Source organism: Flavobacterium sp. DG1-102-2, assembly GCF_033042555.1.
In the GTDB taxonomy this organism is placed as follows: domain Bacteria; phylum Bacteroidota; class Bacteroidia; order Flavobacteriales; family Flavobacteriaceae; genus Flavobacterium.
Window position 1 is genome coordinate 1 of the sequence record NZ_JAWLIK010000005.1, and the last position, 57671, is coordinate 57671.

Annotated in this window: 47 protein-coding genes and 1 pseudogene (1 of these 48 running past the window's edge); 30 read left to right on the forward strand and 18 right to left on the reverse strand. The window is 39.8% G+C overall.

The window, feature by feature from the left end; genetic code table 11:
- Nucleotides 1-61 precede the first annotated feature (61 nt).
- The gene (locus tag R1T16_RS08715) at nt 62-1099 is read left to right on the forward strand and encodes a nitronate monooxygenase family protein (RefSeq protein WP_317500957.1); all 1038 of its coding nucleotides are present in this window, start codon (nt 62-64) and stop codon (nt 1097-1099) included.
- A gap of 80 nt (nt 1100-1179) precedes the next feature.
- On the forward strand, nt 1180-3603 hold the full coding sequence (pheT, locus tag R1T16_RS08720) for a phenylalanine--tRNA ligase subunit beta (protein ID WP_317500709.1): 2424 nt from the start codon (nt 1180-1182) through the stop codon (nt 3601-3603).
- A 68-nt stretch (nt 3604-3671) separates the two neighbouring features.
- Here pheT and R1T16_RS08725 read toward each other — a convergent pair whose 3' ends face one another.
- On the reverse strand, nt 3672-4952 hold the full coding sequence (locus tag R1T16_RS08725) for a tetratricopeptide repeat protein (protein ID WP_317500710.1): 1281 nt from the start codon (nt 4950-4952) through the stop codon (nt 3672-3674).
- A gap of 13 nt (nt 4953-4965) precedes the next feature.
- Complete coding sequence (gyrA, locus tag R1T16_RS08730) at nt 4966-7533, reverse strand: DNA gyrase subunit A (protein ID WP_317500711.1); 2568 nt, start codon at nt 7531-7533, stop codon at nt 4966-4968.
- A gap of 279 nt (nt 7534-7812) precedes the next feature.
- On the opposite strand from gyrA, the gene R1T16_RS08735 reads away from it, so the two are divergent.
- The 7 genes and pseudogenes from R1T16_RS08735 to R1T16_RS08760 all read left to right on the forward strand — a co-directional run bounded on the left by R1T16_RS08735 (nt 7813) and on the right by R1T16_RS08760 (nt 14246).
- The gene (locus R1T16_RS08735; RefSeq protein ID WP_317500712.1) at nt 7813-10365 is read left to right on the forward strand and encodes an ATP-dependent Clp protease ATP-binding subunit; all 2553 of its coding nucleotides are present in this window, start codon (nt 7813-7815) and stop codon (nt 10363-10365) included.
- Nucleotides 10366-10609: 244 nt separating this feature from the next.
- Nucleotides 10610-11980: a 30S ribosomal protein S6--L-glutamate ligase gene (rimK, locus tag R1T16_RS08740; RefSeq protein WP_317500713.1), complete on the forward strand. Its 1371-nt coding sequence runs from the start codon at nt 10610-10612 to the stop codon at nt 11978-11980.
- A 7-nt stretch (nt 11981-11987) separates the two neighbouring features.
- On the forward strand, nt 11988-12350 hold the full coding sequence (locus R1T16_RS08745; RefSeq protein ID WP_317500714.1) for a DUF1304 domain-containing protein: 363 nt from the start codon (nt 11988-11990) through the stop codon (nt 12348-12350).
- 148 nt (nt 12351-12498) lie between these two features.
- Entirely contained in the window at nt 12499-12903 is a 405-nt protein-coding gene (locus tag R1T16_RS08750) for a hypothetical protein (RefSeq protein WP_317500715.1), read from the forward strand.
- A gap of 82 nt (nt 12904-12985) precedes the next feature.
- Nucleotides 12986-13042, forward strand: a pseudogene (locus tag R1T16_RS18405) (hypothetical protein); the annotation flags it as partial.
- Nucleotides 13043-13044: 2 nt separating this feature from the next.
- Nucleotides 13045-13320 carry a hypothetical protein gene (locus R1T16_RS08755; RefSeq protein ID WP_317500716.1) on the forward strand — a complete coding sequence of 92 codons (276 nt, stop codon included), beginning with the start codon at nt 13045-13047 and terminating at the stop codon, nt 13318-13320.
- A gap of 59 nt (nt 13321-13379) precedes the next feature.
- Nucleotides 13380-14246: a carboxypeptidase-like regulatory domain-containing protein gene (locus tag R1T16_RS08760; RefSeq protein ID WP_317500717.1), complete on the forward strand. Its 867-nt coding sequence runs from the start codon at nt 13380-13382 to the stop codon at nt 14244-14246.
- Between the two features lie 37 nt (nt 14247-14283).
- Here R1T16_RS08760 and hutH read toward each other — a convergent pair whose 3' ends face one another.
- Both hutH and R1T16_RS08770 read right to left on the reverse strand, forming a co-directional pair.
- Entirely contained in the window at nt 14284-15792 is a 1509-nt protein-coding gene (gene hutH / locus R1T16_RS08765) for a histidine ammonia-lyase (protein ID WP_317500718.1), read from the reverse strand.
- 69 nt (nt 15793-15861) lie between these two features.
- Complete coding sequence (locus R1T16_RS08770) at nt 15862-17361, reverse strand: NAD(P)H-hydrate dehydratase (protein ID WP_317500719.1); 1500 nt, start codon at nt 17359-17361, stop codon at nt 15862-15864.
- Nucleotides 17362-17646: 285 nt separating this feature from the next.
- Here R1T16_RS08770 and thrA point away from each other — a divergent pair, with 285 nt between their 5' ends.
- From thrA to R1T16_RS08825, 11 genes are all read left to right on the forward strand, one after another.
- A complete protein-coding gene (gene thrA / locus R1T16_RS08775) occupies nt 17647-20097 on the forward strand; it encodes a bifunctional aspartate kinase/homoserine dehydrogenase I (RefSeq protein WP_317500720.1) in 2451 nt (816 codons plus the stop codon).
- A gap of 4 nt (nt 20098-20101) precedes the next feature.
- Entirely contained in the window at nt 20102-21025 is a 924-nt protein-coding gene (locus R1T16_RS08780) for a homoserine kinase (RefSeq protein WP_317500721.1), read from the forward strand.
- Nucleotides 21022-22311 carry a threonine synthase gene (thrC, locus tag R1T16_RS08785; protein WP_317500722.1) on the forward strand — a complete coding sequence of 430 codons (1290 nt, stop codon included), beginning with the start codon at nt 21022-21024 and terminating at the stop codon, nt 22309-22311. The genes R1T16_RS08780 and thrC overlap by 4 nt, the downstream gene beginning before the upstream one ends.
- Before the next feature lie 85 nt (nt 22312-22396).
- Nucleotides 22397-23479: a glycine cleavage system aminomethyltransferase GcvT gene (gene gcvT, locus R1T16_RS08790; protein ID WP_317500723.1), complete on the forward strand. Its 1083-nt coding sequence runs from the start codon at nt 22397-22399 to the stop codon at nt 23477-23479.
- A 4-nt stretch (nt 23480-23483) separates the two neighbouring features.
- Nucleotides 23484-25529: a S41 family peptidase gene (locus tag R1T16_RS08795; protein ID WP_317500724.1), complete on the forward strand. Its 2046-nt coding sequence runs from the start codon at nt 23484-23486 to the stop codon at nt 25527-25529.
- 352 nt (nt 25530-25881) lie between these two features.
- The gene (locus R1T16_RS08800; protein ID WP_317500725.1) at nt 25882-26568 is read left to right on the forward strand and encodes a hypothetical protein; all 687 of its coding nucleotides are present in this window, start codon (nt 25882-25884) and stop codon (nt 26566-26568) included.
- A 57-nt stretch (nt 26569-26625) separates the two neighbouring features.
- Nucleotides 26626-27336 carry a YebC/PmpR family DNA-binding transcriptional regulator gene (locus tag R1T16_RS08805; protein WP_317500726.1) on the forward strand — a complete coding sequence of 237 codons (711 nt, stop codon included), beginning with the start codon at nt 26626-26628 and terminating at the stop codon, nt 27334-27336.
- 184 nt (nt 27337-27520) lie between these two features.
- Nucleotides 27521-28072: an RNA polymerase sigma factor gene (locus tag R1T16_RS08810; protein ID WP_317500727.1), complete on the forward strand. Its 552-nt coding sequence runs from the start codon at nt 27521-27523 to the stop codon at nt 28070-28072.
- Complete coding sequence (locus R1T16_RS08815; protein WP_317500728.1) at nt 28072-28623, forward strand: hypothetical protein; 552 nt, start codon at nt 28072-28074, stop codon at nt 28621-28623. The genes R1T16_RS08810 and R1T16_RS08815 overlap by 1 nt, the downstream gene beginning before the upstream one ends.
- Nucleotides 28604-29656 carry a hypothetical protein gene (locus tag R1T16_RS08820; RefSeq protein WP_317500729.1) on the forward strand — a complete coding sequence of 351 codons (1053 nt, stop codon included), beginning with the start codon at nt 28604-28606 and terminating at the stop codon, nt 29654-29656. The genes R1T16_RS08815 and R1T16_RS08820 overlap by 20 nt, the downstream gene beginning before the upstream one ends.
- An 80-nt stretch (nt 29657-29736) precedes the next feature.
- Entirely contained in the window at nt 29737-30462 is a 726-nt protein-coding gene (locus tag R1T16_RS08825) for a head GIN domain-containing protein (RefSeq protein ID WP_317500730.1), read from the forward strand.
- Nucleotides 30463-30725: 263 nt separating this feature from the next.
- Here the strand turns inward: R1T16_RS08825 and R1T16_RS08830 are convergent, their stop codons facing one another.
- Together R1T16_RS08830 and R1T16_RS08835 are read right to left on the reverse strand one after the other, a co-directional pair.
- Nucleotides 30726-31766 carry a cysteine synthase family protein gene (locus R1T16_RS08830; protein ID WP_317500731.1) on the reverse strand — a complete coding sequence of 347 codons (1041 nt, stop codon included), beginning with the start codon at nt 31764-31766 and terminating at the stop codon, nt 30726-30728.
- Nucleotides 31767-31844: 78 nt separating this feature from the next.
- On the reverse strand, nt 31845-33977 hold the full coding sequence (locus tag R1T16_RS08835; RefSeq protein WP_317500732.1) for a S9 family peptidase: 2133 nt from the start codon (nt 33975-33977) through the stop codon (nt 31845-31847).
- A 73-nt stretch (nt 33978-34050) separates the two neighbouring features.
- Between R1T16_RS08835 and R1T16_RS08840 the strand changes: the two genes are divergently transcribed.
- Nucleotides 34051-34377: a YbaB/EbfC family nucleoid-associated protein gene (locus R1T16_RS08840; RefSeq protein ID WP_317500733.1), complete on the forward strand. Its 327-nt coding sequence runs from the start codon at nt 34051-34053 to the stop codon at nt 34375-34377.
- 70 nt (nt 34378-34447) lie between these two features.
- Here the strand turns inward: R1T16_RS08840 and R1T16_RS08845 are convergent, their stop codons facing one another.
- Complete coding sequence (locus R1T16_RS08845) at nt 34448-35473, reverse strand: GntG family PLP-dependent aldolase (RefSeq protein WP_317500734.1); 1026 nt, start codon at nt 35471-35473, stop codon at nt 34448-34450.
- A gap of 50 nt (nt 35474-35523) precedes the next feature.
- Here R1T16_RS08845 and prfB point away from each other — a divergent pair.
- From prfB to R1T16_RS08860, 3 genes are all read left to right on the forward strand, one after another.
- Nucleotides 35524-36628 (forward strand): peptide chain release factor 2 gene (gene prfB / locus R1T16_RS08850; RefSeq protein WP_317500735.1). Its coding sequence is split into 2 segments (ribosomal slippage): nt 35524-35586 and nt 35588-36628, totalling 1104 coding nucleotides; the frame shifts between segments, so codons are not numbered across the junction.
- Between the two features lie 189 nt (nt 36629-36817).
- Entirely contained in the window at nt 36818-38053 is a 1236-nt protein-coding gene (locus tag R1T16_RS08855; protein ID WP_317500736.1) for a GAF domain-containing sensor histidine kinase, read from the forward strand.
- Between the two features lie 56 nt (nt 38054-38109).
- The gene (locus tag R1T16_RS08860) at nt 38110-39027 is read left to right on the forward strand and encodes an AraC family transcriptional regulator N-terminal domain-containing protein (RefSeq protein ID WP_317500737.1); all 918 of its coding nucleotides are present in this window, start codon (nt 38110-38112) and stop codon (nt 39025-39027) included.
- A 3-nt stretch (nt 39028-39030) separates the two neighbouring features.
- On the opposite strand, the gene R1T16_RS08865 is transcribed toward R1T16_RS08860, so the two are convergent.
- The 6 genes from R1T16_RS08865 to R1T16_RS08890 form a co-directional block, all read right to left on the reverse strand.
- Complete coding sequence (locus tag R1T16_RS08865; RefSeq protein ID WP_317500738.1) at nt 39031-39405, reverse strand: DUF779 domain-containing protein; 375 nt, start codon at nt 39403-39405, stop codon at nt 39031-39033.
- 49 nt (nt 39406-39454) lie between these two features.
- A complete protein-coding gene (locus tag R1T16_RS08870; RefSeq protein ID WP_317500739.1) occupies nt 39455-40519 on the reverse strand; it encodes a 2,3-butanediol dehydrogenase in 1065 nt (354 codons plus the stop codon).
- A gap of 76 nt (nt 40520-40595) precedes the next feature.
- Nucleotides 40596-42098 carry an aldehyde dehydrogenase family protein gene (locus R1T16_RS08875; RefSeq protein WP_317500740.1) on the reverse strand — a complete coding sequence of 501 codons (1503 nt, stop codon included), beginning with the start codon at nt 42096-42098 and terminating at the stop codon, nt 40596-40598.
- 162 nt (nt 42099-42260) lie between these two features.
- The gene (locus tag R1T16_RS08880) at nt 42261-43172 is read right to left on the reverse strand and encodes a phospholipase A (RefSeq protein ID WP_317500741.1); all 912 of its coding nucleotides are present in this window, start codon (nt 43170-43172) and stop codon (nt 42261-42263) included.
- Nucleotides 43173-43236: 64 nt separating this feature from the next.
- Nucleotides 43237-44514 carry an inorganic phosphate transporter gene (locus tag R1T16_RS08885; protein ID WP_317500742.1) on the reverse strand — a complete coding sequence of 426 codons (1278 nt, stop codon included), beginning with the start codon at nt 44512-44514 and terminating at the stop codon, nt 43237-43239.
- A gap of 20 nt (nt 44515-44534) precedes the next feature.
- Nucleotides 44535-45179 (reverse strand): DUF47 domain-containing protein, encoded by a 645-nt coding sequence (locus R1T16_RS08890; RefSeq protein WP_317500743.1) that lies wholly within the window; start codon nt 45177-45179, stop codon nt 44535-44537.
- Nucleotides 45180-45379: 200 nt separating this feature from the next.
- Here R1T16_RS08890 and R1T16_RS08895 point away from each other — a divergent pair, with 200 nt between their 5' ends.
- The 4 genes from R1T16_RS08895 (at nt 45380) to R1T16_RS08910 (ending at nt 50597) form a co-directional block, all read left to right on the forward strand.
- Nucleotides 45380-47008 (forward strand): acyl-CoA carboxylase subunit beta, encoded by a 1629-nt coding sequence (locus R1T16_RS08895; RefSeq protein ID WP_317500744.1) that lies wholly within the window; start codon nt 45380-45382, stop codon nt 47006-47008.
- 195 nt (nt 47009-47203) lie between these two features.
- Nucleotides 47204-48184, forward strand: coding sequence for an alpha/beta hydrolase (locus R1T16_RS08900; RefSeq protein WP_317500745.1), 981 nt, complete (start codon nt 47204-47206; stop codon nt 48182-48184).
- A gap of 90 nt (nt 48185-48274) precedes the next feature.
- Nucleotides 48275-48937: a class I SAM-dependent methyltransferase gene (locus R1T16_RS08905; RefSeq protein ID WP_317500746.1), complete on the forward strand. Its 663-nt coding sequence runs from the start codon at nt 48275-48277 to the stop codon at nt 48935-48937.
- Between the two features lie 43 nt (nt 48938-48980).
- Nucleotides 48981-50597: a M1 family metallopeptidase gene (locus R1T16_RS08910; RefSeq protein ID WP_317500747.1), complete on the forward strand. Its 1617-nt coding sequence runs from the start codon at nt 48981-48983 to the stop codon at nt 50595-50597.
- A 50-nt stretch (nt 50598-50647) separates the two neighbouring features.
- On the opposite strand, the gene R1T16_RS08915 is transcribed toward R1T16_RS08910, so the two are convergent.
- Together R1T16_RS08915 and R1T16_RS08920 are read right to left on the reverse strand one after the other, a co-directional pair.
- Nucleotides 50648-51697, reverse strand: coding sequence for an AMP-binding protein (locus R1T16_RS08915; protein ID WP_317500748.1), 1050 nt, complete (start codon nt 51695-51697; stop codon nt 50648-50650).
- On the reverse strand, nt 51690-52658 hold the full coding sequence (locus R1T16_RS08920) for a CPBP family intramembrane glutamic endopeptidase (protein ID WP_317500749.1): 969 nt from the start codon (nt 52656-52658) through the stop codon (nt 51690-51692). The genes R1T16_RS08915 and R1T16_RS08920 overlap by 8 nt, the downstream gene beginning before the upstream one ends.
- 87 nt (nt 52659-52745) lie before the next feature.
- Between R1T16_RS08920 and arsC the strand changes: the two genes are divergently transcribed.
- Nucleotides 52746-53087, forward strand: coding sequence for an arsenate reductase (glutaredoxin) (gene arsC / locus R1T16_RS08925; protein WP_317500750.1), 342 nt, complete (start codon nt 52746-52748; stop codon nt 53085-53087).
- 56 nt (nt 53088-53143) lie between these two features.
- On the forward strand, nt 53144-55717 hold the full coding sequence (locus R1T16_RS08930; RefSeq protein ID WP_317500751.1) for an outer membrane beta-barrel family protein: 2574 nt from the start codon (nt 53144-53146) through the stop codon (nt 55715-55717).
- Between the two features lie 46 nt (nt 55718-55763).
- Here the strand turns inward: R1T16_RS08930 and R1T16_RS08935 are convergent, their stop codons facing one another.
- From R1T16_RS08935 to R1T16_RS08945, 3 genes are all read right to left on the reverse strand, one after another.
- On the reverse strand, nt 55764-56165 hold the full coding sequence (locus R1T16_RS08935; RefSeq protein ID WP_317500752.1) for a hypothetical protein: 402 nt from the start codon (nt 56163-56165) through the stop codon (nt 55764-55766).
- A gap of 19 nt (nt 56166-56184) precedes the next feature.
- The gene (locus R1T16_RS08940) at nt 56185-56601 is read right to left on the reverse strand and encodes a hypothetical protein (protein WP_317500753.1); all 417 of its coding nucleotides are present in this window, start codon (nt 56599-56601) and stop codon (nt 56185-56187) included.
- Nucleotides 56602-56699: 98 nt separating this feature from the next.
- A protein-coding gene (locus R1T16_RS08945; RefSeq protein WP_317500754.1) for a Glu/Leu/Phe/Val dehydrogenase crosses the window boundary here: on the reverse strand, nt 56700-57671 show its 3' portion. It continues 303 nt past the right edge of the window; only the last 972 of its 1275 coding nucleotides appear in the window; the start codon falls outside the window, past its right edge; it ends in the stop codon at nt 56700-56702.

Here is a 57671-nt window from a genome sequence, read left to right on the forward strand (position 1 = left end):
TCAGACATCTTGAAAATGCCTGAACTTTTACCAAATTTGTATAATCAAAAATAGTCAACCTATTTTAGGACTAGTCAATCCAATAGTACAGGCTCCTATGCTTGGTGTTACATCTCCCGAGATGGTTGCTGCAATTTCTAATAGCGGCGGACTTGGATCGCTGCCCGTGGGTGGGCTTTCCCCCGAAAAAACACTGGAGCTGATACAAAAAACAAAATTGCTTACTTCAAAACCATTTGCAGTTAATCTTTTTGCCCACAACATCGGCGCTATTAACCATAATGAAGCTAATACAATGCTTGACTTTTTAGAGAAGCTGGGCAATGATAATAATGCTTCTTTCAACCGTTCAGATCCATCAGCATTCCGGTTTTATTCTTATAAAGAACAGATAGATATATTAATTAACGAAAATATTCCAATCGTAAGTTTTACGTTCGGCATTTTATCCGATGACATCATTGGACGTTTTAAAAACAATTGTACGATCCTGATTGGCACTGCAACCTGTGTTGAAGAAGCCCTTCTGCTCAAAGAAAAAAATATCGATGCCATTACAGCCCAGGGTATAGAAGCGGGAGGCCATAGGGGCAGTTTTATAAAGGGAAATCTACCAAATGTAGGCGTTATTGCACTTGTTCCGCAAATTATTGAGAGAACCGGTTTGCCTGTATTGGCTTCGGGAGCAATAAATGATGGAAAGACCATAAATGCAGCTTTTGCTCTTGGAGCATCTGCGGTGCAAATAGGCACTGCCTTTATCGCCACCGGTGAAAGTGTGGCAATACCATTATACAAAAAGGCTGTTCTAAATTATTCTGATACCGATACAATGCTGACCAGAGCCTTTTCAGGGCGATGGGCACGCGGCATCAGGAATACTTTTATGGATGAGATTGAAAAATCCGGATTGCCTGTTCCTGATTATCCTGTACAGAACAGCCTAACCGGTTCCATAAGGGCATCAGCGCAAAAGAACGACAATAACCAGATGACAAATATGTGGGCGGGCCAATCGGCTCCAAAAATTAAACTTAGCTCCACAACTGAAATTTTCAATGAAATGGTGGCACAGGTGGAGGCGCTAAACAATCTTTAACACACCATCTTTTTCTATTTATAAATTCGCATAACAAAACTGCAATCCTTATCTTTGCATGCTTTTAAAATAAACTACAAATGCTTATATCCTATAACTGGTTAAAACAATTTATAAAATTAGACTGGAAATCTGAAGAAACTGCTGCCCTGCTTACCGACCTTGGTCTCGAAGTAGAAGGTGTAGACAAATTTGAGTCGCTTAAAGGCGGGCTTGAAGGCGTTGTGGTAGGACATGTGCTTAACTGCGTTCAGCATCCTAATGCCGACAGATTGAGGGTTACCACTGTAGATCTTGGCAATGGCACTCCTGTGCAAATTGTATGCGGCGCACCTAACGTTGCTGCCGGACAAAAAGTTCCCGTTGCAACCATAGGAACTACCCTTTATGATAAAGAAGGTAACGCATTCCAAATAAAAAAAGGAAAAATAAGAGGCGAAGAGAGCCACGGCATGATATGTGCCGAAGATGAACTTGGCCTTGGCGAAGGACATGACGGCATCCTTGTACTTAACGAAGACCTTAAACCGGGAACACCGGCCTCTAAAATATTCAATATCGAGAGCGATGAAGTTTTCGAAATTGGACTTACGCCAAACCGCGCCGATGCCATGAGCCACTGGGGTGTTGCAAGAGACCTGCGCGCCGGACTTACGCAAAAAAACGTAAACACAGAACTTATTACTCCTTCTGTAAGCAATTTCAGGATAGACAAACGTACCCTTAAAATGGACGTAAAGGTTGAAGATGGAAAACTTGCTCCAAGATATTGCGGTGTTACTATTTCAGGCATCACAGTTAAACCGTCTCCTGCATGGCTTCAGAACAGACTTAAAGCCATTGGACTTATCCCGAAAAACAATATTGTAGATGTTACCAATTATGTGTTGCATGAACTTGGACAGCCGCTACACGCATTTGATGCTGCCAAAATAAAAGGCAATAAGGTTATTGTGAAAACGGTACCTGCCGGAACAAAATTTGTAACCCTTGACGACGTAGAAAGAACATTACACGAAGAAGACCTGATGATTTGCGATGAAACAGGCCCTATGTGTATTGCAGGTGTTTTTGGAGGAAAAAATTCGGGAGTAACAGAACAGACTTCTACTATATTCCTTGAAAGTGCTTATTTTAATCCTGTTTCTATCCGTAAAACAGCCAAACGCCACGGACTAAGCACAGATGCATCTTTCCGTTTTGAAAGAGGAATAGATCCAACAATTACAGAATATGCGCTAAAAAGAGCTGCAATCCTTATTCAGGAGACTGCAGGCGGCGAGATAACATCTGACGTTATTGATATATACCCTAAAAAGACAGAAGATTTCCCTGTAGTGCTTAATTTTGCCAATGTAAAACGCGTTATAGGACAGGAACTTCCTAAAGAAACAATCAAGAAGATATTGGTATCCCTGGATATTAAGATCAACAATATGTCAGACGCCGGCCTTGGCCTTGTTGTACCTGCATACCGTGTAGATGTAACAAGAGAGATTGATGTTATCGAAGAGATCCTTAGGGTTTACGGATACAACAACATAACGTTTACACAAAAGCTTAATGCATCTATATCTAATTCTGCACGTAATGAAGATTACAAATTACAGAATATTATAGGTTCACAAATGGTATCACTTGGTTTCAACGAAATGATGGCCAACTCGCTTACCACACCTGAATACGTAAAATTGTCTGAAAATCTTAAGGAAGAGTTTAACGTTACAATGCTTAACCCGTTGAGCAGTGATCTTTCTGCGATGAGGCAGTCACTATTGTTCAGTGCACTTGAGGCCATATCATTCAACATCAACCGCAGGAGGGCCGACCTTAAACTGTTTGAATTTGGAAAAACATATCATAAACTACCTTCAGGTTATGATGAGAACAAACACCTAACACTTACTGTAACAGGTAACCGACTTAATGAAAGCTGGTCGTACGCTCAAAAACCTACAGATTTCTTTATGTTTAAGGGCTATGTAAATCTTATTACAACCCGATTAGGAATTACTAAGGTACAGACTCAGCCAATAGCTAATTACATATTTGCAGAAGGTATTGCGCTTGCAGCTGGTAACGAAACTATCGTTGAATTTGGTACGATCAAAAAATCGATCCTTAAGCACTTTGATATTAAGCAGGAAGTTTTCTTTGCCGATTTTAACTGGGATGCCATTATTAAACTCGTGTCAGGAAAGATAAAGTACACAGAAATTTCTAAATTCCCTGAAGTACGAAGAGACCTAGCACTTCTTGTAGATGAGCAGGTATCCTTTGAAAGTATATACTCTGTTGCAAAGCAGGCAGAAAAGTCGTTACTAAAAGACGTGAGCCTTTTTGATGTCTACGAAGGAAACAATCTGCCGGAAGGCAAAAAGTCTTATGCCGTGAGTTTTATGCTTCAGGATAGCTCAAAAACACTTACAGACGAGCAAATAGACAAGATAATGAACAAGATTAGGCAAAACCTGGAAAAAGAAACAGGCGCACAATTAAGATAATCTTTAATCATACCACAAAAAAATGCCTCCTTTTTCAAGGAGGCATTTTTTTTGATGCTTATAGCTACTTATAATTTAGCTTTCATTGCTTTATATTCAGCCTGCCTGTCAAGCGCCTGATAAACACCTGCAAGTAAAGAAATAACATCTTTATTATTAGGATCTATCTTATTTGCTTTTTCAAAATAAGGAAGTGCCTTAATATAAAGATCATCCCTTTGTTTTTTAAGCGCATCATAACGTTTGTTATCTGCCGCACTTGTTCCAAGCTTATTCATCTGGTCAACGATCTTTTGCTCATCCTTAAGCATAAGTACACCAAGGTTGATGTTTGGGTCAATATAGTCGGGCTTTAGTTCAAGAGCTTTTTTATAATACCCCATAGCTTCTGCAGGATCTGCATCAGAAGTAACCACACCAAGGTTAAAAAACAAAATAGGATCATTTGGTGTTTTTGCCACCACTTCTTTAATGATCTCTTTATACTTAACCATATCTTTAGCTTTCAGGTAAATTTCTGCTTCACCAAGCATAAGGCTTGTATCGTTAGGACTTGTCTTCCTTGCATTAGCAAAAGCAGCCTTAGCTTTTTCGGTATCGCCTTTCATGTTATAGATAAGAGCGATGTTCTTAACGATTTCACCTTTAACAGAAGGTACTTTCTCTTCTTTAGGCAGTATGTATTGCCCGCCTTTTATAGCAATATCCCTTGTGTTTTTGTTTGGAAAACCTTCCACCGTATTTGTAGCTTTATTAGTCGCTACATACACAGTGCTCTCTCCTGTAAAACCACTTTTATCAAGAATTTCATAATACTTAAGTGCATTATCCCAATCCTGAGCATTAACTGAAGATGCCGCAGCATTGTAAAGAATAGCATAATCCTTTTGATCTACCTGATAAGCTGCATAATAAGCCATTGAAGACTCCTTAAACATTTTTTTGTCGCCCAATTGTTGCGCCATTGTTACAGCAGCAGTTTTCATTTCAGGCAGAACTTCCTTTTGTATCTCTTCGGTATATTTTTTCTTTCCTGTTTTCTCAAGTTCAAGTACTTTGTTGAAACTTTCAAGAGCCAAAGGAAAATTAGTACCGCCTGTTGCAGGATTCATCATCATAGAAGCTAAAGCATAACTACCCTTATAGTAATTAAATTCAGCCTGTTGTTCAGGAGTTGCAGCACCAATTTTAGGCTCTGCAACATCTAACAGCCTTTTATACTCTGTAAAATCAGCAGGAGTTGGTTTTTCCTTATCGTCAAGTTTTTTAAGCGCCTTTAGTTCTTCCTTTTGTGCATAAGCTCCTATAGAAAGTAGTAAAGACGCAGCAATTGCATATTTAATTTTCATAGTATTATTTTTATTATTCTTCTGTTTGTTCTTCTTCAGTGCTTTCGGCAGATGCATCATCACCGCTTTCAGCTATAAAACCTGTAACGCCATTTTCTGCACCTTCCCCGCCAAGTTCTTCAAGGACTTCTTCGATCGCATCTTCTTCACGCACTACTTTTGTTACAGCAGCGATAGAATCGTTTCCTTTGATATTAATAAGGCGTACACCCTGCGTAGCACGGCCCATAACCCTAAGATCAGATACCATCATACGTATTGTAAGCCCTGATTTGTTGATGATCATAAGGTCATCTGCATCGGTAACACCGTTAATAGATACAAGCTTACCGGTTTTATCGGTAATATTTAGTGTTTTAACACCTTTACCACCACGGTTAGTTATCCTGTAATCATCAAGGCTCGAACGCTTACCGTATCCGTTTTCAGACACAACAAGGATCTCGCTGTTCATATCGTTTACAGATACCATACCAATCACCTCATCGCTATCATCAGCAAGGGTAATTCCACGTACACCAGAAGCACTACGACCCATAGGTCTGGTTTTACCTTCTTCAAAACGCACCAATTTACCCGATTTTACAGCGATAAGCACCTGGCTTTCACCCGTGGTAAGTTTAGCTTCTAGCAGCTCATCATCTTCCCTGATGGTAATCGCGGCAATACCGTTTAACCTTGGGCGTGAATATTGCTCAAGAAGGGTTTTCTTAACGATACCTTTCTTGGTTGCCATTATCACATAATGATTATTGATGTACTCTTCGTTCTTAAGATCCTGCGTGCAAATAAATGCTTTTACCTTATCATCGTTCTCGATATTGATAAGGTTTTGTATTGCACGGCCTTTACTCGTTTTGTTACCTTCCGGAATTTCGTAAACACGCATCCAGAAACATTTACCTTTTTGGGTAAAGAACAACATGTAGTTATGGTTTGTAGCTACAAACAGGTGTTCCAGGTAATCCTGGTCACGTGTTGCCACTCCTTTTTGACCTACACCACCCCTGTTTTGCGTTTTGTATTCGCTAAGTGGTGTACGTTTGATATAGCCGGCATGAGAAATTGTGATAACAACATTCTCATCGGCAATAAGGTCTTCAATACTTACGTCGCCACCAGCATACTCAATCTGAGAACGGCGGGCATCACCATATTTATCCCTTATTTCTATAAGTTCTGTTTTAATAAGCTCCATTCTTAGCTCTTTACTTGCTAAAAGAGCTTTTAATTCAGCTATTAATTTCATGATCTCTTCATACTCTGCACGAAGCTTATCCTGCTCCAGTCCTGTAAGCTGACGCAGACGCATCTCAACAATAGCACGAGCCTGGATTTCTGAAAGCTTAAAGCGCTCCATTAATTTACCACGCGCTTCTTCACCGTCTTTAGAGCCGCGTATAAGCGCAATTACCTCATCTATATTATCTGATGCGATAATTAAACCTTCTAATATGTGTGCACGCTCTTCAGCCTTACGAAGTTCATACTGTGTCCTTCTTACAACTACATCATGCCTGTGCTCTACAAAGTAGTGGATAAGATCTTTCAGGTTAAGCATTTGCGGCCTGCCGTTAACAAGCGCAATGTTATTTACACTGAACGAAGACTGCAGCTGCGTATATTTATAAAGTGTATTAAGCACTACATTAGGAACCGCATCTCGCTTAAGGATATAAACGATACGCATACCATTCCTGTCCGATTCATCACGGATGTTGGCAATACCTTCAATTTTCTTTTCGTTAACCATGTCGGCAGTCTTCTTGATCATGTCTGCCTTGTTTACCTGATAAGGTATTTCGGTAACAATGATGCACTCTCTGCCTTCTACTTCTTCAAAAGCAGTCTTTGCACGCATAACCACACGTCCACGTCCTGTTTTGAAGGCTTCACGAACACCTTCGTAACCATATATTGTACCCCCGGTTGGAAAATCGGGTGCTTTTACATAGTTAATAAGCTCGTCAATTTCTATCTCTGTATTGTCTATATAAGCAAGCGTACCGTCGATGACTTCAGTAAGGTTGTGAGGCGCCATATTAGTCGCCATACCTACCGCAATACCAGATGCACCATTGATCAAAAGATTTGGTACCCTTGTAGGCATTACAGTTGGCTCCTGTAAAGTATCATCAAAGTTAAGCTGGAAATCTACTGTTTCTTTGTCAAGGTCTGCCATTATCTCTTCAGATATCTTACGCATCCTTGCTTCTGTATAACGCATTGCTGCCGGGCTGTCGCCATCTACTGAACCAAAGTTACCCTGGCCGTCTACCAACAGGTAACGTAAGCTCCATTCCTGAGCCATACGCACCATGGCATCATATACCGATGTATCTCCGTGCGGGTGGTATTTACCTAATACCTCACCTACGATCCTCGCCGATTTTTTGTGGGCTCTGTTAGAAAGAACGCCCAGTTCATACATTCCATAAAGTACTCTTCGGTGTACGGGTTTCAAGCCATCTCTAACATCTGGAAGCGCCCTTGACACGATTACAGACATCGAATAATCGATGTATGCCGACTTCATTTGGTCTTCGATGTTAATAGGAATTAACTTTTCTCCTTCAGACATAAGTAGTTATATTAAAAAATTATAGTTATTACAAAACGTGCCAATATACGCAATTTTCTCAGGATTATAAACCGCAAAAACTAATTATTTCAACGTTTTATTAACATCATATTATTCCCCAAAAGTTGATAAACTATTGCAAAAACGCTTTTATTTTCGGCTTTTTTTTCGTCTCTTAGCATAACATACATATAGCCGTGCTGTCAGTACTTTTAATTAGGTATGGTTTTTGTAAATTCTTAAATCAAATAGTTAATATATACTATCAAAAATAACATTATGGATGATAATTTTTCACCAAGGGTCAAAGACGTTATTACCTACAGCAAGGAAGAAGCGCTTAGGTTAGGTCATGACTTTATTGGTACTGAGCATTTAATGTTAGGAATTTTGAGAGACGGGAATGGCAAAGCCATTTCCATTTTAAACAACATTTCTGTTGACCTGGATCATTTACGCCGAAAAGTAGAGATATTAAGCCCCGCTAATCCTAGTGCTGAACGCAATAATGAGAAGAAAAACCTTCACTTAACGCGACAGGCAGAACGCGCTTTAAGAACCACATTTCTTGAAGCTAAGGTTTTCCAGAGCACCTCTATAAGCACAGCTCATTTATTGTTGTGCATTTTACGCAACGAAAATGACCCTACTACAAAATTGCTTAACAAACTAAAAATCGATTACGAAACCGTTAAAGAACAATTTATCAGTATGACATCAAACGAAGAAGAATACCTAGAAAACCTTCCTAAAGCAGAGTCATATAACGACGATGCAGGACAAGATGACAGTATGCGCGAAAGCAACTTCAACAATCCTTCTTCAGGCAACGCTAAAGCCAACAAAAAATCAAAAACGCCTGTTCTTGACAATTTTGGCCGTGACCTTACAGAACTTGCAGAAGAAGGCAAATTAGACCCGGTAGTGGGCCGTGAAAAGGAAATTGAACGTGTTTCGCAGATATTGAGCAGAAGAAAGAAAAACAATCCGCTGCTTATAGGTGAGCCGGGAGTAGGTAAATCGGCAATTGCTGAAGGACTTGCACTGCGCATTATCCAGAAAAAAGTATCGCGTATCCTTTTCAACAAACGCGTAGTTACTTTAGACCTTGCCAGCTTAGTGGCGGGAACTAAATACCGTGGACAGTTTGAAGAGCGTATGAAAGCCGTGATGAACGAGCTTGAAAAAAACGACGATATTATCTTATTTATTGACGAGATACACACTATTGTAGGTGCAGGTGGAGCTACAGGCTCTCTTGACGCGAGCAATATGTTTAAGCCGGCTCTTGCAAGAGGCGAAATCCAATGCATCGGTGCTACAACTCTTGATGAGTACAGACAGTATATAGAAAAAGACGGAGCTCTTGAGCGCCGTTTCCAGAAGGTAATTGTAGAGCCTACAACAGTACCCGAAACTATTACTATCCTTAACAACATCAAAAACAAATATGAAGATCACCACAATGTAATTTATACACAGGAAGCTATTGAGGCTTGTGTAAAACTGACTGACAGGTATATGAGCGAGCGTTTCCTCCCAGACAAGGCTATTGACGCCCTTGACGAAGCAGGATCGCGAGTACACATTACAAACATTGATGTTCCTAAACAGATCCTTGATCTTGAAAGACAACTTGAAGAAGTTAGAGAACTCAAAAATTCTGTAGTTAAGAAACAGAAATATGAGGAAGCGGCCAAACTTCGCGATGACGAAAAACGTATTGAAAAAGACCTTGCCATAGCTCAGGAACAATGGGAAGAAGATTCTAAAAACAACCGCGTTACCGTTACAGAAGACAATGTGGCAGATGTAGTATCTATGATGACGGGTATTCCTGTAAATCGTATAGCTCAAACCGAAAGCAACAAACTTTCTAAGCTTCCTGAGCTTATTAAAGGTAAAGTTATCGGGCAGGATGAGGCGGTTCAAAAAATTGCCAAGTCTATACAGCGTAACCGTGCAGGTCTTAAAGACCCTAACAAACCGATTGGTTCATTTATCTTCCTTGGTCAGACAGGTGTAGGTAAAACCCAGCTGGCCAAAGTAATCGCAAAAGAATTATTTGACTCTGAAGATGCACTTATACGTATTGACATGAGCGAATACATGGAAAAATTTGCAATCTCAAGGCTTGTAGGAGCGCCTCCGGGATATGTAGGCTATGAAGAAGGTGGACAGCTTACTGAAAAAGTGAGAAGAAAACCATATTGTGTAGTGCTTCTTGATGAGATCGAAAAAGCACATCCTGACGTGTTCAATATGCTGCTTCAGGTATTGGATGATGGTTATCTGACCGATAGCCTGGGCCGCAAAATTGACTTCAAGAACACGATCATCATAATGACATCAAACGTTGGTGCACGCCAGCTGAAAGATTTCGGTCAAGGTGTTGGTTTTGGTACCGCTGCCAAAAAGGCACAGGCAGACGATCACACAAAAGGTGTTATTGAAGCTGCTCTTAAAAAAACCTTTGCACCTGAGTTCATTAACAGGATAGATGACATTATTGTGTTTAACGCTCTTGATAAAGAACATATCGATCTTATTATAGATATTGAACTTGAAAAACTTTACGGAAGAATAAAAGATCTTGGTTACAACATTGCATTATCTCCTGAAGCTAAAAGTTTTATTGCAGAGAAAGGATTTGACAAACAATATGGAGCAAGACCACTTAAACGTGCCATCCAGAAATATGTTGAAGACACTCTTGCAGAAGAGATCATCACTTCTAAAATATCAATAGGTGATGAGATCTTTATGGATCTTGATGCTAACGGTACAGAACTTGCCGTTACCATTAAAAAAGCAGAAAATTCAGGAAGTTAATCTTTCGGATATTCGATAAAACTAAATCCCGCGTCTTTACAGATAGCGGGATTTTTTTATGGACGAATTGTAACCAGCTTTAATTTATAATGAATCAATCTAATTCACAAAAAACTGAAAATAAGATTTTTACATCTGAATTTTCATTTCTATTCATTACGATATCATTAAATTTTGCCAAAAAAAAGACTAAGCCTTTTTACAATTAAAAAAAGTAGTAATTTAGTTTACAAATTGTATTAAAATGCTTGACAAAGTAATTGTAGGTAGTGAAGAATGGTGCGCATTTCCGTCGTTGGGGATACCTGTCATTAAAGCGCGTGTAGACTCGGGAGCAAAGACCTCTGCGCTTCACGCTATTAACATCTCCCCTTTCCAGAAAGATGGAGAAAACTGGGTAAAATTTGATATCAACCCAATCCAGAATAATTCAAAAACTATTATACATTGTCAGGCACCGCTTGTAGATAAGCGCGTTGTTAAAAGTTCCAGCGGCTATCGTGAGCAGCGCTATGTAATAAAAACGGGTATAGAGATTGGCGAGGCAAAATGGGATGTAGAGCTTACCCTTACAAATCGTGACTCTATGGGTTTCAGGATGCTCTTAGGCCGCGAAGCCATGAGCGGGCGCATACTGGTAGACCCTGAGCAGAAATACCTTTTAGGCCAGCCTACGCAGGAAAAAATAAAAGAATATTACAACAACAATAACGAAGAAAAGAAAGGATTGCGCATTGGCCTTTTAGCCAGCAACCCCGAACTTTACAGCAACAGGCGCATAATGGAAGCAGGTGAAATGAGAGGGCATGAAATGCACTTTCTTAACCTGAAATACTGCTACATGAAGCTTGATGCCCATACGCCGGAAATACATTACCGTGGCGGAAAAATACTAAATGATTTTGATGCTGTTATTCCTCGTATACGGCCGAGCATGACCTTTTACGGATGCGCACTTACGCGTCATTTTGAGGCGCTTAAGGTATTTTCGCTTAACTCATCATCCGCTATTACGCAGTCAAGGGACAAGTTATATTCACTTCAGCTTTTGCTTAACAGCGGTGTAGATATTCCTACTACAGGATTTGCAAATTCTCCTCTTGACACTAACGACCTTATCCAGATGGTAGGCGGACCTCCCCTTATCGTAAAACTTCTTGAAGGTACTCAAGGTAAAGGCGTTGTATTAGCGGAGACTAAAAAAGCAGCAGAAAGTGTTATTAATGCCTTTAAAAGCCTTAATGCCAATATACTTGTACAGGAGTTTATTAAAGAGGCCAACGGTAAAGACCTTCGCCTTTTTGTTATAGACGGTAAAGTTGTGGCAACTATTCAGCGTGAAGCACTGCCTGGAGAATTCAGGGCAAATATTCACCTTGGCGGAACAGCATCTGTAATACGCCCAACTGTTGAAGAAAAACGTATAGCGATCAAAGCGGCCAAAGCTATGAACTTAAAAGTAGCAGGCGTAGACATTATCCGTTCATCTAAAGGACCTCTGCTCTTAGAAGTAAACTCTTCACCCGGACTGGAAGGTATTGAGGGCGCTACAAACAAAGACATTGCCGGCGAAATGATACGCGCCATAGAAAAGAATTTTAAAATATTTAAATAAGCCAGCCATGCACTTAGCAGCCAAAGTTATTATTGCCTTTGTAGCGCTCATCCATATTTATATCTTATGGCTTGAGATGTTTGCTTGGCTTACAAGAGCCAGAAAGGTATTCAGGACACTCCCTCAGGAAATGTTTTATCCCACAAAAGCTATGGCTGCTAATCAGGGTTTGTATAATGGATTTCTGGCAGCAGGCCTAATTTGGTCGCTGCTCATAACTAACACTGCCTGGAGTATAAATGTTGCTGCATTCTTTTTAGGTTGTGTATTTGTTGCAGGTTTATATGGGGCATACTCTGTCCAGAAAAAAATATTATTTGTACAGGCAATTCCGGCTGCTTTAGGAATTGTAGCTATTTATTTACTTTAAGTGCGTTAAAACTGGTTAAAAACCCGCGTATTCTTATTATATTTATTTCGTAATTACCGGAGGACAATCAGCAGGAAAGAAGTTGTTTAAAATCAACGATTTGACTTTTGATTACTTTCAGTTTCAGAATAATATAAACACTAAGACCATGAAACGTACTATAACCCTATTTACCATTACACTTTTATTCTCAATCGGCGGATACAGTCAGAGTGCCTGCGGAAAATTTAAAAACGGTACTTTTAAAGTTACCGATCCTAAAAGCAAAAAGGTTTGCATCATTACCCGTAATGATGACAAACAGACTGAAAGAATGGAAGAGAGTGATGAGACTTTTGACTTTGAGATCAAATGGCTTGACGACTGCACCTACACCGTTACCCCTACTGCTTCTGCCGTCGCCCAAAACCAAAAGATACTGGATATTGGCACAATGACTGTAAAAATTACAAAAGCAAAAGACAGCTCTTATACCCAAAGGATTACCGTTGCCAATAATCCAAAATTCAGAAGGATTGACGAGGTATTTTTGGTAAAGCAAAAAGAAGAATAGCCTTATGGCAAAACAAAAACTATCTGATACCGAACAGGTAACACAGTTTATAACTGATTCCCAGCATCCACTGAAAGAATTGATGCAGGCGATACGGAAGGCTGTACTTGAAACATCTACTGAAATCAGCGAACACATAAAATGGAACGCTCCTGCATTTTACTACAATGCACAAATGGCCATTTTGACGCTAAAGACTATAAAAGGGATATCGTTGTCTACCACACCAGGAAAAGCGACCAGGTATTACTTATCTTCCCTACAGGTAATATCATTGATAATGAATCTGGCATACTTGAAGGCAATTATGCTGATGGCCGCAGAAAGATTACCTTTAAAAGTATGGAAGAATTAGATGCGAGAAAAGAGAAACTTCAGGCTGCAGTAAGAGACTGGATATATAAAGTAGAAAAATAGTCTGCTGTAGAACAAATCTCATAAAAAAGAGTTTTATTTACAGCCAAACTAAAAAACCTATGCACATTACACTTTACCAGCTGTTACTGGCTTTTATTTCGTTTTCATCTTTTGCCCAAATAAAAACAACAATCGTTGACGGCTCTACTAATGAACCTATCCCCTACGTAAACGTCTCCATAGAAGGAAAAGGTATTGAGCTTAGCGCCGATGAAAATGGATTATTGCAATTGCCGCAAACAGATGGTTCTGCAATTATTCATTTGAGTGCCGTAGGGTTTGCCAACGCAGCTATCAAATTTTCTGACATAAAAACGACTATCCCGTTAGCCACCAAACCAATAGAACTGGGAGAAATTGCAATTGGAAATAAAAAAAGACAAAACTCATTGGTTATCAATCCAATAAAAAAAGCCAAAGATACATGGATGGGCGTAGGCGGCGGCAATAACGGAACTTTATTATTCGCAAAATATATCCTCTACAAAACTGAATATGCTTCAAAATATATTGATAAGCTAAAATTTAAAGTACTTGCCTATAACGACAACACATTTAATGTCAGGCTATATACTGCAAATACTGATGGCAGCCCGGGCGATTATCTATACAACGAAAACATTCTTGTAAAAGTAAAGAAAGGCCAGAAAAATGCTGACGTCGACTTTTCTAAAGTGTCGATTATAGTACCGGATGAAGGCTTCTTTGTGGTTATAGAATATTTAGCAATACCAGAAAACCGATTAGACGGTTCTAGTAAAGATATAGGATTTCCTGCTCACCTATATGGTTACGGCCCATCCTTTATGAGTGAATTTGGCGATGCTCAAGAAGGTTGGTCGTACAAACAGGGAAAATGGACAGCACATCCTAAAACAGAAAGGGGCTATGCCAGAATGGTTATAGAAGTAACACTGACGGATTAAAATAGAAGGCTTCCAATTTTTTGGAAGCCTTCTAAATTTATTCAAATACTGTTTCGTCTATCTGAAGGTTATGAAGGAAAGATATTGTGTTTTCAATATCATAGTGAAGTATCCTGTCTTCTGTAACTAACGGAACTTCTTCTCTATACGACTTAATGAATACTTCAAGGAATTCACTTGATTTAAGTGGCCTCCTGAATTCTATTGCCTGCGATGCATTCATAAGCTCAATAGCTAATATGCGCTCCAGGTTTTCAATAATCCTAAGTGCTTTTGTAGCAGCATTTGCACCCATACTAACATGGTCTTCCTGTCCGTTGCTTGACACGATACTGTCTACACTTGCAGGTGTTGCAAGTTGTTTGTTCTGGCTCACGATACTTGCAGCCGTATATTGCGGGATCATAAATCCTGAATTTAGCCCAGGGTTGCTCACAAGGAAAGGCGGCAATCCGCGAAGTCCTGAAATAAGCTGGTACGTCCTTCTTTCTGAAATGCTGCCAAGCTCTGCAAGGGCAATTCCTAAGAAGTCCAGCGTAAGCGCTAATGGCTGTCCGTGGAAGTTACCCCCTGAAATGATCTGGTCAGTCTCAATAAATATATTTGGGTTATCAGTAACCGAGTTGATCTCGGTACGGAAAACCTTTTTAACGTAATCAATGGTATCTTTTGTCGCACCATGCACCTGAGGGATGCAACGGAAAGAATATGGATCCTGAACGTGCTGTTTTGCCTGCGCAATGATCTCGCTGTCTTCCAGCAGTTCGTTGAAGCGTTTGGCTGTAACAATCTGCCCTTTATGAGGGCGCACCATGTGAATAAGCTCATTAAAAGGCTCAATACGGCCATCAAAACCTTCAAGAGAAACAGCTGCAATAACATCTGCCAGGTATGAAAGCTTAACCGATTTAAGCAGGACATACACACCATAAGCGCTCATGAACTGGGTACCATTGAGCAATGCAAGACCTTCTTTAGATTTTAGTACGATAGGTTTCCATCCCATTTTGTCCAGCACTTTGCCCGCCGGCTGGCGGAAACCATCCATGTAAACCTCTCCCTCTCCTAATAACGGAAGCGAAAGGTGTGCCAGTGGTGCAAGGTCGCCCGAAGCACCAAGTGAACCCTGGTTGTATATTACAGGAAGTATGTCGTTGTTATAAAACTCGATTAGCCTTTCTACCGTTTCGAGCTGAACGCCCGAATGGCCATAGCTTAACGACTGAATCTTTAGCAGCAGCATGATCTTAACGATAGCCTCTGGCACTTCTTCTCCCGTACCGCACGCATGCGATTTTACAAGGTTTTCCTGTAGCTGCGATAAGTTTTCATTAGATATTTTTACATTATATAGCGAGCCAAAACCTGTGTTGATGCCATAAATAGGATCGCTGTGCGATTTCATCTTTTCATCAAGGTAATTACGGCACTTTTCTATGTTAGCCCTTGCCTCTTCAGACAGCGCCAGTTTCTTATCCTGGGTAATGATATCGTTAACAATTTCAAGCGATAAGAGGTCGCTGCTTATATAATGTATTGTTTCCATACGTGTGGTTAATTTGAAAGGTCAAAATTCAATAAACCATAATTAAAAAACAACATTTTTAGTAAATTTTCATTTCTGATGTATTTCCGACTCTATTTTTAGATAAGCCTCACCTATATAACTGATAATATCAGAAGCTGTAAATGCCTGTTTTGATGTTTCCTTTACACCAATATCTGCCGCGAGGCCATGCAGGAACACCCCAAAAATAGCAGCATCTACAGGATTATATGATTGTGCAAGTAATCCTGTAATGATACCTGTAAGCACGTCACCGCTGCCGCCTGTTGCCAATCCTGCATTTCCTGTTGAATTGATATACACCGAACCGCCATATACAATCATCGTTTTGGCATCTTTTGCCACAATAATTAATTTATATGTTGCCGATAAAGCCTTTAGCTTATCCAGTTTTTCAAAATCATCTTTCCAGCCGCCCATAAGCCTTTCCAGTTCTTTAGGATGTGGGGTAAGAATAGAATTTTCAGGCAGCAGCTTTAGCCACTCTTTATTATAGGATAGTATATTAAGGGCATCGGCATCTATAACCAAGGGATTAGACTGTTTCTTTAAAAATTCTCCAAATGCCTGCTGTGTTTCGGGCTCCTGCCCTATTCCCATACCAACACCAATAGCTTTAGGCTCCAGTTCAAAATGTATGGATGCAATATGTTTTTCGCCGTCCGTTAAAACCATTGCTTCAGGAAATGCAGTCTGTAGTACATTGTAACCACACTCAGGTATGTAAGCAGTAACTAACCCGCTGCCACTTTTAAGGGCCGCTTTTGCTGAAAGGCATACCGAACCTATCTTACCATAACTCCCGCCAATAACAAGTGTATGCCCCTGTGTGCCTTTGTGCGCATGCGGATGGAGTGGTTTGTAACGTTTCAGGATATCAAACTTGTCTGTAAAATAGTAATTGCTCGGTGTAACATCAGTATATTCTTTGTCAAGGCCAATATCGAGAATCACGACCTCTTTAGTAAATTCACAATTGGATGCCAGATAAAACGCCAGCTTAGGAAATTGGAAAGTAAGCACAATATCACTATGCACGGCATAATATGTAGGGCGGTCTAAAAACATACCTGACGGAATGTCTATAGAAAGTACAAATGCTGTTTTGTCATTTATAAAGTCAATTACTTCTTTAACCTCATCTGATAATTCCCTTGAAAGCCCAGTTCCAAACAGCGCATCAATAGCTACAAGCTTATGTTTTTTATAATTATAATGCTTGCCGGTATTGAATTCGCAACCTGTTTGCTTCAGTTTTTCAAAATTTGCTAAAAAGTCAGGCGTCGGGTTTCCGGTTCCCTCTACAATACGCAGGATTACCAGATAACCGTCATCATGGAGCTTACGTGCAATTACCAATCCATCGCCACCATTGTTACCCCGTCCGCAAAAAATTTTGAACACTGTCTCCTTGTCAGGAAATCGCTGCTTGATCCACAAAAAAGCTTCATTGGCTGCTCGCTCCATTAGTTCTAAAGAAGTTATACCCTGTCTTAAAATTGTGGTTTCGTCAGCCTGACGTATTCGCGGTGCATCAAAAATTTTCATAGTGTAGTGTTTTGCGTGCTTTTTTAAAAATTCCGTAAAAAGCTTAAGGCTTGTCTTACAGCTATGTAAATTTATTACATTTGTAAGTATATGTTAGTAAACAGCAACAAATATTTAACTTCCTATACCCCGGCCACTGTTGGGTTTGCTGCTATTACTACTACTACAACAACTACAACCCCGTTAGGGGTATAATCATTTCATATAGCCCCGTTGTGGTCATTTAATTTAAATGACAGGAACAACCTGTGTTTAGTCCTCAACATCTACCTGAAAAACAATTATATGAATATCCTAAAATTTGGCGGTACATCTGTAGCTAATGCCGAAAATATAGCAAAGTGCATAAGCATTATAAAAAGCAAAAAACAGCACTATCCTTTAATCGTGGTAGTATCTGCCCTTGGCGGAATAACCGATATGCTGCTCAACGCTGCGACACACGCAGCACATAAAAATGAAACATACAAGGCGCTGCTTCAGGAAATTGAGCACCGCCACATAGATACTGTAAAAAGCCTTATACCTGCTACAGCACAAAGTGCAGTACTGAGCCACGTGATGCGGGAAGTAAACCATCTGGAAACACTGCTCGATGGGTGTTTTCTATTGGGTGAATTATCCGACAGGACAAAAGACCTTATCCTTTCTTTTGGTGAAGTATTATCTTCATACATCATTTCCGAAACACTGAAAGCCCAAAATGAAAATACAGCTTTAGCCGATAGCCGTGAGCTTATTAAGACCAATAGCCATTTTGGTAAGGCGGTGGTAAACTTTGAAATAAGTAACTTGCTCATACAGCATTATTTTGATAAAAATAAACCTGATGTTATTATAATTCCGGGATTTATCGCACAGTCGGAAGACGGGCATACTACTACATTGGGACGCGGAGGGTCTGATTATACTGCCGCTATTATCGCTGCGGCCCTTGATTTAGCTTCGCTCGAAATATGGACTGACGTAAACGGCATTTATACCGCCAACCCAAAACTGGTTAAACAGGCTGAGCCTATTGAGCATATTTCTTTTGAAGAAGCAATGGAACTGTCACACTTTGGTGCTAAAGTATTGTATCCACCTACTATCCAGCCTATACTGGCTAAGAACATAACATTACACATCAGAAACACTTTCGACCCTGAAGCGCATGGCAGCATCGTTAACAACAACCCGAAGGTTAAGAGTGCAAATCCTATTCGTGGCATCAGTAACATTGATAATACAACATTAGTAACACTTGAAGGCCCCGGCATGGTAGGTGTAGCAGGATTCTCAAAACGTTTGTTTGAGGTAATCTCAAAAGAAAACATAAATGTGATATTTATTACACAGGCATCATCAGAACATTCAATCTGTTTAGGAATTGTTGAAGACGACGCCGCAAAAGCTAAAAAAGCGATTGATGCCGAATTCAGTTTTGAGATAAAACAGCAAAAAATTAAACCTGCGATATTGGAAAATGAGCTATCCATCATTGCTGTTGTAGGCGAAAACATGAAAAACCATCAGGGGCTGAGTGGTAAGATGTTTAGCACACTTGGTAAAAATAATATCAACATCAGGGCTATTGCACAGGGCGCGTCTGAAAGGAACATTTCAGCGGTTATCGATAAAAAAGATGTAAAGAAAGCGCTAAACACATTGCACGAAACTTTTTTTGAAGACAATATTGTCCAGCTAAACCTCTTCGTAATGGGCGTAGGTAATGTGGGCGATAAATTTTTGGAACAGATACAATTGCAGAAAAAATACCTTAAAGAGCATTTAAGGATGAATGTTAGGGTAATAGGCATTGCCAACTCGCGCAAAATGTATTTTGATGAAGATGGTATTAACCTGGCAGATCGCAAAGAGGTTTTGGAGAATGCACATACAGCAGATGGTATAGCCTTCATTAAAAATATTAAGGAACTCAATCTGCGTAACAGCATATTTGTAGACAACACTGCAAGTGACGATGTAGCTGCTACCTATGCCGATTACCTGTCGCAAAACATAGCTGTAGTAACATGCAACAAAGTGGCCTGTTCGTCAGGATATCAAAATTACAAGCAATTAAAAGACCTGTCGCGCCAGTATAATGCCCCGTTTTTGTTTGAGACTAATGTTGGTGCAGGGTTACCTATTATCGACACGCTGAAAAACCTTGTCGCATCGGGTGACAGGGTGCATAAAATTCATGCGGTGCTTAGCGGCAGCCTTAATTTTATCTTCAATAACTTTAATGAGGATACTTCTTTTTATGATGTGGTTAAACAGGCACAGGTGGAAGGCTACACAGAACCCGACCCAAAAATTGACCTTAGCGGCGTTGATGTAAAACGTAAACTTGTTATCCTTATCCGCGAAAGCGGTTATGAAATGGAGATCGACGATATAGAGAACCGTTCTTTCCTGCCACAGGAATGCCTTGACACCGATAGCGTTGATGCGTTTTTTGAATCGCTCAAAACAAATGCAGGTCATTTTAATGAATTGTATAAAAAGGCAGCATCAGAAGGTTCAAGACTGAAGTTTGTGGCATCATTCGAAAATGGAAAAGCTAATGTTGGCCTTCAGTTCATACCGAAAGAGCATCCATTCTATAACCTTGAAGGAAAAGATAATATTGTCCTCTTTTATACCGACCGTTATGTAGACCAGCCCTTGCAGATAAAAGGTGCGGGTGCGGGAGCAGCGGTAACAGCGTCGGGTATTTTTGCCGATGTAATACGAATAGGAAACAAATAACAACATGAACGAGATCAGAATATTTTGCCCTGCTACCATAGCCAATGTTTCCTGCGGGTTTGATGTGCTTGGCCTTTGCCTGGAAAACTTTGGCGACGAAATGATCATTGCCAGAACAGAAACAAAAGGCATTCGTATAAAAGAGATTACCGGGGCTAACCTCCCTATGGATGCCAAACATAATGTTGCCGGTGTAGCTGCACTTGCCTTTATAGAAAAACTCAATCCCGATTTTGGTTTTGAGATAAGCATCCATAAAAAGATAAAGGCGGGCAGCGGTATAGGCAGCAGTGCAGCAAGTGCAGCAGGCGCGGTATTTGGCATTAATGCGTTATGCGGTTATCCAATATCTAATAAAGAGCTGGTATACTATGCCATGCAGGGTGAAGCTTTAGCCAGCGGAACTCCCCATTCCGATAATGTAGCCCCTGTCCTCTTGGGTGGTTTTGCATTGGTGCGCAGTTATACACCGCTGGATATAATTAGCATTCCATCGCCATCAGATTTATATGTAACGGTTATCCATCCGCAAATAGAATTGAAGACTAAAGATGCACGTTCGGTTCTAAAAGAAAACATTCCGCTTAAAAAGGCTATTATACAATGTGGCAACCTGGGCGGACTGATAAGCGGGCTCTACACAAGTGATTACGGACTCATAGGGCGCTCGCTACACGATGAACTCATAGAGCCTATACGATCTGTGCTTATCCCTAATTTCAATCAGCTAAAGCAGGCTGCTGCCGATAGCGGTGCTTTAGGAAGTGGTATTGCAGGATCAGGACCATCTGTATTTGCTTTGTCGCAGGGTGTTGTTACAGCACAAAAAACAGCGCAGGCCATGGCTGAAGCCTTACAGGACACCAACATACCTTTTGAAATTCATATATCAGCTATTAACCCGCAGGGTATAAAAATACTATCATGAAGTACTACAGCCTTAATGACTACGATATAAAAGCCAGCTTTAAATCCGCTGCCATTACAGGGATTGCGCCTGATAAGGGATTGTATTTCCCTGAAAGCATTCCGCAGCTGGATGCTGAATTCATTAAAAATATTGAGCAGTATAGCAATACCGAAATTGCTCTTAGAGTCATCACACCGTTTATAGGCGATGAGATTCCGCAGCACATTCTGAAAAAAATCGTGGAAGAAACCTTGTCTTTTGACTTTCCTACAATAGAAGTCGAAAAGTATATTTATGCTTTGGAACTGTACCACGGCCCTACCCTTGCCTTTAAAGATGTTGGCGCGCGTTTTATGTCACGCTGCCTGAATTATTTTACACAGGACGAAAACAAAAAGATCACTATACTGGTAGCGACATCAGGTGATACAGGAGGCGCTGTTGCCAGTGGATTTCTGGGAGTAGAGGGTATAAATGTACTTATACTGTATCCGTCTGGTAAAGTGAGTAACATTCAGGAAAAGCAGCTTACGGCTTTGGGGCAGAATATTACCGCTCTTGAAGTAGACGGCAGCTTTGACGACTGCCAGGATATGGCAAAGCAGGCCTTTTTAGATGAGGAACTTAGGAATATTAACCTCACTTCGGCCAACTCTATTAATATAGCGCGCTGGCTGCCACAAATGTTCTATTATTTCTTCGTCTACAAGCAGCTGAAGCATTTAGGTAAGCCCTTAGCCGTATCAGTACCCAGCGGAAACTTTGGAAACATTTGTGCAGGGTTAATGGCAAAAAAAATCGGCCTGCCGATAGCCCACTTTATAGCGGCAACTAATGTGAACGATACCGTTCCCCGTTTTATGGAAACGCAGGATTATAAACCATCACCAACTATAGAAACGCTGTCTAACGCTATGGATGTAAGTAATCCGAGCAACTTTATACGCATACTGGAATTGTTCGGTAAACGTTTTGAGAGCCTGGAACTGGAATTATCCTCCAACTCGTTCAGTGATCCTCAGACGTTAGCTACAATTAGTAAATTATATAAAGAGCATAATTATTTGGCCGATCCACACGGGGCTGTAGGGTATCTTGGGCTCAAACAATATATGGACGAAAACCCTAACTACACAGGCATTTTCCTTGAAACGGCGCATCCGGTAAAATTTCCTGAAAGCGTAGAAAAAGAGCTTGGCATTAAGATTCCTGTGCCCAAATCGTTACAACCACTACTGAAGAAAGAAAAATCGTCAATTTGCATAAAAAGTTACAATGAGCTTAAAGATTATCTTTTGTTGTGAAATAAATGATAATTATTGAAAATATGCACTGTATAATTTGTAAATTTCAATAATTTTGCGCCCTCAATCCATTTATACAAACAAAATGAAAAATACTGCGCTAACGCACATTCACGAGGGACTTGGAGCCAAAATGGTACCGTTTGCAGGTTATAATATGCCTGTTCAATATGAAGGAGTAACTGCTGAACACGAAACCGTAAGAAACGGTGTAGGCGTTTTTGATGTTTCGCACATGGGCGAATTTTTACTAAGCGGCCCTAAAGCTCTTGACCTTATCCAGAAGGTAACTTCTAATGATGCGTCAACGCTTACAATAGGCAGGGCTCAGTATTCTTGCCTTCCTAACGATAACGGTGGCATTGTGGACGACCTTATTGTTTATAAGATGAAAGAAGAGCAGTACCTTTTAGTGGTAAACGCTTCAAATATAGAAAAAGACTGGAACTGGATCTCGTCTAAAAACGATCTTGGTGTAGACATGCGCAACATCTCTGATGATTATTCGCTTCTTGCCATCCAGGGGCCTAAAGCTGTTGAGGCTATGCAGCCGCTAACATCTATAGATCTTTCTGCTATAAAATACTACCACTTTGAAGTAGCAGATTTTGCAGGTGTAGAGCACGTTATCATTTCTGCTACAGGATATACAGGCAGCGGTGGTTTTGAAATCTACGTGAAAAACGATCAGGTTGAAGCATTATGGAACAAAGTATTTGAAGCAGGAGCCGCATTTGGTATTAAGCCAATTGGCCTTGCTGCGCGTGATACACTACGTTTAGAAATGGGCTTCTGCCTTTACGGAAACGATATTAACGACACTACTTCGCCGCTTGAGGCAGGTCTTGGATGGATTACTAAATTCAACAAAGATTTTACCAACGCTGAAGCGCTTAAAAAGCAAAAAGAAGAAGGTGTCGCAAAAAAACTTGTTGGCTTTGAGCTTACCGAAAGAGGTATACCAAGGCATGATTATGAAATAACAGATAAAGATGGTAATGTTATAGGTATCGTAACATCGGGTACTATGGCGCCATCGCTAAACAAAGGAATCGGCCTTGGTTATGTTCCTGCTGAATATGCAGCAGAGGGCAGCCAGATCTTCATCCGCATCAGGAAAAATGATATTCCTGCACAAGTGGTGAAGCTGCCATTCTACAAAAAATAAAACTATGAATAAAATACTGGCACTGGCTTTATTAGTAACCTGCACATTGCAGGCGCAAAACAATGTAAAAGCGTGCAGTACATTTTCTAAGATAAATGATATTCTCCAAAAGAGGCATTTTAAACCTAAACCGGTAGACGATAGTCTGTCGGTTTACGTTTTTAATACCGTTATGGAAGAACTTGACGAGAACAAGACCCTGTTCCTTCAGCAGGAATATGATAAGCTCGCCGTTCACAAATACAAAATAGACGATTACGTATTGGCTGGCAATGACTGCTCTTTTTTCTCCGATTTTATATCGGCTTATAAAAGCGCATTGCAGCGCAACCGTGATTTTGTGTTGGAGATTAGTAAAGAACCACTTCCCTATACTACTAAGGACACTATTTATTACTCCAAAAAAAATTATCCTTTTCATACCGATGCGCAGAGGATAAAAAAATTTCTGCGTAAAAAAATAACATACGACATACTTGAAGATGTTGCTAAAATCAGCAAGAATAGGGATTCGTTATCCACGCACATAGAAGCATTAGGCAAAATATCTAAACAGAAAATTTTTGACACTTACCTGTGCAAGCTGGATAATCAGCTGTCTCCTTCGGAAGGGTTTGACTCAAGTGTATACAACCTGTTCTTTTCTACATTCTGTAACTATTTCGATCCGCATTCAACCTACTTTAATTATAACGAAAAAGCTTCTTTTGTTTCGTCGATATCTACAGATAATTATTCGTTAGGACTGTATGTAAGCCAGAACGAAAAAGAAGAGATCATTGTAGAAGAACTCGTTCCCGGAGGCCCTGCCTACCGTACCGAAAAAATAGACAAAGGTGACCAGCTGATTAAACTCGCTGCCAATAATACCGAATATACCGTGTCGTGCACATCACTGGAAGCTATTACAGAAATCGTTTCGTCAGATTCATACAAGCAGGTACAACTTACGCTTCGCAAAAAAGACGGAACTATCTATTCTGTAAGCCTTGAAAAAATAATAATGAAGGTAGATGACCATAGTGTATACAGTTTTGTACTGAGCGACAAAGATCCTGTAGGATACATAAAAATACCAAGCTTTTATACCGCTTTTGATAATGAGTCCAATCGTGGCTGCGCCGATGATGTAGCCAAAGAAGTAGCCAAACTTAAAAAAGACAATATTAAAGGCCTTATCATAGACCTTCAGTATAATGGCGGCGGCTCTATGGATGAGGTTATACGCATGGCAGGCATGTTTATCAACTTTGGCCCGATCGCTATTGTAACCGATAAAAATAAATCCTACAATGTTGTAAAAGATTATAATCGCGGTATGCTGTACAACGGCCCGATGGTTGTTCTTGTAAACGGATTTACAGCATCTGCAAGTGAGTTTTTTGCAGGTGTTATGCAGGATTACAACCGTGCGCTTATTGCAGGCACCACTACACTTGGTAAAGCTACTATGCAGACTATTTTGCCACTTGAAGAAAACAATGACGAAGATTTTGTAAAGGTTACGCTGGATAAGTTTTACCGCGTTACAGGAAAAAGCAGTCAGTACGTTGGCATTGTGCCGGATGTGAAGCTCCCTGCGTTTTTTGACAATCTTTTTCCGCGTGAAAGCAGTATGCCTACAGCGATTAAAAATGACAGCATCAGTTTTAATGTATCTTTTACCAAAATGCCCGATACCAAAAATACAGAGGTTATAGCTCAGAGCAAAGCGAGGACAGGAAAAAACACTGATTTTGAGCTCATAAACACTATTAACGCTCAGATTTACAAATTATATGACAGTAATAAGCAGCCACTTCTTATTACTTTTAAAAATGTCTTTACCGATGTACACAGTATGGATTCCATTTGGAAAGATATAAGTGCCGCGGCCGAAAAACAGCAGGATTTTTCTATTAAAAATACATCTTATGCGGATGACACCCTTAAGTATGATGAATATGGAAAAAGTGCCAATGAATTCAGGATGAAAGCCGCTAAGATTGATGTTTACATTAAAGAAGCTATTAACATTTTAAACGATATTAACCATTATAAAAACCAATAACCAATTTTTACCAACCGATGAAACCAACTTACCACTCGTTCTTTTAATTTCGTTCAATGCCTTTGCTCAGGATTTTAAAGCTCCCGTAGACTACCTTAATTTTATTGGTAAAGAAACCAATACCATTTCGCAAAGTACCTGGAAGTACACTAAAGCAGTTGCACACAGCAAAAGCGCCAGGAAGATTGATGCTACGCGCAAAAATCTGATAAAGTCCATACAGGGTGCCTCTAAAAAAATAGCAGCGGTTAAGGGTGGCTACAAAGGAGATGTAGAATACAAAGACCAGCTTATTAATTATTTTTCGTTACAGGAAAAATATGTAAATGAAGATTATGCGAAGATAATAGATATGCAGGATGTAGCCGAACAATCGTATGATTTTATGGAGGCCTACATCATTGCCCGTGATATGGTAAATGAAAAAATTAATACTGAAATTGAAAAACTAAACACCAATCAAAAAGCTTTTGCCAATAAATACGGCATAACCATTAGTGAAGACCAGTCTGAGTTAGGTAAAAAAATGGCAATATCTAACGAAGTGTTCAAACACCAGTCGGATATGTACCTTATATTCTTTAAAGTTTATATTACCGACATTAATCTTATGAAGGCAATTGAGAAAAAAGATGTGGGTAGTATTCAGCAAAACGCCTCATCGTTAGAACAGTATGCGCTGGAAGGCATTGATAAAATTAAAACAGCCAAGCCCTATAAAAACGACCCGATGCTGGTTAATGCAACTAAGAAGGTTTTAGAATTCTACAAAAAAGAAGCTTTAGAATTTGCCCCCGCAGCAGTAGACTTTGTGATGCTGAACCAAAAAACAGAAGATGCCAAAAAAGCTATGGATAGTAAATCGGCTCCATCTAAAGATGAAGTCGCAGCTTATAATAAGCTTGTAGCTGATGTAAATAAGGCTTTAGGTAACTACAACAAACTGAATACAAAATTTTTTAACGATAAAAACGCCGCAATTACTGCCTGGAATACCGCGAGTGATGGTTTTGTAACAAAACACATTCCAAAAGACTAACTTTGTTTTTGCAAAAACAGGGAATAAGTTTATTTTTGTGCAGCAAACAAAAAAATTATGGGAAGAGCGTTTGAATTTAGAAAAGCCAGAAAAATGAAACGTTGGTCAGCAATGGCAAAAACGTTTACGAGAATTGGTAAAGATATAGTAATGGCCGTTAAAGAAGGCGGACCAAACCCCGAGAGCAATGCGCGTTTAAGGGCAGTAATACAAAATGCCAAGGCAGCAAATATGCCTAAGGATAACGTTGAGAGGGCTATTAAAAAAGCATCTGAAAAAGACTCAGCTAACTTTAAAGAGGTATTGTTTGAAGGGTATGCGCCTCATGGTATCGCAATACTTATAGAAACAGCTACAGATAACAACAACCGCACAGTTGCAAACATCCGCAGTTATTTTAATAAATGTAACGGTACTATGGGAACACAGGGTTCTGTAGAGTTTATGTTTGACCATACCTGTAACTTTCGCATCCCTGCCGAAGGCCGTGACGTGGAAGAGCTTGAGCTTGAGATGATCGACTTTGGCGTGGAAGAGATCTTTGCTGACGAAGACGGGATTGTAATGTATGCCCCGTTTGAAAGCTTTGGAGCAATCCAGAAAGAACTTGAAAACAGAAATATTGAAATACTTTCATCAGGCTTTGAAAGGATTCCGCAAATCACAAAAGAACTTACTGCAGACCAGGTTGCAGACGTTGAGAAACTTCTTGAAAAAATTGAGGAAGATGACGACGTGATGAATGTATACCATACAATGCAGGAGTAACCGAATTGCATTATCATAAATTGAAGCGCCTTTTAAGGCGCTTTTTTATTTAACTTATTACCGAGAAAACAAATAGTTACATTCAAAAAACGATCCTTTAATTACTTTTTGATTAAAATATTTAATGCAAACTGTAACATATTAAATTTGATTCAGTCATTATAATAAACCAGCCAATAAAAGTTTGACAAACGCAGATCAGGATATTAATTCGCTACTGGAACTATGCAGGACGGGAAGCCGTAATGCTCAGTTTGAGGTTTATAACAGGTATTATAAGCCCATGTTCAACACGGCCCTGCGCATCGTGAAGGACAGCCATTGGGCAGAAGATATCATGCAGGAATCGTTTTTGAAAGCTTTTACGAAACTGGACAGTTTTAAAGGTGAGGTTACTTTTGGGGCGTGGTTAAAAAAAATCGTAGTAAACCACAGTATTGATAATTACAAAAAGATCAATAAGCATGACGTTGATCCTTTGGACAATGTACTGTATAAAGTACCGGATGACAATAGCAGCGAAGAGTCTGCTATAGATTTCAGGGATATGAAGGTACAGCAGGTTTTAGCCGCTATACAATCACTCAAGGAAAATTACAGGATAGCGCTAACACTGTTATTTATCGAAGGATATGACCAGGAGGAAATAGGTGAAATTATGGGCATTACCGCAGGCAATACCCGGACAACAATAAGCAGGGCAAAGGAAAGCCTGCTAAAAAAACTGATGGAATAATGGACAGAGAGAATGAAAAATTGAACGAAATTTTTAGTGCCTTAGAAAGCCAGTGGGATATTGAAATGCCTGCTGAAGGGCATCAGGACCGTTTTCTTGACAGGCTGGACAAGAAAAAGAAAACTCCAAAAGGTAAAGGTTTGATATATTGGGTTGCTATGCCGGCAGCTGCAGCAATTGTAATACTGTTAAGCTTATTGTTTATCTACTCACCGGCAGATAATACACAGGTGGCTAAGATTTCGAATAAAACAAAAGAGACGCAGGTATATTTTGCCACAATAATACATAACGAGCTGGCAAAGGTAAAACAGGAAAACACCCCCGAAACAAAACTACTGGTGCAGGATGCGCTGGTAAGGATGCAGCAACTGGAAAAAGATTATGACAAGATAACACATGAGCTTGCCAATAAAGGCGAAAGCAAACAGCTTATCCATGCGATGATAACCAATCTGCAGACGAGAATTTCCTTTTTGGAAGAAGTCCTTGAAAAAATTGAAAACATCAAAAAAATTAAAGAAAATTATCATGAAAACAATCAGGCTTAATATACTATTGCTTTTAGCAATGCTGCTCCCGGGTATAGCAATGGCCGGAGGAAATGACAACATCACTAAAGAAAGAAGAATTGCTAAAACATACATCGTAAATTCCAACGCGGGACTCGAAATCCAAAATCGTTACGGACAGGTATACGTAACAACCTGGGATGAAAACAAAACTTCCATTGAAATACTTATCCGCGTAACCGCAAAAAATGAAGAAACTGTAAATGATCGTCTTAGCTCTATAGATATTGAATTTGATGCTCTTAAATCCCTGATAAAAGCAAAAACCATAATCGGTAATTTTTCGGGCAGAAATGTGAATCTGGAAATTAATTATACTATAAAAATACCTAAAAATGGTAGTGTCAACCTTGATAACCAATACGGATCCATCAAACTAGGCAGTATAAACGGCCCATCTGTTATTAAATGCCAGTATGGAGATGTATATGCCGATGCACTTAACAATAGCGACAATATTGTAAAAATTGAGTATTGTGGTAAATCACTGATAAGTTATATGAAGAACGGCACGGTAAGGGCAGCATATTCATCATTTGAGCTTACACGTGGTGGCAATCTGAACATTAATAGTGATTACACCAATGTAATTGTTGGGCGGATTAACGATATAACTTACAATACAGATTATGGCGATATGAAAATAAATGATGGCGGCAAAATTAGCGGCAATGCCAACTATTCGGGCACAAGGATAGCAAATTTATCATCCCAGCTTAATCTTACTACCAATTACGGTAACGTAAATGTAGGAGCTATCAACAAAAACGCGAAGAATATTGCCATTAATGCGACTTATACAAACGTAAATGTAAAATTTGATGCTTCTTATGCATTTGATTTTGAATACCATCTTGAATACGGAAATCTTGGAGGATCGGCAGGATTAAAATTTACTGAGAAAAAAGAGAAGGAAACATCTGCAAGCTATAAGGGCTACTACAGGAATTCAGGTGAAAACCGCATGTATATTAAAGCAGAATATGGAAATATTAATCTAAGTAAAAATTAAATATCTAAACAATGCAACCATTTATAAAAACATAGCGTCTACATAATATCAATCAAAATCAATCAAAATCAATCATCATCATGAAACGACAGTTATTTTTAATTGCAGTGCTGCTGCTATCGGCGGCAGCATTTGCACAAAACAGCGAAGAAGCTATCACGGCAGATGGAAATACCGTCAAAGATAAAAGAACTATTAACGCCTACTCATCATTGTGCATAAATGGCCCTTTTGAAGTATTGGTTACCGACAGCAGCGACAGTTTTGTCACGCTGGAAGGATCAAAAAACATTGTTGCACTTATAGAGATTAGCGAAGAAAATGGTACACTTTCTATACAGCTGCCAAAAGACCGGAAATTTAAGGCACACAGAAAAAACAAGGTGTACATTAAAATACCTTACAGTACAGCGCTAAACACTATCAAGTTTAATGGATCTGGCGGGCTGGTATGCCGAAAAACAATCAAAAACAATATTAAGGTGCAGCTTGAAGGCTCAGGAAACATAAAACTGAACCTCTATTCTGCTCAAAGCGATGCAAGTGTACTGGGTTCCGGCTCAATAACGCTAACAGGAGCCGTACAGGACTTTAAATGTAAAATTATAGGTTCGGGTAATATACAGGCAGAAAAGCTTGAAACAGCCAATTTGGATGTCGCTGTAACAGGATCAGGCAATGCTTACCTCGCCTGCACTAAAACCATAAAAGGAAATATCAGCGGATCGGGTAATGTTGCCTTTACCGGAGAGCCGGAAAAACAGGATTTAAAAAGATCCGGCACCGGAGATTACAGTGCCTATTAAAAATAAAGATATAAGGGTTAGTATACTTAGGGATCAACGCTGCAATTGCAGCGTTTTTCTTTAAATATACCCATTAATGGGTATTGTGTTATATATGGATTGCCGGTACTTTTGTAAGCTCCTCAATCATACACGCGTGAGTTAGTTAAACAAATAAAGGCTTCTGAAATAAAATTCAGGAGCTTTTTTGATTTAAAACCGTTTGCTTCCAAAAAAAAACTCCCTGCGATGCAGGGAGTTTTTTTATACGTTGTGAGATAGAATTATTTTATAAATTCAATCTTTTGTGCTTCTTCAATATTAACGCTGTCAAAAAAGCCCTGCTCGTTCATCCACTCATCACTAAACACTTTACTCATGTAACGTGAACCGTGGTCAGGGAATATAAGAACTACATTGCTGTTTTCATCAAACTCTCCCAATTCTGCATACTGCTTAACTGCCTGGAAAGTTGCTCCACTTGTGTATCCTACAAAAAGCCCTTCGGTTTTAGCGATATGCCTTGCAGCATGAGCGCTATCTTCGTCTGATACCTTTATAAATTTATCAATTACGTCAAAATCTGTAGCTGTAGGTATAAGGTTTTTACCAAGACCTTCTATTCTGTACGGATAGATCTCTTCGCTGTCAAACTCTTTAGTTTCGTGGTATTTTTTTAGTACGGAACCATAAGCATCCACACCCAATATTTTGATTGCTGGATTTTGCTCTTTAAGGAAACGTGCCGTGCCGGAAATTGTTCCTCCCGTACCGCTGCAAGCGATAAGGTGTGTAATTTTACCGTTTGTCTGTTCCCATATTTCAGGACCTGTAGTTTTATAATGTGCGTCTACATTAAGATCATTAAAGTACTGGTTAATATAAACCGATCCTTTATTTTCTTCATGAAGCCTTTTTGCAACACTGTAATAAGAACGCGGATCATCTGCAGATACATTTGCCGGGCAAACATAGACTTTAGCCCCCATTGCGCGAAGCATATCTATCTTGTCTTTAGATGATTTAGAACTTACTGCAAGTACACAGTCATATCCTTTAATAATGCTTACCATTGCCAGGCTGAAACCTGTGTTACCTGAAGTAGTTTCTATTATGGTGTCTCCCGGTTTCAGGATACCTTTTTTCTCTGCTTCTTCGATAATGTATAGTGCAATTCTGTCTTTTGTGGAATGGCCCGGATTAAAAGCTTCTACTTTAGCGTAAAAATTTCCTTTTAATCCTTCAGTAACTTTGTTGATTTTAATTAGAGGTGTGTTACCAATTAATTCCAACACATTATTATAGGCTTTTATCTCTTCTTTCATAAAAAATAAGTTAGTAAGGTAAACTGCTACAAAGTTTATTGACCTCAAAACCTTGCAAAGCTAACAAAAAAAATTTAATTACTTTTTAATTCCTTCTAAATCTAATAAAAAACTGTATTCTTTTGCAACCTCCTTAAGTGATTCAAAACGCCCTGATGCTCCTCCATGCCCCGCTTCCATATTGGTATCCAGGTATAAAAGCTTGCTTCCTGTCTTTGTAACCCTCAATTTTGCCACCCATTTTGCAGGTTCCCAGTATTGTACCTGAGAATCATGTAAGCCTGTAGTGACTAACATATTTGGATATTCCTGAGCAGTTATATTATCGTAAGGCGAGTACGATTTCATGTAATCGTAATATTTTTTATCATTCGGATTACCCCACTCGTCATATTCACCTGTTGTAAGAGGAATACTATCATCAAGCATTGTAGTTATAACATCTACAAACGGAACCTGTGCAATAACACCATTGTACAGCTGTGGTGCCATGTTTATTATCGCCCCAATTAATAATCCTCCGGCAGACCCACCTTCAGCATATAAGTGTTTAGCAGATGTATATTTTTGATTTATCACGTACTGTGAACAGTCTACAAAATCAGTAAATGTATTTTTCTTCTTAAGTAGTTTTCCGTTATCATACCATTCACGGCCTAAATCTTCTCCCCCACGAATGTGGGCAATAGCATAAATGAAGCCCCTGTCAAGCAGGCTAAGCCTGATAGATGAGAAATAAGCATCCATTGATGCTCCATAAGAACCGTATGCATATAGTAATAAAGGATTTTTACCGTCTTTGGTAATACCTTTTCGGTATATCATAGAGATAGGCACCTTAGTACCATCTTTTGCAGTAGCCCATACCCTTTCTTCAACATAATTATTCTTATCGAATTTACCGCCAAGAACGGCCTGCTCCTTAAGAACGGTCTTCTCTTTGGTCTTCATATTGAAATCTATTACAGACGATGGCGTAGCCAGTGACTGGTAACTATATCTCAGGATATCGGTATCAAAATCGGGATTTGCAGACGTTCCTGCAGTATAGGTTTCGCTTTCAAACGGCAGGTAGTACTCCCCTTTTCCATTCCATGGGCGAATTCGTATTGTATTAAGTCCGTTACTGCGTTCAGAAACCACAAGATAATCTTTAAAGATATCTATATCTTCAAGAAGCACATCATTGCGGTGTGCGATAAGGTCTGTCCAGTTATCCTTGCCTGTTTTACCCTCGGGCGTAATCATTAGTTTGAAGTTGGTCGCCTTATCCTTATTGGTCACGATATACCAGCTATCTCCAAAGTGAGAAATGCTGTATTCTAAGCCTCTGGTTCTTTTTTGGAATATTTCAAACTCATCGTCAGGCTTTTTAGCATCAAGAATCCTAAATTCGCTGGTAAGTGTACTGCTTGAACCGATAACCAGGTATTTTTTAGATTTCTCCTTATAGATAAACGCACTGTAGGTATCGTCTTTTTCATGAAACACTAAAGTATCGTCTTTTACATCTGCGTCAAGCTTATGTTTGTAAACTTTGTCAGAACGAAGTGTAACCTCATCTTTGCGAGTATAAAACAATGTATTGTTATCTCCGGCCCATGTAGAACCACCTGTGGTATTTTCTATCTTAAAAGGAAGTACTTCGTTTGTTTCAAGGTTTTTAACCTGGATGGTAAACTGCCTCCTTGAAACAGTATCAACACCAAAGGCTGCCCATTTATTATCTTCACTTATATTAAGCCCACCCAGCTGAAAATAAGAATGCCCTTTTGCCATTTCGTTGCAATCAAACAGTATTTCTTCTTTAGCGTCGAGGGTGCCTTTTTTACGTGCGTATATTGGGTAATCTTTTCCGGTTTCGTAGCGGGTAATGTAATAATAGCCGTTATAAAAATAAGGTACAGATGAATCGTCTTCTTTGATCCTGCCTTTCATTTCTGCAAAAAGATCCTTCTGGAATTCTTTTTGGTCGGCGGTCATTGTATTATAGTAGGTGTTTTCTTTGTTAAGATAATCTATTACCTCCGGGTTTTCTCTTTCGTTAAGCCAGTAATAGTTATCAGTTCTAACGTCGCCATGCTTTTCAAGTTTCTTAGGTTTGACGGTAGCCAGCGGCGGAGAAATTGTTTCGGTCATCTTCTTTTTATTAGATTGCGCATTCGCTGCAAAAATAACACAAACACAACTTAAAAGTACGTGTTTTTTCATTTGTTTTCAGGTTAGCATATAACTCTGCAATTTAATACTTTTGCAATATAATCATATAATAAAATTCATAAAAATGTTTGGAGATATCATGGGAATGATGGGCAAACTTAAAGAAACCCAGCAAAAAATTGAAGAGACTAAAAAAAGGCTTGACACTGTTCTTATCGATGAGCAGAGCAATGACGGATTATTAAAGGTTACCATTACGGCAAACCGCAGCATCAGGTCTATAACCATAGACGATTCTTTATTAGAAGACAAAGAGCAACTGGAAGATTATCTGGTATTGGTTCTTAACAAAGCTATAGCAAAAGCTACAAATGTAAACGAAGCTGAACTTGCTGCTGTTGCACAGGATGGCATGCCGAATATCCCGGGATTAGACGGAATGTTTAAATAGAAAAGTTGCAGAGTAACAAAGTTTCAAAGTTGCAGAGTATTAAAACTTTGCTGCTTTGAAACTTTGCTGCTTAAAAGCTCAGCTTTTGCAGTGTCTCTATGACATAATTATGCATCACTTCCTTATAATCAAGATGCGTAACGATACGCAGCTTTCCTTTCCCTAAAGAACTTATAAATATGCTTTTCTGCTTTAGTTTTTCCATCAATGCGGATTCGCTATATTGTGGCTTAACTGAAAAGATAAGAATATTGGTTTCTACCGGTTCTACCTTTTCTACCCAGGGTAGCTGCTGAAGGAAATTAGCCAGCTGTTTTGCCCTTCTGTGATCTTCCTCCAGTCGGCCAACATTATTTTGTAACGCATATAGTCCTGCCGCCGCAAGGTATCCTGCCTGACGCATACCGCCGCCAAACACTTTACGAATCCTGATTGCCTTATTGATATGTTCCTGCCTGCCTACTAAAAGCGAACCCACAGGCGCACCTAATCCTTTTGACAGACATACTGAAATAGTATCAAACAATCCACCAAACTGTTTAGGATGCTGCCTTTTTGCTACCAATGCGTTCCATAAACGGGCGCCATCAAGATGATAGGCCAGTTTATTGGTTTTGCATACATCGCTTATTTCCATAAGGGTCTGCAGATCATAGCATGCTCCTCCGCCTTTATTGGTAGTATTTTCTATCGTTACAAGGCTTGTTAACGGACTGTGGTAAAAGTCGGGCGGGTTTATGGCTTCTACAACCTGATTGGCTGTTATCATGCCACGGTTACCATCTATCAAACGGCTTGAAACACCGCTGTTAAAGGCTATACCACCACCTTCGTAATTAAATACGTGCGACCATTTATCGCATATCAGTTCGTCACCCGGGTTTGTATGTAATTTTATTGCTGTCTGGTTTGCCATGGTGCCCGAAGGAAAAAAAAGCGCAGCCTCCATCCCAAAAAGATCGGCTACTGTTTCTTCGAGCTGAACAACGGTAGGATCCTGTTTATAAACATCATCGCCCACTTTTGCCCTGAACATCTGCTGAAGCATTTCATGCCCGGGACGGGTTACCGTGTCACTTACTAAATTTATTTCCATATTATTGAAAAGGATAGCTTATTTTTGCTTAATACAAAACTACATTATTTATGACAAATACCGAACAAATAAAAGGTATTATAGAGCGTCTTGGTGCGCTGAGGAGGTATCTTTGACATCGACAGAAAGTTAATTGAAATAACAAACGAAGAAGAGAAGACTTTTGCACCTGACTTTTGGAATAACGCCAAACAGGCCGAAATCATTGTAAGAGACCTGCGATCTAAGAAAAAGTGGGTGGAAGATTATGAAAAAGGCAATGCCATGGCCGAAGAACTCCAGATCATCTACGAATTTTACAAAGAAGGCGATGCTACCGAGGAAGAACTCGACAATCATTATAAGGCAACAATTGCCCATATTGAAAATCTCGAGTTTAAAAACATGCTATCCGATGAAGGCGACAGCCTGAGTGCCGTAGTACAGATCACCGCGGGTGCCGGAGGTACAGAAAGCTGTGACTGGGCATCTATGCTTATGCGTATGTATATGATGTGGGGCGAAAAAGAGGGCTATAAGATCAAGGAGCTTAACTTTCAGGCGGGGGAGGTTGCCGGTATTAAAACAGTAACCCTTGAGTTTGAAGGTGATTATTCTTTTGGTTACCTAAAAGGCGAGAACGGCGTTCACCGACTGGTGCGTATTTCTCCTTTTGACAGTAATGCAAAACGCCATACTTCATTTGCATCTGTTTATGTGTATCCGCTTGCCGATGATACTATTGAGATCGAGATAAGCCCGTCTGACATTTCGTGGGAAACCATGCGTTCCAGCGGTGCAGGAGGACAAAATGTAAATAAGGTAGAAACGGCGGTGCGCCTTCGCCACCACCCTACCGGAATCATCATTGAAAACTCCGAAACACGATCGCAGCTTGACAATAAGACCAAAGCCATGCAATTGCTTAAATCGCAGTTATATGAAATTGAGCTTAAAAAACGTCAGGCCGTTCGAGATGAGATCGAGGCCAATAAGATGAAGATTGAGTGGGGTTCGCAGATACGTAACTACGTTATGCATCCGTATAAACTGGTTAAAGATGTAAGAACACAATTTGAAACCAGCGATGTAGAAGGCGTAATGAACGGACATATTGATGAGTTCCTGAAAGCCTACCTTATGATGATGGGCCAAAAGACCGAAGAAGAACAATAATTACGTAAAAGTGATGACCTAAATACCTCGTGATCATGTCATGAGGTATTTTGTTTTTAATATGTTCTGCCTTACAAAATCATGCAACTTTTGTTACAACCTCATGTTTTAACATTTATTTAGTGAAAATTTGCCGTATTTTCACGGTAGAATTAATTCAACTCTACCTAACATCCCGAATAACCATCTATGAGCTATAAAAAGCCTGTTTATTACATGCCGAGCAATGAAGACCTTAGGCTTGAAAAGCTTAGGGACTACCAAATATTGGATACACATTCTGAAGATGCGTTTGATAAGATTGCACTTATGGCATCACAGGTATTCAATTGCCCAAGCTCCTTTATAACTTTTGTAGATGAAAAAAGGGCCTTTCTGAAATCTAACCTCAGCTCGCTTCCTATTAATGAAGTGGAAAGAGAGGGCACGCTTGCAAGTATCGCAATACTAAACGACGAGGTTACACTTTTCAATAACACACTGGATCATCCTGAATTAGTAGACAGCACTTTTGTAAAAGGTGAAGATGGGGTTCGTTTTTATGCAGGGGCACCTATAAAGTCACCTGAAGGTTATAATGTAGGCGTAATATCAGTAGCAGATTCCGTTCCAAGAGAAGCTACAGCACAGCAGATTGATATGCTGAAAACACTGGCTAAAATAATAGTTGACAAACTGGAAAACAGGCTGCGTTATCGTAAATCGATAGAATCGCAGATCAACCTGATGAACATAGCTCTTCACGAGATCAAAAACCCGTTGGCTTCTATAAGCCTTGCTAACGATGTGATACGTAAAGATATCGCTACAGCACCACGTATGACAGACATGATAAAATCGTCTGTTGGCATTATGCAGAAAAGGCTGGCTAACCTTCTTACACAATCTGAGCTTGAAGAGAAAGACATGACACTGTCTATTGAAGAAATAGATGTGAAAGATATGTTCACAAGGCTTCTGAATAACTTTGAACTGCTGGCAGGCAGAAAAAAACAGGTTATTGAGCTGCATTGCGAAGACACCCTCCCTAAACTGGAAGGTGATAAATCTAAAATATCAGATGTACTGCACAACCTGCTTAGTAATGCTATAAAATATTCTTACCACAATACCAGTATAAAGGTATCGGCGCGAGAAGCCGGAAACTATATGCATATCGAAGTTAAAGATGAAGGCCAGGGACTTAATTTTGACGACATCCAAAAGCTTTTCAATAAGTTTGCTAAACTTAGTTCTAAGCCTACAGGCAAAGAAACATCTAACGGATTAGGACTTTCCATATCAAAATCGTTTATAGAGCTTCACAGGGGTAATATTTATGCAATGAGCCCGGGAAAAGACAAAGGTACAACGTTTATAGTGTCGCTTCCGCTGAAGTTTGTAAGGACCAACGATATCGAAACTGTTGCTGAATTTAACTCCTAAAATTTCGCTGCATCGTTAAAAATCCGTAATTTAAGGGCACTTAAAATTACAGGATTATGAACAATCGCAGGGCATTGCTCGAAACGCCATCGCTTACCGTTGAAAAATCACTAAAAACATTAGTAGAGAACAGGACCGTTTATTCTCTTGAAAACTGCGAACTCAATCTTTTTGAGACGTATCAGGAATCTATACTTGTTCCACTAAAATTCAACGACCTTGTAGTAACGAGTATGCTGCGGGGTAAAAAAGTAATGCACCTTTTTGATGATCCCAGCTTTGAATATCTTCCCGGAGAAACTGTTATCGTTCCCGGTAACGTAGAAATGAAGATTGATTTCCCTGAAGCTTCTGCCAGCAATCCTACCCAATGCCTTGCCTTAGCCATAGACCACAACAAAATAAGCGATACACTTGATTTTCTTAACGAACGATATCCTAAAGAAGATGAGTTATGGAAGCTCAATCACGAAAATTACTTTTTTTACAATAATACTGAACTCGCAACTACCATCAATAAGCTTATTCGCGAGTGCATGAGCTTTTCGGTAACAAAAGATGCACTGGCAGACCTGGCACTACAGGAGCTGCTAATAAGGATAATCCAAACCCAGACAGCACAACGTGCCGATGAAGACGCCTCGATTGATACCAATAGTGTAATTTATACTATTACAGAATTCATCCGAAAAAATATAACCTCAAGCATAAGCCTGAAAGACCTTAGCGAGAAGGCATGCATGAGCACCACCTCTTTTTATCGCTATTTTAAAAGGGAATTAGGTATGAGCCCCATAGAATTTATACTAAATGAAAAGATAAAACAAGCCAAGAAATTGCTTAAAAATCCGGGAATCCAGATAAACGAAGTGTGTTTCATGGCAGGTTTTGATGACTGCAACTATTTTATAAGACTGTTTAAAAAGTACGAAGGCATTACACCTAAGCAATATCAGTTGTTACATGTTGCCTAACTTCTAGTCTTCAAGAAAGCTTACCGGTTCAAGGTCTTTAGCTTCTTCTTCGGTAAAAAGCCTTGACTCTATCATAAAGCGTTTGCCTAAAGGAATTTCGAGCGAAAAGCTTGCTCCCCTGCCATCAATGGCATTTAGCGTTAAATGGGTATGCTTCCAGTATTCAAACTGGTCTTTGCTCATCCAGAATTCGCAGTCTTGAATTATACCAAGGCATACATCGCTGTAGCCCAGTTTAAAATCTCCTTTTTCAAAACACATTGGTTGAGAACCATCGCAGCATCCGCCGCTTTGGTGAAACATCAGTTCACCATAACGCTCTTTAAGCTCTGCTATGAGATCATCTGCCTGTGGGGTACTGTCGATTCTCTTGTACATAATAAAAAAATTAAAAACAGGGCCAAATATATTGACCCTGTAATTATTGTTATCCGTTAATATCCACTAATATCTTTACCTGCGATGGATTTGACACCAGGGCTTCAAAACCATCGGCAACAATATTATCCAGTTTAATTTTTTGGGTAACCAGTTTTTCTACCGGCATACGCCCGGAGTCGATAAGGTTTATAACCTGTGGAAATATATTCCTGTAAGCAATGATGCCCTTAACCGTAATTTCACGCACTACCTGATCAAAAGCATCATGGGTGACCGGCTTACCAAAAAGTGCTACAAGAACAGCGGTACCGCCATTTCTCAAGCTTTTCAATCCGTTGTCGTAGGTTGCCTGAACGCCGGCAGCATCAAGAAACACATCGGCTCCGCCGTTAGTAAGTTTTTTAACCTGTGCAGGAATATCTTCGCTTTTGCCATTTATTACATGTGTGGCTCCTACTTCAGTTGCTTTTTCAAGGCGTTTGTCGGCAACATCAACAACTATAACATTTGGCGAACCCGCAGCGATAGCTGCCTGTACACACAATAAACCTATAGGACCTGCTCCAAAAATAACGCAGGAGTCTCCTAAACTTAAACCACTTTGCAAAACGGCGTATACAGCAACAGCTGCAGGCTCTACCAATGCTCCCTGTTCAAAACTCATGGTATCAGGTATCTTATGTACCATATAATCTTCTACAACCGTATATTTTGCAAAACCTCCGTTTGATGTCAGCCCCACAAAACCAAGTGGTTCAGAAAGGTTATATTCGCCATTAGCAATAAACGGACTGTCCGGATTTTTGAATAATGGCTCTACCACTACCCTGTCACCCGGTTTTACATTTGTAACACCCTCACCTATTTCACTTACAATACCTGAAAACTCGTGCCCAAGAGTTGTGACACCCTGATGGCCGTTTAACGGGTATGGTTTATCAACAGGAATAAGCATTGGGCCATGTGTATACTCATGCAAGTCAGACCCACAAATCCCTGTAAATTGTACTTCGATCTTAACTTGTTTTTTTCCGGCAGCAGGTATCTCGGCCTGTTCGACCCTGATATCTTTTGCAGCATGCCAGCGTGCCGCTTTCATCGTATTTGACATTGTAATAAAAATTTTAGAATATAGTAAACAGCAGCGAGGCTGCCCAAGGGCAGCCCCAAAACCAAACAATAGAATTTTAAAAGAAACCCAGTTTATTTTTATCGTAAGAGATAAGCATATTTTTAGCCTGCCTGTAGTGCTCCAGCATCATTTTATGGTTCTCACGGCCAAAGCCTGATTTTTTGTATCCACCGAAAGGCGCATGTGCAGGATAGGCGTGATAGTTGTTAACCCAAACCCTACCCGCTTTTATTGCTCTTGGTACCTGATACAACTCATGCGCATCTCGTGTCCACACCCCTGCTCCTAGTCCGTAAAGGGTATCGTTTGCAATTTCAATGGCTTCTTCGGTAGTTTTAAAAGTAGTCACACATACTACAGGACCAAAGATTTCCTCCTGGAATATCCTCATTTTGTTGTGTCCTTTAAAGATGGTTGGCTGAATATAGAAACCTCCGCCTAGTTCACCTTCAAATTGGTTTACTTCGCCACCTGTCAGCACTTCAGCACCTTCTTCCTTACCAATCTTCAGGTACGATTTTATCTTTTCAAACTGGTCGTTAGATGCCTGCGCACCCATAGCAACGGTTTTATCCAGTGGGTGTCCAATCTTGATAGCTTTGGTACGCTCAATTACCCTGGCGATAAATTTATCATAGATATCTTCGTGAACGAGCATACGCGACGGGCATGTACACACCTCGCCCTGGTTAAGAGCAAACATTACAGCGCCTTCTATAGCTTTATCAAAAAAGGCATCGTCTTCATCGGCTACCGATTTAAAGAAGATATTTGGAGACTTGCCACCAAGTTCCATTGTAGAAGGGATAATATTTTCTGCAGCATACTGCATGATAAGGCGGCCAGTTGTGGTTTCTCCCGTAAATGAAACTTTAGATATCTTAGGCGATGTTGCCAATGGCTTACCTGCTTCTACACCAAAACCATTTACAATATTTATCACTCCTGGCGGCACAACATCTTTAAGAAGTTCCATTAATACTATAATAGAAACAGGAGTCTGTTCTGCAGCTTTTACCACCGTACAATTACCCGCAGCAATGGCTGGGGCAATTTTCCATGTTGCCATTAATAGCGGAAAGTTCCATGGTATGATTTGCCCTACTACGCCAAGCGGTTCGTGGACTACTATACTAACTGTATTTTCATCATGTTCTGCGATCGTACCTTCTTCCGCACGGATTACACCCGCAAAATAACGGAAATGGTCTATACATAGCGGTAAATCGGCAGCAAGCGTTTCACGGATAGCCTTACCGTTATCTATAGCCTCTACGGTAGCCAGATATTCAAGATTAGCCTCCATAACATCGGCAATCTTGTTTAGCACATTACTGCGAAAGGCGGGAGAGGCTTTTCCCCAGGTCTTGAATGCCTCATGTGCAGCATCAAGCGCTAAATCTACATCTTCTTTAGTAGAGCGTGCCGCCTTTGCAAATACTTTTCCATCAATTGGCGATACGTTATCAAAGTATTCACCCTTAACCGGAGGTACAAATTTACCTCCAATAAAATTATCGTATTTATCCTTAAAATCAGGACGTTTAGCAATACTCATAAGTCTTTTCGTTTATTTGTTGTATCCCAAAGTTAGCCTACTATAACGATAAAGTATAGCACTAATCTTTCAATCGATAGCACAAATCTGACACACTGCTATTTTAATCGGCATAAAATAAAATGTATCAAAAAACGAAAAGCAGAGATTTTCAATTTGGTGTTATAACCATTCCACGAGAGATACACCTATCCCTACGGTTGTCTGTAAGTTATTGTAGTCTATAAGCGTCTCACCATAGCCATGGGTAAACATTACATATCCTTTCAGGTTCCCTTTTATAGTTCGCGCCCACGAAAGCTCTATACTGCCTTTCATGTGACGGTTAAAACTGAAGTTTGGAGCAATTACCGCTGAAAATGTATCGATGCCCCTTGAATATATTATGGTTGCGTCGCCATAGCCCAAATAGCGGCATATCTTAGGGTTATCATCTATATCATCGGGCATTCTGTACCATGCGCGAAGATAAGCCTGCCAGTCGCCACTTTCGAAACCTGCATGCGCAATGATCCTGTTCCAGCTTCTGGTTAAAGGATAAGCACGGCCATTAGACTGATGGTTAAATGATATACCTGCCATGCGGCCTTTAATTCCAAACAAGCTGTAATTAGTGGCAAAATTAAGAATGACCTCAGGCTCATAATTCATTTCCCTGAATGGTCTTGATAGGGTGGCATTATATACCTGCCAATGCGCTTTTTGTGTATAAGCACCCCACAAATCGCCGTGGCCCCAAAATATTCCCTGAAGCACTTTAACTTTAAAACTAATCTGAAATTTAGCCTCCAGATTATTAAGGTTTTGGTTTTCGGCCTCATATTCTGGAGAAGGGTTACCGCTCACAGGCTTACCATTAGGCTCACTTGACCAGCGTAACGGCAGTATGTAAACCGGCTTGTAAGGTGTAATAACAAAAGTTCCGTTACCGGTTAAGGTATTAAGCTCCCATCGCTGGGACATTGATCTGGTGCGTTCATTATTAAATATTGAATTTTTAGCCTGCCCGGTCATTAACAAAGGAATAAATGTGAGGGCAGCTAAAGCTAAAACAGTCCTAAAAGAGAATGGCATACATTTGTGTTTTAACAAATGTATGCCATTTAAGAGTTGGTATATATTTAGGAAATCCTAAATTTTATAAGAATAAGCTTAATACATAATAAACTAGTGCTGCAAGAAGTGCAGACACCGGTATTGTAAGTACCCATGCCCAAATAAGGCTTACTGTAACACCCCATCGTACTGCCGATACACGTTTTGTAAGGCCTACACCAATAATAGACCCTGTAATGGTATGTGTTGTACTTACCGGGATTTTAAGGTGCTCCGTAAAGTATAATGTTAAGGCTCCTGCAGTCTCTGCGGCAACACCTTCAAAAGATGTTACTTTAGTGATTTTTGACCCCATTGTTTTAACGATTTTCCATCCACCACTTAATGTACCTAATGCAATTGCAGAATAACACGCTAGCGGTATCCATGCAGGCATCTGCCCTTCTGTATCTCCCTGCGGAAGCACAACATTAAGCCATTCCGGTAAACTTTCCTGAGCTTTGCCCGAAGTATGGATATAAACAGCAACGGCAGCTGCAATAATACCCATTACTTTTTGAGAGTCGTTACCACCGTGTCCAAGACTGAACGATGCCGATGATAACAGCTGCATCCTTTTAAGCCATGATTCGGCTTTGCTGTGGGTAAGGCTGCTAAATAGTAAACAGAATATACTAACTGACAGCACGATAAAACCTACCAAAAGCCATTTAATGTTATGCGGCTCAAAAGCAACACTCCAAAAATGAGAGTCAAAACGTGGTTTCGATATTTCGTCATACATTTTTAACTGCACAGCCACAAACCAAATGGTAACAAGCATCAATGCTCCTGTAAAAAGTTTAGGATATATACTCTTTTTCGAAGAATTTAATAACCATATAGATATAAGGTACGATGCAATAGCACCTAATAACGGTGCTAAAACAATAAAAGCAATAATAATAAGTACACCAGATGGCATCCCGCCGTCTTTACCGGGTGTGTACCATGATACGACATTAAAACCCGCATGCGCAATAGCAGCACCTGCAAAACCACCGATAAGCGTATGGGATGAACTTGATGGAATTCCTAACCACCACGTAAGAAGATTCCAGCAAATAGCTGCAATAACCCCTGCAAGGATAACCACAAGGTTAATATCCATAGTATGGGCGGTTTTTGCTACCGTATCGGCAACTCCAAAACCAAAGACCCAGTAGGCCAAAAAGTTAAAGAAAGCTGCCCAAAGTACCGCCTGAAACGGCGTAAGTACTTTTGTAGCAACAACAGTTGCTATAGCATTCGCCGCATCGTGGAAACCATTTATGTAGTCGAATATTAATGCTAAAACAATAATAGTTATAAGTAGCGTCATAGTATACGTAAAGGGTTTGTTTATGAATGTTTTACCGCGATAGACTCCAGCACGTTCGCAACACCCTTACATTTATCAGCAGCTGATTCAAGAGAAGAAAGCACTTCTTTATATTTGATGATGTTCTTAGCATCAGTTTCGTTTTCAAATATATCGGCAACAGCTTTATCAAATACATTGTCTGATTTGTTTTCAAGCTTGTTTATCCTTTTGCAGGCATCTGCAATACCTTTAAGGTTTTTCATGTCTTTAAGATCTGTAACAGCTACGTGTATAAGCTGGCAGCTCTCGAGCGTAATTTCCGTCATTTTTCTGATAGATTTTGTAATTTTTTCTACCTGGTACAATCTCATCCTGTTAGCAGCACCATAAAGGTAATCTGCAACGTTATCTATAGCAGAGATAAGCGCGTGGATATCTTCCCTGTCAAATGGAGTGATAAAGTTACGGCTAAGCTCAAGATTAGTCTGGTGTGCTATTTCTTCAATTACCGCTTCAAGTTCCTCAATTTTCTTAAAATATGCTTCCCTTTCTTCTTTAGGAGCGTTTATCGCTTCGTGAAGGGTTTCAGCAAGGATTACAAGATTAGAAGTTGCCTGTTCAAAAAGTGGAAAAAATTTCTTGTCTTTTGGTACAAGAAACTGGAAGATACTGTTTATAGACATTATTTTTCGTGTTTTATGGCGCAAATGTACCTCTCCAATGTTAAGAAATGGTTAACTAATTATGAATATGGGGTTATTAATTTTAACGAATTGCTAACACAGACAAACAAAGGAATTCTCAATAATTCGTATATATATCAAACGTTTTCGTATTTTTGGCAGACAAAAATTACATTCACACTACAAATATACAACAGATCATGGATATTAACTTCAATAAAAACGAAGATCACAATAAACTGTTATTATCAGAATTTAAACAGAAGCTTGCTAAGGTTAAGCTTGGAGGAGGCGAAAAACGTATCGAGAAACTTCATGGTGAAGGCAAAATGACTGCTCGTGAACGTATTGATTATCTGTTAGATAAAGATTCTAAAAGTATAGAAATAGGTGCCTTTGTAGGCGACGGAATGTACGCCGAGCATGGCGGATGCCCATCCGGCGGTGTTGTGATAAAAATAGGCTATGTACTCGGAAAACAATGTATAGTTGTAGCTAATGATGCTACTGTTAAGGCTGGTGCATGGTTTCCTATTACAGGAAAGAAAAACCTTCGTGCCCAGGAAATTGCGATGGAAAACCGTTTACCTATCATTTACCTCGTAGACAGTGCCGGTGTTTACTTACCGCTCCAGGACGAGATTTTTCCTGACAAGGAGCACTTTGGGCGTATCTTCCGAAATAATGCCATCATGAGCAGCATGGGCATAACGCAGATCGCTGCCGTTATGGGAAGCTGTGTTGCCGGTGGTGCTTACCTGCCTATAATGAGCGATGAAGCCCTTATTGTAGATAAAACTGGTAGTATCTTCCTCGCCGGAAGCTATCTTGTGAAGGCTGCCATTGGCGAAAGCATAGACAATGAAACCCTTGGTGGCGCTACAACGCACTGCGAAATATCGGGTGTTACAGATTACAAAGCTAAAGACGATAAAGATGCTCTGGACACGATCAAGAATATTATTGACAAAATAGGCGATTACGACAAAGCAGGCTATAACCGCATTAAGGCCGAAAAGCCTGTGCTGCCGGAACAGGATATTTACGGCATTATCCCAAAACTGCGTACTGAACAATATGACATGATGGAAATCATAAAACGCCTTGTTGACAACAGCGAATTTGAAGAATACAAGGCCGGTTATGGACAGACTATCATTACAGGTTATGCACGTATTGATGGATGGGCTGTAGGTATCGTAGCCAACCAGCGTAAGGTTGTAAAATCTAAAAAAGGTGAAATGCAGTTTGGCGGTGTTATATACTCTGACAGCGCCGATAAAGCCACTCGTTTTATTGCAAACTGTAATCAAAAGAAGATTCCGTTAGTATTCCTTCAGGATGTTACCGGATTCATGGTTGGCTCAAAATCAGAGCATGGCGGGATTATTAAAGATGGTGCCAAAATGGTAAACGCAGTAAGCAACTCGGTCGTACCTAAGTTTACAGTTGTAGTGGGTAATTCTTATGGTGCGGGTAACTATGCCATGTGCGGTAAGGCATATGACCCAAGGCTTATATTTGCATGGCCAAGTGCAGAGCTTGCGGTTATGGGCGGCACTCAGGCAGCTAAGGTTTTATTGCAGATTGAAGCTTCATCGCTTAAAGCAAGAGGCGAAGAAATTACCCCTGAAAAAGAAGCTGAGCTATTTGATAAGATCAAAGCGCGTTATGATGCACAGGTATCTCCTTATTATGCTGCATCACGCCTGTGGACAGACGCTATTATCGATCCGCTTGATACGAGGACATGGATCTCCATGGGTATTGAAGCGGCTAACCATGCCCCTATCGAGAAACAATTTAACCTTGGCGTTATACAGGTTTAATTAGCAAAAAAAATATCAATAAAGGCAGTATGAGTTATCTACTGCCTTTTCTGTTTTATGCAATAACCTCAATTATTTTGTTACAAAACACAATTAAGAATAACAAGTCTGTGATAAATACATCGTACTTATACATTATTAACAATGGTAACAAAATATTTACTTTATCTTTAAAGCCTTAAACTAAACTACTAAATGAAATCTACATTAACTAAACTGCTGCTTATGCTGGCGGTCATTAGCTGTTATGCCCAACCCAAGGGTAAAACAGTTAAGATTGACAGTTTCAAGTCAAAATTTGTGCAGGCCAGAAACATCGAGGTTTGGCTGCCTGCAGACTATTCAACCAATACAAAAGAATCCTATCCTGTACTGTATATGCAGGATGGCCAAAGCATTTTTAATCCCGAAACCGCTATACATAAAGTAGCATGGGAGGCTGATGATTCAGCAGCAAAATTAATCGCTTCTAAACGTGTAAAACCTTTTATTATAGTGGCGATATGGAGCAGCGACCAGCGGTATACGGAATACTTTCCTGAAAAAGCCGCTGCAAACTTCACAAAAACCGATAAGGCCATTTTTGACAAGACAAACGAAACCGCAAAAATAAAAGGTACCCAGTTATTGGGCGATGAGTATTTAAAATTCCTTACCCAGGAATTAAAGCCATATATTGACAAAACATACAGAACCAAGTCCGACGCTGCAAATACTGCAATATGTGGCAGTGCGATGGGAGCATTAATTTCTTTATATGCCGTTTGCGAATATCCAAATGTATTCGGGAAAGCAGCTTGCATGTCTACGCATTGGCCCCTATTGGCAGACAATACGCATTCAGGACCATCTGAAGCTTTTAAAAAATACCTGTACGAAAAGCTTCCGCCCTTCCAGGATCACAGCATCTATTTTGACCTTGGCACAAAAACAATGGACCAGTATTACGGAGAACACCAAAAAACTGTTGACAATATCATGAAGTCTAAAGGTTATACAGATAAAAACTGGCTGACCAAAAAATTTGATGGTGCTGCACATGTAGAGAAAGCCTGGCAGGAGCGTTTTATACATCCGTTGATGTTCATTTTTAAAAACGAACCAAAAACTATAGTAAAGACCTTACCTAAAGTAACTGCAAAACCTACAGTTAAAAAGGCAGCAAAAAAACAATAGCTATTTAGTATTTAATTTATTCATCCGGGCTTAGTGTGTAAGTCCGGATTTTTTATGCGTGGTTTCTTTCAGATTCCATAAATTAGTAGCATGAAATTATCTGAAAACGAATTACAGGAGCTTGCCCAACAATTGCGCTGCCCTGATGGCGAGAGCGGACTTAAAGTGGGCGAAATGATGAACTTTACCAACAGTAACATCATCATTAAAACTATAGAAAGCCTGAACATAAAGAATGATGACACCTTATTAGAAATTGGCCCGGGTAATGGCGGCCATGTAAAAGATATAATCACTATCGCAAAAAATATAACCTACTTTGGCATTGATATTTCTGAAACCATGGTTGAAGAAGCAGAAAATATTAATGGCGATTTAGAAAATGTTTCTTTCAGGCTTACTGATGGCGAACATATCCCGTTTAGCGAAAAGCATTTTGATGCTGTCTTTACCTGCAACACCATTTATTTTTGGAAAGACCCTCAGGATTATGCAAACGAAATTGCACGTGTAATGAGAGAGGGCGGTATCGTTTCCATAAGCTTTATTCCAAAAAGCACAATGCAGAAGATTCCGTTTGCAAAATATGGGTTTACACTTTATGACATAGAATCGGTAACATCCCTCATGCAAAATACAGGCCTGACAATCATAAGCGTAGTTACCGATACTGAGATGGTAAGAAGCACTAGCGGCGAAAAAATTGAACGCGAATTTGTAGTGCTTACAGCTAAAAAGCAATCAAACACGTAACATTTTTCGATTTTAGCTACTTATCTTTATTAATCCATATCAAATGAAAATAGCCTTATCAGCTTTATTATTAGTTATCAGCCTTGTTGCATCTGCACAAACCTACACCAGGCGCGACAGCCTGCAGGGCGGATTGAGGCCCGAACGTACCTGTTTTGACGTGCAGCGCTATGAGCTGAACATTAAGGTAGATCCTGATAAAAAATTTATTAGCGGGTATAACGAAATCACTTTTAAAGTTGTAGAGAACACTTCAAAAATCCAGCTTGATCTCTTTGAAAATATGCAAATTGACAGCATCGTGGTAAAGGGTAACAAAACGACTTACAAAAGAGACAACGACGCTGTTTTTATACAGTTTGCAAAACCGCTTAAAAAAGGTAAAGAAGAAAGACTCCGTTTTTATTATTCGGGTAATCCGCTTGTGGCTAAGAATGCACCCTGGGACGGCGGTTTTGTTTTCTCTAGCGATGCTGACGAAAAACCATGGATAGGTGTTGCCGTTCAGGGCACAGGAGCCAGCCTTTGGTATCCTGTAAAAGACCACCAGACCGATGAACCGGATAGGGGCGCATCTATAAAAGTGGCAGTACCTAACGGTTTAATGGATGTATCTAACGGACGCTTTAAGGGTAGTGAGGACTTAAAAAACGGATACACCCGCTGGGACTGGGAAGTAGTAAATCCTATTAATAACTATAATATTACATTAAACATTGCCGACTACGTTCATATTCACGATAATTTGGATGAATTAGACCTTGATTATTATGTGCTTCGCAAAAATGAGGAAAAGGCCCGTAAGCAGTTTGAAGAGGTAAAACCCATGATGGAGTGTTTTCAGTCAAAATTTGGCAAATACCCTTTTGCTGAAGATGGCTATAAACTTGTTGAGACCCCCTATCTCGGAATGGAACATCAAAGCGCTGTAGCTTATGGCAATATGTACAGAAAAGGTTACTTGGGTAACGATATAAGCGGCACGGGGGTTGGTTTGTTGTTTGATTACATTATTATCCATGAAACCGGACATGAGTGGTTTGGCAATAGTATCACTTCTAAAGACGTCGCCGATATGTGGATACATGAAGGCTTTACTACCTACAGCGAAACTGTATATATTGAATGCCGTTATGGGTACGAAAAGGCAATGCAGTACATAAGCGGACAACGTTTTAGCGTAGGCAACCGAAAGCCTGTAATTGGCGTTTTTGGAGTAAACAAGGAAGGCTCGGGTGATATGTACTACAAAGGAGCATTGCTGTTGAACACGTTACGCCACGTGGTGAATGATGACGCTAAATGGTGGGACATGATACTTAACTATTCGCTTATGTACAAAAAAGGGATAATTGATACAGAAACTGTAGTAGATTATTTTAACCAAAAGACCGGTATGGACCTAACCTCCGTTTTCAATCAGTACCTTCGCTACAAAAACATCCCCATATTACAGCTGAAGTTAAGCGGAGGTTCATTAGAATACCGCTGGCTTACAGATGTAAAGAGCTTTAAAATGCCGGTAGGCATAACCATACAGGGGAAAGAGATACGCCTGAACGCGACAAACGATTGGCAAACGGTAAAAGTTGAAACCAGGGACTTAACTGATATAGAACTTCAAAAAAGTAAGTTCTATGTAAAAATAGAAAAGCTCTAAATTAAAATGCCATTACAATCGTAATGGCATTATTTTATGTGTCAAACTTATCAAGCCAGGCTTTTAAGTGTTTCTTCACGTTGCAGCTTACCAGATCCTGTTTCGGTAAATTCAGGAACAAACAGCACCTCTTTTGGTTTTTCAAATTTACCAAGTTTGGCAAAAATTTCGGGATCAATATCATATCTATCACCTTCAATTACCAGGACCAGCTTTTCGCCAAGCTCTTCATCAGGGATTCCCTTTACAAAAAAGCGCCTTTGTATTTTAGACGACAGCTTTTCCTCGATCTGTTCAGGGAATAGCTTAACGCCTCCGCTGTTTATTACATTATCATATCGGCCCAGCCAGATAAAGTGCGTATCATCAAGCACTTTTACAACATCATTTGTCACGATAGGTTCATCACAAATTACGTAAGGGTCTATAATAAGGCAGTGCCTCTCATCCTCGCTAACCCTCACGTTAGGCAAGACTGTAAAAGCCTCCTCCCCCACTTTTTTGGCTGCGATATGCGTGATTGTTTCTGTCATGCCATAAGTTTCAAAAACTTCTGTAGGCAGCACTTCCAGCTGTTTTGAAAGCGACTGGCTTACTTTTGCGCCACCCAGGATAAGTTTTTTTATCTGCTGCAATTTTTCAAGTGAATGCTGTGCCTGAAACGGCACCATTGCTGCAAAATGATATTGCGTATCATTATTTTGAAGCGGAGTAGAGACCGGAGCAACCAGGTCCATATCCCACCCAAGTATAAAGGCGCGTACCAGCATCATCTTACCCGCTACAAATTGTGTAGGCAGGCAGTGCAGCACTTTAATATCTGAGGAAAGGTCAAAAAACTCGGCTGTTGCCAGTGCCGAATGTACCATGGCCTGCTTATCTACGGTAATTAATTTTGGCGAACCTGTAGTACCGGAGGTTTGCATCTCTATGAAAGTCCTCTGGTCAAACCAGTCCAATAGAAAGTTACCTACCGCTCTCTCATAAGCCTCGCCTTCTTTAATAAAACTATACGCAATACGGCACAGGTCATCTTCGGTAAGATGAAAACCGTTTAATTTAAAATGGGGGTGTACAAAGTGATAATCAGGATTAGTCATTGATTTGTCCTATTTTGTTAGTTGTTTGTTGCTGTTCATCAACCGGAATCTCTATTGATCCGGTAAGTTTACCTTTCCAGTCTGTCCATTTGTAAACTTTACTAAAGATAATTAAAAGAATCGGAAATATAATTAGCACCGGTACTATAATATCTACGCCTGCAGAAGGCTCTGAAACATCTTTAAAGACAGAATAGGTTTGAAAAGCGGTCCAGTCTGCCGTAACAAGCAAAACCCCTACAAGATTATTTGCCGCATGAAAACCTAAGGAAAGCTCCATCCCTTCATCCATAAGAGTAAGTATACCCAGGAAAAAACCGGTTCCTATATAATATACCATGATAAGATAGCCCATCCTCGTTACTTCGGGATTTGCAAAGTGCATTCCCCCAAAAATAACAGAGGTCATTACCAGCGGGAACCATTTATTTTTAGCCAGATTGCCAAAACCCTGCATCAAATAGCCTCTAAACACAAGCTCTTCAACAGAAGTCTGTATAGGCACCATCAGCATCGCTATTATAAACAAGGGAACAAACTTTACAACATTAAACTGAAACACATAGGATTCAGGGTCTAAAAAATAATCTACAAGCATGGTAATCACAGACAGTACAAACCACAAACTAAATGAAAAGAATATTCGTGATTTATCCAGCTTTGGGCGACTAGTGACAATATCCTTAAATTGCTGCTTATGTATGTTTCTAACCACGATATAAATTGCGATCAATGCTATCACAAACGAAAATAAAATTAGAAACAGCGTGAGATTAAGTTCAAGATAACCAAGCATACCTTCCTGTGTCGCCGGCATAGGCTTACCGTCAGACATCGCTTTAAAAAAAATGGCAACCCCTAATGGTATTTGTCCAATGCTCGAGGCAAGGATCATTATAAACGACCCTACAAGATACTTCCAGAATTTATTTTCAGGCTTAATTCCCTGTTCTATAAACATATGCTTTTTGTTAAGATTTAAGATTTTGTTTGCACTAAGTTACTTCAAATTTCCATTAATAATAACGTACTTTGCAAAAAGAATAAAATGATCACCATCTATCACAACCCACGCTGCAGCAAGTCGCGCGAAGGGCTTCAACTTTTGGAACTTGAAGGTAAACCTTTTACTACCGTAAAATATCTAAACGAACCGCTTACAAAAGAAACATTAACTGAAATAATTAAGAAGCTGAATGTAAAGCCAATAGAGTTGGTACGACAAAAAGAATCGCTTTGGATTAAGAATTACAAAGGGAAAGAACTAAGTGATGGCAAGGTTATTGATGCAATGGTTCAAAATCCTTCACTAATTGAGCGCCCTATCGTTGTAAACGGCGATAAAGCAGTTATTGCACGCCCTGCTGAAAGGATAAGGGAAATACTATAACCAAAAAAAACATCACTCACCGCAGGTGCATTTTTGCAGCTGTAAATTACTATTTCATGAAGAAGTTTCACTCATTACTAATGCTGCTGTCTTTATTTTTTTCGTTCACGGCATTAGCCCAGGTTCCCCCTGGCACTCCCGTAACTCCGGGAGGACCCAAAGTAAAAATAACAGGTAAACTTATTGAAGGCGATACAAAAATGCCGCTTGAGTTTGGAAACGTGGTTATCCAGACACTTGACAATGTTACCATTAACGGCGGGCTTACGGATGCTAAAGGAGAATTTAACCTTGAAGTCCCTGCCGGAACCTACAATATTAAATTTGACTTTATATCGTTTACTCCAATAACTCTAACTAATAAAGTAATATCTGCCGACACCAATCTTGGTGTTACAGCTTTAGCACCGGATGCCAAGATACTTGGTGAAGTGCAAATTACTGCTGAACGCTCTACCGTAGATATTAAACTGGACAAAAGGGTTTACACTGTAGGTAACGACATGATAGTTAAGGGCGGAACAATAAGCGACGTGCTTGACAATGTGCCCTCAGTATCTGTAGATGCTGAAGGAAATGTTGCTCTTAGAGGAAATCAAAGCGTTACTATCCTGATTGACGGTAGACCATCTAACCTGCTTGGAAGCAACCTTGCCGACGTATTACGACTTTTACCTGCCGACTCTGTAGATAAGGTTGAAGTTATAACCAATCCATCGGCACGTTATGATGCTGAAGGTGGCGGCGGTATCATTAATATTATCCTTAAAAAAGGAAAAGCCGGAGGATTTAATGGATCTATCGTAGCTACTACAGGACATCCTGACAACCACGGAATAACAGCAAACCTGAACTTTAGAGGAGAGAAATTTAATATGTTCTCTAACATTGGCTACAATTACAGGAACAACCCGGGTAATTCTAAAACCAATACAGAATACCTTAATTCTGACAACACTACGAGAAGCTTTACCAACGAAAGAAGGGAAAACGACCGTTTACGTAAAGGTTTTAATGCCAGCTTTGGACTTGAATACTTTTTAAGCGACAATACAACCTGGGTAAATTCTGTCAACTTCAGGAGAAATAAAGGTGATAACCCAACCGATACGTATTTCGATAATTATGATGCAACAGGCGCATACATAGATACACGTTACCGTCGTAACTATCAACTTTCTGACGATAACAACGTTAACTTCTCATCAAGCCTTACCCATAAATTTAACGACAAGGGGCACGAACTTAAAGTTGATGCATCTACATCATACAGCAGAGACGAAGAAGGCGCTGCTATCGACGATATTAATGTGGGTTCTGCTATCGCTAACAGCAATGAACGAACTACTAATAACCAGACTGAGAACCGTTCGCTATTACAGGCTGACTATGTATTGCCAATAGGCGAAAACAGCCGTTTTGAAGCAGGTTACCGTGGTAGCTTTACAGAAATTAAAACAGACGCGAGTGCTGAAATACTTGAAGATGGCACGTGGGTAAATAATGGTGATTATACTAACCTGTTACAATACAAAGAGAAAGTAAATGCTTTGTATACTCAGTTTGGTTCTAAAATTGGCAAATTCTCTTACCTGGCCGGTTTACGTTGGGAAGACTCAAACATTGATGTCAATCTGCTTAACCTTAACGAATACAACAACAAGAAGTATAACAACTTCTTTCCAAGTGCTTTCTTAACCTATACATTTGACGAAAGCACTAACATTAGCTTAAGCTATAGCCGACGCATTAACCGACCAAGAGGACGTTTTCTTAACCCATTCTCAGGACTGGAAAGTAACATCAACATCTTTAGGGGTAACCCAGACCTTAACCCGTCTAAAACACACGCTATAGACCTTGGATTCCTTAAAAAATGGAATAAAGTTACATTAAGCACATCAGCTTACTTTAATATTACAGATAATCCGTTTCAGTTTGTTAGAAGGCCATCGGGAGATTATGTTGTACAGGTCGTAGATGGCGAAGATATCGTTGATCCTGTTACCGGCGCCGTAACGCCTGTCGGCGGAACAGACAGCAGGACACCTGTAATCTTAACTTCTCCACTTAACATTGGAAGGGAATACCGTTTTGGATTTGAATTTAACGTTAATTACAACCCATTCAGATGGTGGAGGATAAGCAGTAACTTCAACTTGTACCGAAATGAAACAACAGGAGATTACAGCTACACTGTAAATAACAACGGAACACCTGAAACTGTAGTTCAGGACTTTGCAAGAGTTGGTTACAGCTGGACAACAAGGATAAATAATAAAATTACCCTTCCCGGTAAGATTGACTGGCAGCTTAACGGTAACTACGAAGCACCGCAAAATACAGGACAGGGACGCCGTATAGGTGTTGCAAGTGCCAATACCGCATTCAGCAAAGATTTCCTTAAAGACAAAGCGACAATAAGCATCAATGTCCAGGATATCTTCAATTCACGAAAAATGAAGAATGAAACTTACATTGACGGACTTTCACGTTCTTACAGCGAAATGCAATGGAGAACGAGACAAATTACATTGTCGTTTACCTACCGCTTCAACATGAGCAAGAACGACAAGCAGCAAAAACCGAAAGAACAAGACGGTGGCGGCGAAGAATATATGGGAGGTTAACCTCATTCAATAAAAAAACGGGCTTAATGCCCGTTTTTTTTATATCCTATTGTTTGAAACTGCTATAGCTTTTAGTATAGTCTTTTTCGTGATTGAATAGCAACTTATAACCCGAGACAAGCCCCGCTATATAATCCATGTTCCAATTATAATTCATATTATGAGGCCCCGGATAATCCATTATAAAAGTCGAACGCCCCTGATAATACATTCTGTCTCCATGGCCCACATAAACATTTCTGTCGCCAAAATTATTGCTGTCAAATGTAAAATTGTATTCACCAAAAACCTTTTCATAGTTTTTAGACAGCGTCGCAAACTGCGTATTTAACGGTTTAAAATCTGTAGTAATCAATTGTTGTGCCGATTGAAATGAAAATTGCTTTTGCTGTTGGCTAAAACCAAAAGCAAATAGTGCAAGAAACGATGCTGTTAATATTCTTTTCATATCTCAGAATTTAGATTGTTTACCTCCCTTTTAATGCAGACAGGCCCACCCCTACCGGCTTACTGAATGTACTGGCGTTCTGGTTGTAATAAAAAATATTATCTGCACCCAGATTGGTATTATGCATTTGCGCTACAACCGGAATATAACTGCCATTATAGTATTTGTTACTATCAACATATATCGCACTATTGTTCACGGCTTCATCTATATTAAATGTATAGCCATACCCGTTGAAAACTGAGCTGAAATTTCGGTTGTAATAGGAAAAATCAGGAATGCTCGCACTACCCCAACCATTATTCTGCCTTACGGCCACCGATAGGTTAGTTGAAAACTGAGGCTGTTTCTCTTCCTGTTTTGGTTCTTCCTTTTGCTCCTGCGCCAGGCATGCAGTGCTTATAACAATAAATATAGTGGCGTAAAGTTTTTTCATGGTAAGGTAAAGGTTACAATAATATCAAATATACATAATTATGAAACACAAAAGGCACCATGCGGTGCCTTTTTAAATATACTGAGACTTCTACCCAATTAAGGAAAGATACCTCTTTGTTTGTATGCCATTTCAATCCTGGTTAGTGCCACGATATACGCGGCAGTTCTCCAGTCTGTTTTATATTGTACAGAAGACGTTATTACTTTATTGAAAGCCTCTTCCATTTTCTTTCTAAGTTTGATGATAACATCATCCATAGTCCATATTTCGCCGTTACGGTTTTGTAACCACTCAAAATAACTACCTACAACACCACCTGAATTACAAAGGATGTCCGGGATAATATCAATATGGTTAGCAATAAGGATTGCCTCACCATCGGTATCTGTAGGGCCGTTAGCGCCTTCAGCAATAACTTTAGCCTTAATAGTACCTGCATTTTCATCAGTGATCTGGTTACCAAGAGCAGCCGGGATGATTACATCACAGTCAATTGAGAAGAACTCATCTGATTTGTAATCCTGAGTACCTTTGTATCCTGTAATCGTTGCATTATCAGACTGGTATCTTAATAAAGCTTCAGGATCTATACCTTCAGGGTTGTAGATTGTTCCTGTAGCATCCTGAACACCAACAAGAATTGCTCCGTTTTTGTTCATGAAATGAGCAGCCCAGTAACCTACGTTACCAAAGCCCTGAACAATATATCTTTTACCTTCAAGAGTAGTGCCTTTTACTTTAGCCCAAGATTCAAGTGTTACAACAACACCAAAACCTGTAGCCCTGTCACGCCCTTCAAGGCCACCTGATCCCACCGGCTTACCGGTAACAACGTGCTGGTTTTTAGAGCGCTCGGCAGGGGATTTAGTAGACATATACGTGTCCGCTATCCACGCCATCATTTGTGCGTTGGTGTTAACATCCGGAGCAGGAATATCGTGCTCAGGACCTATATTATCACCAAGTGCATAGGTAAAACGACGTGTAATCCTTTCCAGTTCTCCCTGAGAATATTTCTTAGGATCGATCTGGATACCACCTTTACCACCTCCGTAAGGAAGTCCTGC

Excerpts from the sequence above, each read along its gene's own strand:
- pheT (WP_317500709.1), top strand. The coding sequence starts at position 1,180 with ATGCTTATATCCTATAACTGGTTAAAACAATTTATAAAATTAGACTGG.
- R1T16_RS08725 (WP_317500710.1), bottom strand. The coding sequence starts at position 4,952 with ATGAAAATTAAATATGCAATTGCTGCGTCTTTACTACTTTCTATAGGA.
- gyrA (WP_317500711.1), bottom strand. The coding sequence starts at position 7,533 with ATGTCTGAAGGAGAAAAGTTAATTCCTATTAACATCGAAGACCAAATG.
- R1T16_RS08735 (WP_317500712.1), top strand. The coding sequence starts at position 7,813 with ATGGATGATAATTTTTCACCAAGGGTCAAAGACGTTATTACCTACAGC.
- rimK (WP_317500713.1), top strand. The coding sequence starts at position 10,610 with ATGCTTGACAAAGTAATTGTAGGTAGTGAAGAATGGTGCGCATTTCCG.
- R1T16_RS08745 (WP_317500714.1), top strand. The coding sequence starts at position 11,988 with ATGCACTTAGCAGCCAAAGTTATTATTGCCTTTGTAGCGCTCATCCAT.
- R1T16_RS08750 (WP_317500715.1), top strand. The coding sequence starts at position 12,499 with ATGAAACGTACTATAACCCTATTTACCATTACACTTTTATTCTCAATC.
- R1T16_RS08755 (WP_317500716.1), top strand. The coding sequence starts at position 13,045 with ATGGAACGCTCCTGCATTTTACTACAATGCACAAATGGCCATTTTGAC.
- R1T16_RS08760 (WP_317500717.1), top strand. The coding sequence starts at position 13,380 with ATGCACATTACACTTTACCAGCTGTTACTGGCTTTTATTTCGTTTTCA.
- hutH (WP_317500718.1), bottom strand. The coding sequence starts at position 15,792 with ATGGAAACAATACATTATATAAGCAGCGACCTCTTATCGCTTGAAATT.
- R1T16_RS08770 (WP_317500719.1), bottom strand. The coding sequence starts at position 17,361 with ATGAAAATTTTTGATGCACCGCGAATACGTCAGGCTGACGAAACCACA.
- thrA (WP_317500720.1), top strand. The coding sequence starts at position 17,647 with ATGAATATCCTAAAATTTGGCGGTACATCTGTAGCTAATGCCGAAAAT.
- R1T16_RS08780 (WP_317500721.1), top strand. The coding sequence starts at position 20,102 with ATGAACGAGATCAGAATATTTTGCCCTGCTACCATAGCCAATGTTTCC.
- thrC (WP_317500722.1), top strand. The coding sequence starts at position 21,022 with ATGAAGTACTACAGCCTTAATGACTACGATATAAAAGCCAGCTTTAAA.
- gcvT (WP_317500723.1), top strand. The coding sequence starts at position 22,397 with ATGAAAAATACTGCGCTAACGCACATTCACGAGGGACTTGGAGCCAAA.
- R1T16_RS08795 (WP_317500724.1), top strand. The coding sequence starts at position 23,484 with ATGAATAAAATACTGGCACTGGCTTTATTAGTAACCTGCACATTGCAG.
- R1T16_RS08800 (WP_317500725.1), top strand. The coding sequence starts at position 25,882 with ATGCAGGATGTAGCCGAACAATCGTATGATTTTATGGAGGCCTACATC.
- R1T16_RS08805 (WP_317500726.1), top strand. The coding sequence starts at position 26,626 with ATGGGAAGAGCGTTTGAATTTAGAAAAGCCAGAAAAATGAAACGTTGG.
- R1T16_RS08815 (WP_317500728.1), top strand. The coding sequence starts at position 28,072 with ATGGACAGAGAGAATGAAAAATTGAACGAAATTTTTAGTGCCTTAGAA.
- R1T16_RS08820 (WP_317500729.1), top strand. The coding sequence starts at position 28,604 with ATGAAAACAATCAGGCTTAATATACTATTGCTTTTAGCAATGCTGCTC.
- R1T16_RS08825 (WP_317500730.1), top strand. The coding sequence starts at position 29,737 with ATGAAACGACAGTTATTTTTAATTGCAGTGCTGCTGCTATCGGCGGCA.
- R1T16_RS08830 (WP_317500731.1), bottom strand. The coding sequence starts at position 31,766 with ATGAAAGAAGAGATAAAAGCCTATAATAATGTGTTGGAATTAATTGGT.
- R1T16_RS08835 (WP_317500732.1), bottom strand. The coding sequence starts at position 33,977 with ATGAAAAAACACGTACTTTTAAGTTGTGTTTGTGTTATTTTTGCAGCG.
- R1T16_RS08840 (WP_317500733.1), top strand. The coding sequence starts at position 34,051 with ATGTTTGGAGATATCATGGGAATGATGGGCAAACTTAAAGAAACCCAG.
- R1T16_RS08845 (WP_317500734.1), bottom strand. The coding sequence starts at position 35,473 with ATGGAAATAAATTTAGTAAGTGACACGGTAACCCGTCCCGGGCATGAA.
- R1T16_RS08855 (WP_317500736.1), top strand. The coding sequence starts at position 36,818 with ATGAGCTATAAAAAGCCTGTTTATTACATGCCGAGCAATGAAGACCTT.
- R1T16_RS08860 (WP_317500737.1), top strand. The coding sequence starts at position 38,110 with ATGAACAATCGCAGGGCATTGCTCGAAACGCCATCGCTTACCGTTGAA.
- R1T16_RS08865 (WP_317500738.1), bottom strand. The coding sequence starts at position 39,405 with ATGTACAAGAGAATCGACAGTACCCCACAGGCAGATGATCTCATAGCA.
- R1T16_RS08870 (WP_317500739.1), bottom strand. The coding sequence starts at position 40,519 with ATGTCAAATACGATGAAAGCGGCACGCTGGCATGCTGCAAAAGATATC.
- R1T16_RS08875 (WP_317500740.1), bottom strand. The coding sequence starts at position 42,098 with ATGAGTATTGCTAAACGTCCTGATTTTAAGGATAAATACGATAATTTT.
- R1T16_RS08880 (WP_317500741.1), bottom strand. The coding sequence starts at position 43,172 with ATGCCATTCTCTTTTAGGACTGTTTTAGCTTTAGCTGCCCTCACATTT.
- R1T16_RS08885 (WP_317500742.1), bottom strand. The coding sequence starts at position 44,514 with ATGACGCTACTTATAACTATTATTGTTTTAGCATTAATATTCGACTAC.
- R1T16_RS08890 (WP_317500743.1), bottom strand. The coding sequence starts at position 45,179 with ATGTCTATAAACAGTATCTTCCAGTTTCTTGTACCAAAAGACAAGAAA.
- R1T16_RS08895 (WP_317500744.1), top strand. The coding sequence starts at position 45,380 with ATGGATATTAACTTCAATAAAAACGAAGATCACAATAAACTGTTATTA.
- R1T16_RS08900 (WP_317500745.1), top strand. The coding sequence starts at position 47,204 with ATGAAATCTACATTAACTAAACTGCTGCTTATGCTGGCGGTCATTAGC.
- R1T16_RS08905 (WP_317500746.1), top strand. The coding sequence starts at position 48,275 with ATGAAATTATCTGAAAACGAATTACAGGAGCTTGCCCAACAATTGCGC.
- R1T16_RS08910 (WP_317500747.1), top strand. The coding sequence starts at position 48,981 with ATGAAAATAGCCTTATCAGCTTTATTATTAGTTATCAGCCTTGTTGCA.
- R1T16_RS08915 (WP_317500748.1), bottom strand. The coding sequence starts at position 51,697 with ATGACTAATCCTGATTATCACTTTGTACACCCCCATTTTAAATTAAAC.
- R1T16_RS08920 (WP_317500749.1), bottom strand. The coding sequence starts at position 52,658 with ATGTTTATAGAACAGGGAATTAAGCCTGAAAATAAATTCTGGAAGTAT.
- arsC (WP_317500750.1), top strand. The coding sequence starts at position 52,746 with ATGATCACCATCTATCACAACCCACGCTGCAGCAAGTCGCGCGAAGGG.
- R1T16_RS08930 (WP_317500751.1), top strand. The coding sequence starts at position 53,144 with ATGAAGAAGTTTCACTCATTACTAATGCTGCTGTCTTTATTTTTTTCG.
- R1T16_RS08935 (WP_317500752.1), bottom strand. The coding sequence starts at position 56,165 with ATGAAAAGAATATTAACAGCATCGTTTCTTGCACTATTTGCTTTTGGT.
- R1T16_RS08940 (WP_317500753.1), bottom strand. The coding sequence starts at position 56,601 with ATGAAAAAACTTTACGCCACTATATTTATTGTTATAAGCACTGCATGC.